Origin of the sequence: Faecalicatena orotica (assembly GCF_905197545.1) — a bacterium.
GTDB classification, from domain to species: domain Bacteria; phylum Bacillota; class Clostridia; order Lachnospirales; family Lachnospiraceae; genus Faecalicatena_A; species Faecalicatena_A orotica.
On record NZ_CAJJZH010000007.1, the window covers coordinates 230,686 to 285,966 of the forward strand.

Sequence of the window (55,281 nt, forward strand, 5' to 3'; positions counted from 1 at the left end):
CAACAGCAGATGCAATGGCGATGGAAAAAGTGTGTAAGGAACAAGAGGTTCCCGGCAGGCTCATTCCGGTACCCCGTGTCCTTTCGGCCGGATGCGGACTGTCCTGGTGTACGGAACTGGAAAAACGTGAAGTGGTCAGCCATGCGATGGAAAACGCAGGGATAGAAATGGAAGCAATGCAGGAGTGTCTTGTCTGATAAATATTATAAGCAAGAAATGTAAACGGGAGGAAGAGAGCAGCCTCCCGTTTTTTATGTCATTGCGGAAAACGCTGTGCGCATCTTGCCCAGTGCCTGTTCATGGATGCGGTGGCGGCAGCAAGCATCAGTAACATGACAACGAGGATGAGCCATACGGCATGACCATCCGAGATACCTTTCATATGGTTTGCTGTGTATGGAGAACTTTCTACCGAACAAAACCTTCCAGCTGGTCAAAAATGAGCGGAGGTATTGGTCACCGTCCGGAGTAAGTGCATAGTATTTGCGGCTAGGGCCCAATGGGCTGGGCTCATAAGTTGCAGTGATTAGTTTCTTCTTTTCGAGGCGGAGCAGAAGCGGATAAAGCGTACCTTCCCTCACCTCTGTAAATCCATTTTCCTGAAGCTGCGTCACTATTTCATATCCGTAGGTTTCAGATTGTTCAATGATCTTCAGGATACATCCTTTCAGAATACCTTTCATTAACTGGGATTTATTCATAGGCCTCCTTCCTTCGAAGCACTACCTTGTATAACAATGCTCTTAACTATATTTTATCACAATGTAGTTAAGAGCATTGTTATGTAAAGAGGAATGATGTTTTTTATTAGGAAAGTTTAGGTATCAGAGAAAGGTGCTTTCCTGCTTGACACGCTTAGAATGGCACGCTGTTTGCACTATAGATAGGTAGGAAACAAAAAATATAGAATGGAGAGGTAACGGATTATGAGTAAAAAACTTGTTTTTTTCGCTAGCTATGCAACGGATTACACAGGAGTGTGCGGACATCTTCCACGCGGGGGCGAGACTGTTATTGGTACAGAGTTTAAGATGGGGCCCGGTGGAAAAGGCAGCAATCAGGCGGTTGCCGCACACCGCCTTGGGGGAGAAGTGAACTTGATTACGAAGATCGGCGAAGATCTGTCGGGAGATTATGCAAGGAACTTCTATCTTAAGGAGCAGATCAGCACGAAGTATGTCATTGTAGATCCTAAAGAGGCATCGGGGGTAGCATTGATTTTTGTGGACGGCGGGACGAAGGAGAATCAGGTATTGATTGTTCCAGGAGCATGCACCATGTTTACAGACGAAGATGTGGAAAGGGTGAGGGATGCAATCTGTAATGCAGATATTTTCATGGGGCAGTTTGAGGTGAATCTGGACGCTCTTGAAAAGGCAATGGATATTGCAAAGTCTGAAGGTCTGCAGATTGTTGTGAACCCGGCTCCTGCAAAAAAAGTATCGAATGAATTTCTGGCCAAGATAGACGTCATAACGCCCAATGAGACGGAGGCAGAGCTGCTGACTGGCATACCGGTGGATTCGGAGGAGAGTGCACACAGGGTAGCGGAGGTATTCCATAAGGCAGGAATTGAGTCCGTCATCATTACAATGGGGGAGAAGGGCGTTTTTGCAAGTAAGGGAGGGCAGGAACGTGTGATACCAGCCCATATTGTAAAAGTGGTGGATACAACAGGGGCCGGGGATGCATTCAACGGTGCATTGGGATTTGCGCTGGCAGAAGGGCTGGATTTTTTTGATGCGGCCGAATATGCCAATAGAGCAGCATCGTTTGCAGTACAGCGCTTTGGATCGGGACCATCCATGCCATATAAAGAGGAGATGGAAGGAGCGTAGTGTGTCTTTCAGGCAGATTAGTGTGCCATATCAGAAAGAAAAAACAGTTTTATGCAGTTTGGAACTGGCACACTAAAGTTGGCATGGCTTTTGCACTATAAATGATTAGAAAGAAAAATAAATTTTTTAGAAGAAAGGAGGAAGTCTATGATTGGAATTCTATTAATCACACATGGGGCATTCGGAAAAGAACTGCTCAAAAGTGCAGAAATGATCATGGGGGAGATTGAATGCATTAAAGCATTGCCTCTTTATCCGGAAGACAATCTGGAGCAGCTAAGAGGTGTCATTGAGGAAGAAATCAAGGTGATGGATCAAGGCGAAGGGGTTCTTGTTCTGGTGGATTTGTTCGGGGGCAGCCCCTGCAATGTGACGGCATCCTGTATACGAAACGGCAATGTAGAATGTATAACAGGCTTAAGCATGCCGATGCTTATCAAGGCGGCAGAAGCAAGGATCAGCGAGCCCCTGTCGGAGATACCGGCACAGTGCATTGATTATATAGCTGAAAGTGCTATAGATGTCAAAGCACGTTATAGTGAATGAAAGGAGAAAAAATGGGAAAATGCGTATTAGCACGTGTTGATTTTCGTTTAATCCACGGACAGGTTATTACGAAGTGGGTGAAGACAACCGGTGCAGAAAAGATAATTATTGTGGATAACAAACTCGCAAACGATGCTTTCATGGGAAAAATTTATGCAAATGCCGCGCCGAAAGGCATCAAGGTACAGATCCATACAGTAGAAGAAGCCGCAGCCGAGTGGAAAGAGAATCAGTTTGGCGAGGGGAATGTGATGGTCCTTTTTAAGAATATTGGGGTCTGTTATGAAGCTTTGAAAGACGGAGTCACACTGAAACGCCTGCAGCTCGGGGGCATACCGAACGAGCCAGGTAAGAAAAAGATTACTTCGGAGATATTTGTAAACAGTGACGAGATGCAGATGCTGAAAGAAATCGCGGCAGAGGGGACTGAAATTTTTATCCAGACCGTGCCTGAGAAGCAGGTTATGAACTACGAAGAGATTAAAAAAAGGATGGGTTAAAGGAGGGAAATACTTATGACATTAGTACTGGCAATAGTAGCAGGGTTATGGTTCTGGCTGGCAAGGACAGAATTTGGTTATCAGTGGGTTCACCCGTTTAAGCAGCCGTTTGTTATGGCGTTAGTATTTGGAATTATCATGGGGGATATCCCTACGGCCATGATCGTGGGTGCCTCTCTGGAAATGATTTATATCGGAATAATTTCACCGGGCTCCAACATTCCGACAGATGAGACTCTGGCAGGAACTGTGGCTATTCCGATTGCATTACTCAGCGGGATGGATGCTCAGACGGCAGTAACACTCGCCATCCCAGTAGGGATTCTGGGGGTGATCCTTGAGACTGTGCGTAAGAATGTACAGATCGCACTTGTGCACAGGGCAGACAAATGTGCACAAGTGGCAGACATCAAAGGAATAGAGAGATGTGCGACAATATATCCGCTGGTTATCGGGTTTGTTCTGCGCTTCCCTCCTGTATTTGCGGCAGTTTTTTTTGGAACGGATTTTATCCAGAAAGTATTGGATGTGATTCCCGAATTCGTATCAAATGGTCTAAGCGTTGCAGGCGGAATCCTGCCAGCCCTTGGGTTTGCAATTACAATTAATGTAATCGGAAAAAAGTCATTTATTCCTTTTTTCATTATTGGATATTTCCTGATTCAGTACTTGGGATTAAATGTTATGGCATGTTCAATCTTTGGAATTTGTGTGGCACTGTTGATTACACTTATGAAACGTGAAAACGCAGAGGAAATATAAGAGGGAGGTTTGGCAGATGAGTGAAGAGTTAAAGAAAACAACAGAAGAGAATGTTGTAAATAAAATTTCGGACGGTACAAAGGAAGCGGTTGTCCTTACCAAAAAAGATATTAAAAAGTCACTGCACCGCTGGATATTTGCCTGTGAGGCTTCCAATAACTATGAGCGTATGCAGTCTCTGGCGTTCTGTTACAGTATGATTCCCTGCCTTAAGAAACTATATGGCAGTGACAAGGGAAAGCTGAGCGAGTCATTGAAACGGCATCTGAATTTTTTCAACTCCCAGGCGATCTGGTGTACACCGATTCAGGGAATGGTGCTTTCTATGGAAGAAGAAATGGCAAAAGAGGGTGCTGTTTCGGAGGAGGCGATTACCGGTATTAAGACAGGGCTTATGGGACCTCTCGCGGGGATCGGTGATACGATTGACTGGGGGACGCTGAGACTGATCGTGTATTCGATCGCGGTCACATTTGCGGCAGACGGAAGTGCGATCGGTGCGATTATTCCATTTCTATTTCCTGTGATTACGTATTTCTTGATTGCAAAACCACTGTGGTTTCTGGGATATAAGATGGGACGCGAGTCTGTTGCAAATATTTTAGAAGCGGGCTGGATCAAGGATTTGATATATGGTTCGAGTATTCTGGGTATGTTCATGATGGGAGCGCTGAGCGGAAGTTATGTATCGCTGACAACACCGGTTCATTTTAGTATCGGTCAGACATCGTTTGTCATTCAGGAAATCATCGACAGTATTGCCCCGGGAATCCTGCCGCTGTTAGCCGTATTCGGAATATACTATGTCATTAAAAACAAGACACAGAAATACGGACGGATATCACTTGTTATCATTGCAATTGCTATTATTGGCGCATTAATCGGAATCGTATAAAGAAAGCAAGGAGGCTATTTTGAATAATTTTGAATTTACTTTGCCAACACGTTTTTATTTCGGCAGGGATGAGGAAAAGAGAACCGGAGAAATTTGTAATAAATATGGTGCTAAGAAGGTTATGATTATTCATTATGGTGATTTTGTGAAGACTACGGGATTGTTTGATAAGATCTCAAAATCACTTGATGAGGCGGGCGTGCCGTGGATTGAAATAGATGGGGTCCAGGCGAATCCAAGGGTTTCACTTGTAAGAAAATGTATTGCAAGGGCGAAGGATGAGAATGTGGACTTCCTGCTGGCTATTGGCGGGGGCAGCGTGATTGATACGGCGAAAGCGACGGGCGTGGGAATGCATTATGAAGGTGATGTATGGGACCTGTATACGGGCAGAGGGACGACAGATCGGACAACGCCGGTGGGGGTCGTGCTCACCATCCCTGCGGCGGGCAGTGAGTCGAGCAATGGTTCCGTAATTACAAATGAGGAAGAGCACAGCAAGCGCGGATTTGGCGGTGATTTTATGCGCCCGGTATTTGCGGTGATGAATCCCGAACTGACTTACACACTTCCGTCTTTCCAGACGGCAGCAGGTGGATTTGACATCATGGCACATATCATGGAACGCTATTTTACCATGACAGAAAATTGTGATGTGACAGACGAAATGTGTGAAGGAACCTTAAGGGCGCTAATTAAGAATATCCCGGTTGTCATGGAACGTCCAAAGGATTATGCCGCAAGAGCCGAGATCATGTGGGCGGGAACGATTGCACACAACGGAATCCTCGGAGTGGGCAGGGAAGAAGACTGGGGAAGTCATGAACTGGGGCATGCGCTGAGTGCCTTCTACGATATTACGCACGGAGCAACCCTGTCCATTATTTTCCCGGCATGGATGAAATATGTATACAAACTGCGTCCGGAAAAATTTGCCCGGTATGCCGAAAAGGTATGGGGCGTGGAGCCGGACGGGGATACGGAGAAGACTGCACTTGAAGGGATCGCTAGGACAAAAGAGTTCTGTAAGAAACTTGGACTGCCGGTCAGCCTGATGGATGCAGGGGTGCAGGATGACAGGACAGAAGAAATGGCAGACCACTGTACGCTGGATGATACTGCACCTGTCGGGGCATTTAAAAAATTATATAAGCAGGATTGTATTAACATTTATAATGATGCATATGGCAAGTAAGGTCCGGAAGGACCGGGCATAAGCAGTAAAGGAGATAAGGATTATGGATAAGAAGACAATGAGATTTTCATGTTTGGTTAAAAAGGGTGAGTCAGAAATCAGGGAACGCCCCCTTGGCGAAATGCAGCCGGATCAGGTGTTGGTAAAACAGCTCGCATGCAATATCTGTACAACGGACTACGGACAGTGGAACGGACTGCGGGAGCATCAGGGTTATCCCCATGCAAACGGACATGAGGGCTCCGGCATTATAATCGATAAAGGAAGCAGGGTAAGCGGTCTGGAAATCGGCGATATGGTGGCTATGGCATATGACGGGTGCGGGGAATGTGAGTCCTGCCGGCAGGGGGATTATGCACACTGTGTCAAATTAAAAGGCAGGTGGACCGAGGATGGATACATAGGCGGGTTCGGGTTCTCAGATTACTGTGTCAGAAATGCAAGAAGCCTTGTAAAGATGAATCCGGATATGGACCCAGGCGCAGCGGCGTTCTTAGAACCTCTTGCAACGGTTGTGCGCGGTATTAAGAAGCTGAGGCTGAAACCGATGGAGACAGTCGTCGTAATCGGTGCAGGCACGATGGGCCTGTTAAATGCACAGGTGGCAGGGGCAAACGGTGCAAGGGTCATTGTCAGTGAACTGATGGATAAAAAGCTGGACACAGCCCGGGCAATGGGGTTTGAAGTCATCAACTCCAAAGAGACAGACCCGGTACAGGCAGTCAGGAACATGACGAACGGTAAGGGAGCAGACTGTGTCATCGTTGCAGTCGGAAATACGATTGCAAATAAACAGGCATTGGAAATGGTGAAGTATACGGATGGGCGCATCCTTCTGTTTGCGGCAGGGTATCCGGCGCCGTCACTTGAGATCGGTTCCAATGAAATTCACTATAGAAGGCTGGAACTTCTGGGAACTTTTGAGGCGGACGTTAATGATTTCCTGACGGCCGGCCGCCTGCTCAGCGACTATATTGTAGACGTATCCAAACTGATTGAAGAACCACGCTTTACTTTAGACACCATGCAGGAGGCTTACAAGCATGCTTCCATTCCGGGAATGTACCGTGTAAGCGTAATCATCAACGAAAAGTAAGCAAACAGATATGGAGGAAGAAAATGCCGTTAGCAGATTTGAAAACAGTTTTAAAAGGATGTGTTGAGAACCACACTGCCGTTGGAGCTTTTGATGCACTGGACCACACCTTTGCGGAGGCAATTATCCGTGCGGCAGAGGATACAAAGACTCCGGTCATCCTCATGGCAGGAGATTTTGAAGGGCCGGATTATGAAAATTTCTATCCCTACCTGACCGACCGCATCCGGCGTGCAAAAGTGCCGGTATGCCTGCACTTTGACCACGGCAGCAGTTTTGAGAGATGTATGCTGGCGATCCGCAGGGGCTGTACCTCTGTCATGATAGACGGCTCCGCGCTCCCTTTTGAGGAGAACATTGCTCTGACCAGAAAAGTCGTGGAGGCAGCACATGCCTGCGGCGTTGATGTGGAGGGGGAGCTTGGCTGCATAGGTGGCGGCGAAGGGACAATGGAAGGAGCAGGGGAAGGCAACTATACAGACCCCGATGCTGCAAAGGAATTTGTAGAAAGAACAGGTGCCGATGCATTGGCTGTCGGGATCGGCACTGTGCACGGTGTGTATAAGGGTGCACCAAAACTGGACTTTGAACGCCTTGCAGAAATCAGGGGCAGGGTGGAGGTTCCCTTAGTGCTTCACGGCGGCTCCGGGCTTTCGGAGGCGGATTTCAGGCAGCTCGTAAAGCTGGGCATTAATAAGATCAATGCCTTTACAGGACTTTCCATAGCGGTTACGAATGCTGTTAAGGGAAAAGCATCCGTGCTCCCGCCGAATACCAATATTGTACCACTGATTGAAGCGGCAACGCAGACTGGTATTAAGGAGGTCAAACGGCATATTCAGATTTTCGGGACGGAGGCAGTTTTGCAATGAAAAAGGCGGTAATAGTAAAAGATTATATGCATCAGGACGGTCAGATGGAGAAGTTCCTTTTCTTGAAAGAGTACGGCTATGAGGTGGTGATCCTCCCGTTCATCGAAGGGTGCACCGAAGACCGGTTCATGGAAACATTTTTAAAGTTCGAGACAAAAGGTCCTGATGCCGTACCCTCCAGCCAGAAACTTCTAGAGGAGGTCAGGGATGCATCACTGTTAATTACACAGCTGAGCCCGATCAGTACAGAGACACTGGAGGCGGCAGAAAACTTGGAGGCGGTTATTATCTTAAGGAGCGGGGTGGAAAATGTAAATCTGCCTTACTGCACTGAGCGCGGCATCAAGGTCATGAATGTGCCAGGTCGACTTGCGGTTCCGGTATCGGAATATACAGTCGGCATGATTATCTCGGAGACGAAGAACATAGCGCGTTCCCATGAGACCATACGGCGTGGGGGATGGAGCAATAAATATCCAAATCAGGACTGGTCCTTTAATTTGAAAAACCACAATGTGGGACTGGTGGGATACGGAAATATAGGAAAACGTGTTGCTAGGGTGATGCAGAGCATGGAGGCAAATGTCATCGTGTATGAGCCTTACATGAAAGCGGAGGATATTGAGGCGGAAGGATGCCGGGCGGTATCGTTAGACGAATTGTGCCAAGAGGCAGATGTAATATCCGTTCACTTCAGGCTGACGGATGAGACAATAGGCATGATCGGGCCAGGACAGTTTGCACTAATGAAACCGGGGACATTCCTCGTTAATACGGCAAGGGCGGGGCTGATCGATGAACAGGCTTTGATTGAGGCGCTGCAGAACCATAAGATAGCCGGTGCTGCACTGGATGTATTCCATGAAGAGCCTCTGCCCGGGGATCATCCTTTCATGACGATGGATAATGTGACGATAACGGCGCATATAGCAGGGCTATCTTGTGATGCTTTTGACATTGCATATGAAATAGTTTCAGAGAATATAGAACATTACCTGGAAACGAATGAATGGTCAGGTGTTGTTAACCAGTAAGGGAAAGAGAATGAAAAATACCATTTTAATCATAGATTTTGGTACATCCAAGGTTCACGTTAATCTAATTGATACAGAGAATGGGGAGGTGCTTACGGCAGTCAGCAGGGCATATCAGACAATCATCAAAAGCCCCGGTTTTGCGGAGATAGATCCGTATGAATTGTGGCACGCTGCCGAGCATTGTGTGGGACGGATTGTCTGCGGCGTTCATAAAGAAACTCATATACAGGGAATCAGTTTCTCATATTTTGGAGACAGCATTATGGCGGCTGGAGAAAATGGTGAGCCCCTCACCAACCTGATGCTTGCCTTTGACAGCAGGGCGTGTGCCCAGAGCCGGGAGCTTTCCGCAAATATAGGGGAAGAAGAATACCGGCGTATTACCGGCGGAATATGTAGCAGTGATGATTCCGGCGCAAAGATACTTTGGCTGAAACAAAACGAACCGGAGATATTCAAGGAGGCACGGCATTTTTATACAAATCAGGAATTTGTACTTAAGATGCTGGGGCTGGGGGCGCATTTAGACGTAACGATGGCAAGCCGTAAGATGCTTTATGATGTCAGGGGGAAAGAATGGAGCGGCAGACTGCTGGACTACATTGGAATCTCCCCGGACAGCCTTGGACATGTAGTGGAGAGCATGGCAGTCGTTGGAGAGATTACGTCTTTCGGAAGTGTCAGGCTTCCCCGGAAGGTACCGGTCATCATTGGCGCCCACGACTGCGACTGCGGCATGGCAGGTGCAGGCGCCGACCGTGCAGAACACGGGATACTGGCAGATATTACGGGTACATGGGACCATCTTGGCTATATTAGCCGAAAAAGTGCGGATACGGAAATCGCAGTGAAAAGCGGGCTCATGCATACATACTGTGGCCCCCTTCCAGGTTCCAGTGTCTGCTTGGGGGCGTTTCCGACATCGGGGGCGGTGATTGAGTGGTTCATGCGTCGGATTGTGGGGGATATAAACCCAAAGGCGTATGACAGCCTGTGGAAAGAGGTGGATTTCCGGCATCTGGGACAGGAAATGTTCTATCCCTACTTTTCTGCAAATCAGGGGATGTTTACAGGGCTGGGACTGGGGTCGGACAAGGGAAAAATGTTCGCTGCCATAATAGAGGCCCTGACATTCGAGGCTAAAAATATTATCGAGATATGCGGGGCCTCCGCTTCGACGACATTCACGAAAATCCATATAGGGGGCGGGGCATCGAGTTCAGAGAAATGGCTGCAGCTCAGGGCGGATATATTTGAAAAACCAGTGTATAAGCTTAGAAATACGGAAATATCATCCCTTGGTGCGGCGATCCTGGCCATGACGGCACTTGGGGTTTATGAGACAACAGAAGACGCAATCAGGAACACGGTCATCGTAGAACGGGTCTACCGTCCGGATGACAGGAGAAAACAGTATTACAGAAAGAAATTTGAAAAATATAAACAGGGATGCATACAGGCCGCCAGAGTGTAAAAACCGGGGCCGGGGTGCATAAGAAAAAGGAGAAATCATATGACGATGGCGAGAATGGCGGTTATGACAGGTGTGAGAAAGCTGGATATCAGGTCTTACCCGGTTCCGGAACCGGAGGAGGGGCAGGTTCTGATAAAAATAGAAGCAGCGGCAATCTGTGGATCAGACCAGCATGCTTTCAATAATCCGATTGCCTACCAGACTGCATTGGGACATGAATTTGTAGGAAAAATTGTAAAAATGGGCAGGAATGCCGGTAAGTCTATCTTGTGTTATGACGGTGAAGTCAGACTTGGTGACCGTATTGCAGTATATCCCTGGCTGACATGTGGCCATTGTAAAAATTGCCTGACATATGGAAGAGGAACCTGTACCGTGTGTGACACCTCATTTTTCTACGGTGGCCCGGTAAGTCCGATGGGACACGAGGAAGAGGGCTGGCATAGCTCCAATCCTGATATTTATCCCCATTTCAAGGCGGGGTACGGGGAGTACTGCATCTTGTTTCCCGGCACATATGTATGGAAGCTCCCGGAAGGAATGCCGGCACCTGTTGCAGCGCTGCTGGACCCTATGGCGGTTGCAATGCGGGGGATCGAATTGGCACAGACCCAGTGCGGCGTTAAGGAAGAGGCCTTGAATATAAACACGAATGCCTGCATTGTAGGGGCAGGCCCAATAGGGATTTTGGCAGGAATGATTCTGAAAATAATGGGTGTCAGCTCCGTTACAATGGTAGACGGGATTGCCACCAAGTTGGAAAAAGCGAAAGAACTAGGTGTAGCAGATTATATTGTGGATTTTACCATGCATCCGGACCGGGATGAGAGGACGAGGCTCATAAACGAGTATACGGGCGGCGGCCCGCAGCTCGTACTGCAGTGTGCCAATACAGTTTATGCATTTATAGATGCCCTGCACTATGTCAGGCGCCTCGGCACGGTGGTGGAAATCGGGAATGCAGCCGACTACGGGAAGACGGTGGAATGCAATCCGGCAGCCTTAATCTGCACGAAGCACCTCAGGGTTATGGGAATGTCGGCGAACCAGCCAGGCACCTATGACAAGGCGTTCAGACTCTTAAAACGCTACAGGCAGTACCACTTTGATAAGCTGTTCACCCATACCTGCACATTAGATACTCTCAAAGAAACATTAGGGAAGATGAGAGACCCTGATTACATAAAGGGCGTATGTTTGTTTGAGGAAAAGTAATGGTTTGCGGTCATTTACAACGATAGAAAAAATATAGGTAAGGAGAAAAAGATATTGAAGCATATTACATTGAAAAATAAAGAAAATGAGCTGCAGGTCTGCAATGTTGTGTATGGACCAGGTGAAGCCGGTGGAAATCTGGATAAAATGACATCTTACCGGTTTATGGATTATTATGTGGAAAGGGGCGGAGACACCCTCGATACCGCCCGTGTATACGGATCATGGCATATCCCAGGACGTGCTTTGAGTGAAGAGATGATTGGTTCATGGATGAAGTCACGCGGAAACCGGAATCAGCTGATTGTATCCACCAAGGGGGGACACCCTCCAATGGAGAATATGTACAGTCCAAGGATAAATGCGGCGGAGATCCGTAAGGATCTGGAAGCCAGCCTGCGGGATCTGGAGACAGAATATGTGGACATCTACTGGCTCCATCGTGACGACTTAAACAAACCCGTGTCCGAGATCATGCCGGTACTGCATGAGTTTGTAAAGGAAGGAAAAGTGCGTGTTTTAGGAGCGTCCAACTGGACCTGTGAGAGGATCGCAGAGGCGAACCGATTTGCCACAGAAAATAGCCTGACACCTTTTTCCAGCAGTCAGATCTGCTGGGCACTTGCAAAATACCGGCTCATGCCCCATGATGACACGGAAATCCAGATGACAGAGGAAGCCTACAACTGGTACCTCTCACAGGAAATGCCAGTGTTTGCCTTTACGTCACAGGCACAGGGGCTGTTTCAGAAAGCAATAGCAGCAGGCGGCAGCCTTGAAGCTATGCATAATGAGGGATTTACTCATTATTTTGAAACAGAAGCAACGAACCACAATATCAAAGCGGTGAAAGAACTTGCAGAAAAATATAACGTGAGTCCGTCAACGATTAATCTGGCGTACTTTCATTCGAACAAACTCCCGTCCGTGGCATTGTTCTCGGCAAGCAGGCTTTCACAGATGGAAGATACCCTCTCGGATACAGACTTTGTTCTGTCGGAGGAAGAAATGGAAACGTTTTGGTGGTAATAACAACTTTAAATAACAATAGCCCCCTTATTGAATGCAGCAGTTCAATAAGGGCAGATTCAGGAGGAAAATATAATGTTAATGAATATGACAGAATTACTGAAGACAGCAAATGAGAATCATTTTGCAGTACCCGCTTTTAACATTGGTTCAAGTGAGATTCTGAAAGGGGTAATCGAAGCCTGCGAAGAAAAAAACTCACCAGTTATTGTCGCAGTCCATCCGGTGGAACTGGCCTTTGCAGGGGATAGTTTTACAGAAATGATAAAGGCAGAGGCCCAAAGAACGCACATTCCCGTCGTCTTGCACATGGACCACGGTGGCACGATAGAGGATATTCTGCGTGCGGTCAGGGATGGCTTTACTTCGGTTATGATTGATGCGTCACATTATCCGTATGAGGAGAATGTAAGGCTTGTAAAAGAGGTCGTTGCAATCGCCCATCCACTGGGGATTTCTGTAGAGGCCGAGCTTGGGACGATCGGAACGACCGGTAATGGTGCAGAAGCTGGTTCTAACGATATTATTTATACAGACCCTGTACTGGCTGTAAAATTCGTAGAAGAGACAGGTGCGGATACCTTGGCGGTTGCAATCGGCACTGCACACGGGATTTACCCGAAAGATATGAAGCCGGAGCTTAAACTGGATCTTTTAGAAGAACTTAAGAAAGTAATCAATATTCCATTAGTGCTGCACGGAGGTTCTGCAAATCCGGATGAGGAGATCGAGAAGGCCGTGGAAATCGGTATTTCCAAGGTGAATATTGCAAGTGATATCAAGGCGGCATTTTTCAGGGGATGCAGGAAAGCACTGGAAGATATTGATATGAGAGAGCCTCATGAGGTGTATGCAGAGGCATTCCCAGAAATGAAGGCAGTGATCTTTGACAAGATAGCTTTGTTCCATTCAGAAGGAAAAGCAGAACTTTATTAAAATGTTCCGGATTCAAACGACCTCGACTTTTGATCGAAAAAATAATAAAGATAATCGAAAACAATAAAGAAGAATGGTATAATATATCGTACAGTACTTTTATCATATAAACGAGGTGGGTTATGAATCGAAGAGAGCGGATATTACAGGTATTAACAGAAAATGGAATCACCGGGGGAATGGATGCCTCCGCTCTTGTCCGGCTCACGGGCATAGACAGGGCGAACATCAGCAGGGAACTGAATACCCTGGTGCGGGAAGGAAAACTAATTAAACTGTCAGGAAGACCGGTTAAGTACTTTTTGTATGGGACAGGCCCGCTTCACGAGGACGCGGATGAGACGGATCAAAGGGAAGAATTTTGTTTTATCATGGGGGAGGATGGCCCTTTGTCGGTTCAGGTCGGGCAGGCAAAAGCGGCTATCCTCTATCCCCCGAAGGGCCTGCATACACTGCTCATTGGACAGACAGGTGTGGGTAAGACAACATTTGCCGAGCGAATGCATGCATATGCGGTGCACATGAAAGTAATCAGTGAAAAAGCGGAATTTGTAAGCTTCAACTGTGCAGAGTATGCAGAAAATTCCCAGCTTCTGCTGGCCCAGCTCTTTGGATACGTAAAAGGTGCGTTTACAGGCGCCGATCATGAGAAGACGGGACTGGTAGATAAGGCCGAGGGCGGAATCCTTTTTCTGGATGAAATCCACAGGCTGCCGGCAGAGGGGCAGGAGATTCTGTTCCACCTGATTGACAAGGGTACATACAGAAGGCTAGGAGAGACAGAAAATACACACAAAGGAAACGTGCTGATTATTGGTGCAACAACGGAAGACCCGGAGAAAGCGCTACTGGCAACTTTTATACGCAGGATTCCAATGACGATCAAAATCCCTTCTTTGGAAGAACTTCCGACAATTATGAGGCTACAGCTGGCAGAAAGCTTTTTCAGGAGTGAACAGAAGAATATTGGTGCATCGATCCGTGTGGAAAAGAAGGTTTTGCTTGCACTGCTTTTATATAAATGCAGTGGGAATATCGGGCAGTTGAAGGCGGACATACAGCTGTTATGCGCAAGGGGATTTCTGGACTACAAGCTGTCCGGCAAGGATGCGGTACGAGTGGATGTATCCATGCTTCAGGATTATATTGAAAAAGGGTTGGTTCGTAAAAACCAGATCACAGATGATGTAGTTGAGTTTATCGAGCATTCGCAGAATGAGGAGGTTTGTTACGAGGACCTGCTGACCTCGGACCCTGAGGAAGGGGTCTATACCGAGATCACACAGAAGTATAACAGATACAGGGAAAGGGGGCGCAGCAACCGGGAAATCGGCGAAATCTTAAGCCGGGACTTGGAATCCTACATAGAAGAACTAAAGCAGCAGTATGTGGGGGATGACAGCCCAAAGGATGTAATCGAAGAAAATGTAATGAGGGTTCTGGATTCTAGGATATACCAGCCGGTCAAGGAGATTCTTCAGTTTGCGGAGATTAAGCTGGAACGCCCGATTTCGCCTAAGCTGCGAGTCGGGTTTGCACTCCATATTAATGCACTCATAGAACGGATTGAAAAAGGGATTCCAATTGAGAACCAAAAAGTAGATGAGATTATAAAACAATATCCGAAGGAATATAAGCTGGCAAAGATTATAGGGCTTTTACTGGAGGAAGAGTTTAAGTATAAAATCCCGGAAGAGGAGATTGGCTTTCTGACGCTGTTCCTCTGTGATGACAGCACAAATACAAAAGCTCCGAAGATCGGGGTTGTAGTCATTACACATGGTGAAAACACCGCCACGGGAATGGCAGAATTTGCGAATGCCCTTCTGGGGGTCAGGCACTGCAGGGCACTGGATATGACAATAGATAGTTCCGTGGATGCCCTTCTTGAGCAAGCTGTGGAGGTTGTAAAGCAGGCGGATGAGGGCAAAGGGGTAGTGCTGCTGGTAGATATGGGGTCCCTTAGAAACTTTGGAGAGATTATATCACATAAAAACCATCAGAAGGTCGTATGTGTTGACATGGTTTCAACACTTACTGTCATCGAAGCTGTGCGTAAGGCGGTTCTGGGGGATATCACACTGGAAGCCCTCGGCGCGTACCTGAGGATGGTTCCGTTTTATGCAAATCAGTTTAAAAAGGAAGAAGTCAGCGAGGAAGGGATATGCACGATTATTGCTACCTGCATCTCCGGTCAGGGATCGGCTAAAAAGATAGGAGAGATTGTTTTGCAGGCCATACCGGAAGATGTGAAGCCAGGAATAGTAATTCGGCACATGAATCTGGAGGATGCGAGGCAGGGTGCGGCCTTGCTTGAGAAAGAAAAAATAAAGAACCTGAAAGTAATCGTTGGGACCGTAGACTTACAGATCCCGGGTGTCCCCTTCATATCCGTAGATGAACTGTTGCTTAACGGCGGAATCCGGCAGATCAAAAGTATTCTCGGAATCGATGTGGGGGATATAGAAAGCGGGACTTCTCTGGACCGAGAAATTCTGGTCAACACCCTGAGGGGACTCCTTAACTATCTGGATGCAGACAAGATCATTGATCTGCTGAAAGATACATTAAACAAGATTTCAGAAGAATTAGATCTGGTGATAACAAGAGAGATTGAAATCAGGTACATTGTGCACGTTGCCTGTATGATAGAGCGGAACTTAAGAGGCGAAGTCCTGCCATACAAATATCTGGAGGAGAAGAAAAAGCAAAGCCGTCAACTATTCAGTGTGATTCAGAAAGCAATGCTTTCCGTAGAAGAAATGTGGGCAAAGGAAGTACCGGAGACGGAAATTGCATATCTGGCAGAGATTATCGAGAAGGTGCCGCAACGAAAAAAGAGGGTTGATTATGGGAATTGAATTATTGCGTATAGACGAACGCCTGATTCATGGGCAGATCTTACTTGGGTGGGCAGAGGAGATGGACTGCACCAGTATTATGATTGTGGATGATGCAACGGTCAGTGACCCTGTGATGAAAAGCATTATGGAAATGTCGTTTCCGGAAAATTACAAATGCAGCATCTGCAGTGTCAGCCAAGTGGAAAAAGAGAAGCAGAGACTGCCTAAGGAAAGACTTCTAGTGGTTGTAAAATCCATCTCAACGGCATTTGAACTCATGGAACTGGGGATCAGAATACCCAGGATCAACATGGGGAATATGACATTCAGGACGGGGAAAAAGAAGTTTGCACAATGGGTATACCTGTCCCCGGAGGAGATCGGAAAGCTGGCCCGTATCTCGGAACATGCAGAAACGTTCTATCAGGCGGTGCCTGATAGTGAGAGGATAGATGCAAAAGTGCTGTTGGCAGGAGGAAATAAAAATGGGTAATATTTTGGGTCGTTATATTATACTTCTGACACACGGGAGCTGGGGAATAGAATGCCTTAAAAGTGCAGAGATGATTATCGGGGACGTTGACAGGGTAAAAGCATATCCCCTGAACCCAGAGGATAATCTGGATCAATACAGGACCGGTATTCTAGAAATGCTGAAGGAACAGAAGATAGAAAAGGCCATTTTCCTGTCCGACCTCAAATGTGGGAGTACATCTCAGGCCGCGTCTTATCTGGCATATATGACAGGCGGAATAGCGATGAGCGGGCTGAATCTCGCCCTGCTGATTTCAGCGGTAAGGAACAGGGATGTACAGAATGACGAGCTGCCGGGGGTAATGCTGGAGGAAGGGAAAAACGATATTAGCGATATCAGATTTACAGGCTGAGAAAGGGATGGTATTATGATAAAACAAAAAATAGTAGTGAATAATAAATCAGGAATCCATGCAAGGCCGGCGGCGGAGTTGTCGAAACTTGCAACAAAATGCAAGTCGGAAATCCGGCTGAGTTATAAGGAAAAGACAATCAACCCCAAGAGCATCTTGAATTTACTTTCCGTATCTATTAACTGCGGGAGCGAGATTGAACTGGAGTGTGAAGGGGAAACAGAATCTGAAGACTTAAAGGTGTTAATTGCTGCGATTGAGGGCGGTTTAGGTGAATAGCAGGGAGTGAAGTACGATGAAGCAGATAAAGGTAGAGAAAACGGCATCCAGAGGAATCGCTATCGGTAAGGTACATATTTATGAGGAGGCTACCTTCATTCCATCAGAAGAATCCATCAGTGAGTCTGATATTCCGGGAGAACTGGAAAAATTCAAGTTGGCTAGGGAGCAGGTCTGCAGCAGATTAGAACTACTTGCTCAGGAAAATGAAATTTTTGGGGCCCATCTTATGATGGCGCAGGATTATACTCTTGAAAGTTCTGTTGTAGAACGTATACAGGAATGCAGGATAAATGCCCAGCTGGCCCTTTCACAGGTGACTGGAGAACTCAGGGAACAGTTTAAGGAGATGGAGAATGAGTATATGCGGGAGCGAGCCTCAGATATTCAGGATATCGAACACCAGTATCTGGCTGCTATGCAGGGGCGATTTAAAGATGCTGACGCTGACTGGGGGAAGATAGAAGCACCGGTCATTCTTGCAGCTGCGGATCTGCTTCCTTCGGACACGGCAAAACTAGACCCGAGGCAGCTCCTCGGGATGTTGACCCAGGAGGGTGGCATCACAAGCCATGTTTCCATTATGGCGAAAGGATGGGGAATTCCGGCATTGGTGGGCGTGAAGACACTTATGGATAATATCACCGAGGGAGATCTCATCTGTATGGATGCAGGCAGAGGAGAGCTGGTCATCTCGCCCACAGAGGAGGTCCTTCAGAATTTTAGGGCACGGAAGAGAGAGGCAGAGGAGAAGGAAAGACAGCTGGAGGAACTCAAAGACCTTCCGGCCCGGACGCTGGATGGACACAGAGTTACACTGTGCGCTAACGTAGGGAATGCAGAAGATGTGGCGGCGGCAATGTTGCATCAGGCAGAGGGGGTGGGGCTGTTCCGCTCGGAATTCCTCTACATGGAGAATACGCATTTTCCTACAGAGGAGGAACAGTTTGAGGTATACAAAACTGCAGTGTGTAATAGCCCGGCGGAGCTGACAATACGGACTTTGGATATTGGGGGCGATAAAGCACTAAAGTACTTTGACTTCGGCGAGGAAGAGAACCCGTTTTTAGGCTGGAGGGCAATCCGCATATCTTTAGACCTCACCGATATCTTTAAAACGCAGCTGAGGGCAATACTCAGGGCAGGTGCGTATGGAAAAATCAGGGTCATGTTCCCTATGATTGTATCAGTGGAAGAATTTAGACAGGCAAAGTCTCTGCTTTCAGAGTGTGCCCAGGAACTGGATCGACAGGGCATCCCATATGACAGTGGAATGAAAGCGGGTATGATGATAGAGACACCGGCATCCGTCATGATGGCGGGTGAATTAGCTGAAGTGGCAGATTTTTTCAGCATAGGGACGAATGATCTGACGCAGTACCTGCTAGCTGTAGACAGGGGGAACCCAAAGATTTCGGAAATGTATAATTCTTATCATCCGGCAGTACTCAGGGCAGTCTGGCACGTCATACAGAGCGGTCATGCCCGGCAGATCAAGGTGGGGATGTGCGGGGAGTTTGCATCAGATCCCCGGGCAATACCTCTGTTAGTGGGGATGGGGTTGGATGAGTTCAGCATGTCCCCAGCCGATATACCCCAAAGTAAGGCAGTCATCAGGGGATTGAGTTACCAGAAAATGAATCAGGCGGTGGGGGAGATACTAAGGTGTTCGACAATAGGTCAGGTAATGGAGGCACTTCCGTGATAAAAAATGAGTATAGGCAGAGTGCCAGATATAAATATGCATTTACACAAAAACAAATACAGTCTGTATCCCTGCTTGCAATGGGGAGCCAGGATCTTCACGAGTTCCTCCAGAATGAATATCTTGAGAACCCGTTGCTCGAATATGTTGGCAGATTTCCTGATCCGGGAAGTCCTGAGGAATACAGGGAGTGGCGGGGATATGGAAGTAAGCCTGGTTCCGGAACATTTCATGAGAATCATGGCGGGGATAACCAGAATGAGTTCAGGGAACCGGTAGCTGTGCCGGAAAGGGGTATCAAAAGTTATCTGAAAAGCCAGTTGATCCGGAAACATTATACGGATCAGGAATGGATGGCCATAGATGTTTTAATAGAGTGTCTGGATGAGAAAGGGTATTTTACAGTGCCGTTGGACGAAATTGCCTGCATGACCGGAATTTCCCGCAACAAGCTGGATGGCTATCTGGAAGAACTTAAGGAACTGGAGCCGGTTGGAATCTTTCAGGAGAATCTGGTAAACTGCCTGCTGAAACAGCTGGAAGTGCAGGGGATTGAGGATAAACTTCTGGAAAATATAATTAAATATCATCTGGAGGACATTGCAGACGAAAAAATCAGCAGTATCACCAGGAATTTAGAGATTTCTTCGGCACAGGCCAGAAGATATACTGCATTCATATCGAACTTGAACCCCTGCCCCATGTCAGGGTTTTGTGCGGATGATGTAGTTATTTATATTGTGCCGGATATTATTTGCGAATATGAAGGCGGAAAGTGGAAAATCAGTCTGAATGATGAATGGATCGAAAATTACCAGCTAAATGATTATTACCTTCAAATGATTGAAGAAACAGAGGACAGGGAACTTCAGGATTATTTTAAGACAAAGCTGGATCATGTGACCTGGATTTTAAACAGCATTGAAGAAAGACGGAAAAATCTGGTGAATATCACCAGAAAATTGATAGAATACCAGCAGGATTTCTTCTTCGGTGACAAGCTCCCGCTTGCTCTCACTATGGCAGAGCTGGCAGAATCCCTGAACATTGCAGTGTCTACCGTGAGTCGTGCCGTTAAAGATAAAGTCCTGCAGTATCCGGGCGGCGTCATACCCATGCGCTCTTTGTTTTCCCTGTCACCTGTTAAAACGGGAGGGAAAGATAGTGAACTCATAACTGCATTGCATGTGAAGGAAGCACTGACTGATTTGATAGAAAATGAAAATAAACAAAAAACATATAGTGATCAGCAGTTGTCGAAAAAATTAAAGGAGAAAGATATCTTTATTTCAAGGAGGACAGTAGCAAAATACAGGGATGATTTAGGAATTAAAGGGAGTTTCGAGAGAAGAGAGAAAGGGGATAACTGAATAGGGGCAGTAAATATAATACGGAAAGCAGACTTTAAAGTTTGCCTTCCGTATTTTATGTTATGTTGTACAGAAATGATACACTACTTATCTTTGGGATTCTTCCATACCCAGAAAGCAGCCAGTATACCCGCTATGTAAAGGATATTAACGAGTATGGACGGATTGTCCCTGAGCAGATAGATAACAGCAACAATGGCAACAAGACCCAGTGTCATCTCAAAAGCTTTCAGAATACGTTTTTCCTTAATATTCTTAGCCTCCTGCTGCAACTCACTGCGCCGCTGTTCAAGCTTAAGATATTCCATCAGGTTTTCCTCGCTGATGCGGGAAAGAATCCATTTATCCCGGAAAAATTCTTTATCGTCCCTCTTGAAATGAAAGCGCTTCTTCTCAGGAATATCTTCATTTAGAAAATCATCCTCTGGCTCCGGTTTGATACGTGAAGCAGCCTTTTGTGCAGTCTTTCCTGCAAAATCGGCAGCTTTTTCCGTATATGCAGAGGCTTTATCCGCAATATCAGAAGCTTTTTGGACAACCTTTGCAGCAGCCCCTTCGGCAGGTGTGGCAGTTTCTGCTATATTAACGGAAGGATCCTGAGCCTCTTCAGAAACCTCGGCGGTATTCACGGCAGCCGGTTCTTCGGAATTAAAAGGAACAATATTCGAAGCATCTGCATTAGTCGGAGTAACGGCATCCTCACCGGCTGTTACAGTGCCTTCAGCAGTTGATTTAACAGTTTCATCTTTTACAAGTGTAGATTCTTCAGACACAGATAATACCTCCATTAAGATTTTTCTTAATCATATCAGTTTTTGTCGAAAAACACAATGATTTGCGGCTATCATATTCCTTTTTCAAAATTATCCAGTACATGCGGCAGTAACTTGTCACTATAAGCGGAAAGTGAATATTTACCCTCACACAGTGCCCAGTCATACAAGAGCGCACGCTCATACATGGTGTAGATTTTTACAAGCCCGTCAACAGTAGAAGTCCGGCTGAATTCCCCGGTATCTATCCCTGCCGCTATGATCTCTGTAATCAGCTGAAAATAATAACGGTCATCATCCAGCAGTGACCGGTTATCTTTAGTTACAAGCTGGGAGGAATATAAGGATGCAAGCAGGTTCATGTCGATGCTCGTCTCAATCATATAGAATAATTCGTGGTTCAGCAGTAACAGCTTGTCTCTGGAAGAAAGTGACTGGTCCAGAGTATTGTTGATTTCTTCATATTTCTGGTCGAACAGATCAGATAAAGTAGAAAGAAGGGCATCTTTCCCCTTAAAATAGTGGTAAAAGGTTCCCTTGGATGTCTTTGACAACTTAATAATGTCTTCGACGGTAGTATTGTCGTAACCGTTTTTATAAAATAAATTCCAGGCAGCCTTTACAATTCTGCTTTTGGTTGTCTGTTTTTTACGTGGCATAATACCCTCACTTCCTTGTAAATGCGCAGCTGTCAGGATATGTGAATAATAACTGAGAGGCTGCATACAGTTGTTTCTTTTTAGCTTGTATTATAGTATAGCATAAGTTGGAGTCCGCTACAAACAAAAAGAGGAAAATGAAGATTTCCCCTTCATTTTCCCCTTATATATAAGGACTAGGACTGTTTCTTATTTTCCTCTGGATACTTTGAAACCGTATCTGAGCGGATCATCCGGATCGATTACATAAGTTGACTCTCCTGTGATATAGGCGCTTCCTGTAATTTGAGGAATGACTGCTTTGAATTCCCCTACTGTTGCTTCTTCCTTTATAACACCTTTGAACTGGGAACCGATAAAGCTTTCGTACACGAAAGGCTCTCCGATCTTTATCTGGCCGCGGGAATAAAGTGTTGCCAGCTTTGCACTTGTTCCTGTTCCGCACGGTGAACGGTCAGCCATGTAATCACCGAAAATAACTACGTTGCGGTAGTCACATCCGTCAGTTTTTGTATGGCAGTAAAGCTCAGCCAGGTCTACGGTAGTGATGTCAAGTTCAGGATGCTTAATCTCTACTTCTTTATTAACTTGTTCAATGACCTTCATTCCGAAATTGGTTAATTCAGGAATAGACTCTTTGTTAACTGTCCAGCCCATCTGCTCGATATCTACGAGGGCGAAGAAACTTCCGCCGAATGCAATATCGTATTTTACTTCTTTGCCGTCGACAACGGTCGTCAGATTTTCTTTATATAAGAAAGCAGGCACATTTGTCAAGGTTACGTTCAGAACCTTTCCATTCTTAACTTCTGCCTTTACACGAATAAGTCCGGCCGGAGCGTCTAATACTACTTCTGTATACGGTTCAACAGCAGGAACGAGTCCGGCTTCGATCAGAGCCGTTGTTGTTCCGATCGTCCCATGTCCGCACATGTTCAGATATTCACCCGTATCCATGAAGATAACACCGAAGTCTGCTTCCGGATTAACAGGCTCTGTAACGAGTGCACCAAACATATCATGATGGCCGCGCGGTTCGAACATGAGTGCCTGACGGTATTTATCATAGTTTTTTGCAAGGTACTGCTTGCGTTCCATCATGGAGTCCCCTTTTAACTCAGGAAATCCTGACATAATAATACGGGTGAACTCTCCGACAGTGTGTGTGTCGATTGCCTTAAATGATGCTTCGAATGCATCCAGGTTAATTTTGGGATTGTAATTCATTACTTTTCCTCCTAATTGGTAGTTTATAGAACTTGTCTATAAGCGATTTAATAACAGGAATAAAATAACCTATTATATAGAAAGTATCCTGCAAAATACGGAGCCCAAATTGATAAAAAATCGACGAATAGACCGCGTTCTAGTACGAAGTTCAGTTTATATTAATTATTATGTACGAAAACCCTTGAAAAGTCAACGATTATTTGTTAATATAAAAAACAGATAAAGTAAAAAATAAAATATCAAATTGAATGTGTAATTTTGATAATTTGATATCCGCGGCTAAAGTGACAACGGCCCGGAAAGCTTGGAAAAACTGAATATGGGGGTAGAAGGGTAACTGGTGTGCCTCCTGGTCTTCAAAACCAGTGTTGGGCGTTAGGAGCGTCCTGGGTGGGTTCGATTCCCACATGCCTCCGCCAAAAATCAGATTTGTGAGATTAATTTCACAAACTTACTATATATAAGGAGCAGCGTATGCTGCCTTTTGTTTGAAAAAATATTGTAAAAGCTGGTCGGGCAGAGATAAAACAGCCTGCAGAAGCATGGCAGATGCCGTGTGTCAGCCGCTTTACTTATAGAAAAGATAAATAATATATAATCTAAAAGGAGAAACAGGTCATGGGAAAGTTACAGTTTTTGCTAAGACAGCATGTAGGTGCTCCATGTGAGCCGGTTGTGAAAGCCGGGGACAAAGTGGAGAAGGGAACACTGATTGCCGTCCCGAATGGACTGGGAGCCAACATTTTTTCCAGTGTCTATGGAAGTGTCGAGTCTGTTCTTGAAGACAGAATCGTCATTGTTCCGGATGAGGAACAGAAGGATGCGTTTGTACAGATCCATGAAGGCAGCCCGCTGGAGATGGTGAAGGAAGCCGGAGTGGTCGGAATGGGCGGGGCCGGATTCCCGACAGGCGTCAAACTGGGGACAGATTTAAAAGGTGGTTACATTCTTGTGAATGCGGTTGAGTGTGAACCGGGACTGTACCATAATATCCGTCAGATTGAAGAGAATATGGAGATGACTCTCAAAGGTGTAAAATATTGTATGGAAATCTCCAATGCTGCAAAAGCTATTTTTGCAATCAAGGCTAAGAATAAAAAAGCGGTAGATACTATCCGTGAAGCGATTAAAGGAGAGGAAAATATCTCTATCCACCTGCTTCCGGATATTTATCCAATGGGCGAGGAACGTGCGGTTGTAAGAGAGACTCTCGGAAAGCTGCTTGATCCTACACAGCTTCCGTCAGCAGCGGATTCGGTTGTGATTAATGTAGAGACAGTACTGCGTGTTGCAGAAGCGATAGAACTGAGAAAGCCATGCTATAGCAAGAACCTGACGGTCATTGGCAAGTTAAACGGCGGGAACCAGCCGCATGTTTATATGGATGTTCCGGTAGGGACAAGCGTGGAGGATATGATTGAATGTTCCGGTGGAATTGATGGTGTGTATGGGGAAATCATCATGGGCGGACCATTTACAGGAAAGGCAGTTGCGATGGATGCACCGGTTACAAAGACGACCGGGGGTATTATTGTAACAATAGATTTACCGGACCTGCACGGCGCACCGGTAGGGCTTCTTGTCTGCGCATGCGGTGGAAATGAAGAGCGTATGCGTGATATCTGCGAAAAGATGCATGGAGAGGTTGTATCTGTAGCAAGATGTAAGCAGGCGATTGAGATGAAAAACGGGACACTGAAATGTGAGAATCCGGGCAACTGTCCGGGACAGGCCCAGAAGTGTCTGCAGTTTAAGAAGGACGGCGCCGAATATATTATCATCGGCAACTGCTCTGATTGTTCCAATACAGTTATGGGATCTGCACCTAAGATGAAACTGAAAGTGTTCCATCAGACAGACCATATTATGAGGACAATTAATCATCCATTATATAGAAGATTAACAGTTTCTAAGCAGGTGGACCAGCTTCCGGACGGCCGGTAAGACTGAGAGCCCTGTTGGAAAATAGATATTTCCCGGGGAGTTGATATCCGGGAAGGTGTTTACAATGTTACTATATGGAACTGGCGGATACGTCAGTCCATATACAGTGCCGCACAAGTGTGTGTGCCTGCCTGAAGGACCAGCACAGCGGTCCTTGGGATATAAGATAAAAGGAGGAAAGAAAGTATGTCAATTACAGCTGAAACAGCGAAAGAACATGCGAAGGATCCTGCGGTGCTTTGCTGCAGGGCAGAAGAAGGCATAACAATTCAGGCATCCAACCTGGAAGATCCTGCCATTTTTGATGATCTGGTAGATTCAGGACTTTTGGACCTGGAAGGTGCATTGACGATCGAACAGGTGTTAGGCGCAAAGCTTACAAAGACCTGTGATTCTCTGTGTCCTTTAACAGCGGATGTTGTAGAAGGTGCCAAGGTGATTGAAGAACCAGCTAAAGAGGAAGCACCTGCTGCAGAAGAAGCTCCGGAAGTTATCGCACCGCCGGCGCCGCCAGTACCACCATCTGCACCGGGCGGAGTGCTGAAGATTCATATTGGGGAAGGTAAGGATATTGATATAGAGCTTCCTGTAGGAATTGCAGGGGGAGCTGCACCGGTTCCGGCACCGCCGGTACCTGTACCGCCAGTTGTGGCACCAGTTCCGTCACCAGCTGCTGAAGAGAAGGTTGTCAGGACTCTTACAAGAAAGCATTATAACATTACGGAAGTAAAGCGCGGACCGGAGACAAAGATCGAAGGAACAACACTGTACATCCGTGAGGGAATTGAAAAAGACTGCATCGATTCTCAGGAACTGGTTTACGACCTGAAGATCGATATTATCACACCAGAAGATTACCACACATATTCAGAGACAATCATGGACGTACAGCCGATCGCCTGCAAAGAAGGTGAAGATGAAATCGGAAGCGGTACAACAAGAGTACTGGACGGCGTGATCATGATGGTTACAGGTACAGATGCAAATGGAGTGCAGATTGGGGAATTCGGCTCTTCAGAAGGCTATCTGGATGAGAATATCATGTGGAACCGTCCGGGAGCACCTGACAAAGGTGAAATCTTCATCAAGACTCAGGTGACGATTAAAGAGGGAACTAACATGGAAAGACCGGGCCCTCTTGCAGCTCATACGGCTACAGACCACATTACACAGGAGATCAGAGAGGCGTTAAAAGCATTGGAGGACGACTCACTGGTTGTTGATACACAGACATTTAACCAGATCAGAAGACCGGGTAAGAAAAAAGTTGTTATTGTAAAAGAAATCATGGGACAAGGTGCTATGCATGATAACCTGATTCTCCCGGTAGAACCGGTCGGCGTACTTGGGGCAAAGCCGAATGTTGATCTTGGCAACGTACCTGTCTGCGTATCTCCGTTAGAGGTGCTGGATGGATGTATCCACGCTTTGACCTGTATCGGACCTGCATCAAAGGAGATGTCCAGACATTACTGGAGAGAGCCGCTCGTACTTGAGGCGCTTCATGATACAGAAGTGGATCTTTGCGGTGTCATCTTCGTTGGAAGCCCGCAGATCAACGCAGAGAAATTCTATGTTTCAAAACGCGTTGGTATGATGGTAGAGATGATGGATGCTGATGGGGCATTCGTTACTACAGAAGGCTTCGGTAACAACCATATTGATTTTGCTAGTCATCACGAGCAGATCGGAATGCGCGGAATCCCTGTTGTTGGTATGTCTTTCTGCGCAGTTCAGGGGGCTCTGGTCGTTGGTAACAAATACATGACCAATATGGTTGATAACAATAAATCTGAATCTGGTATTGAGAACGAAGTACTCGCATGCAACACACTTTGCCACGAAGACGCAGTCAGGGCTCTTGCAATGCTGAAGAATGCAATGTCAGGCGAAGAGGTTAAGACAGCAGAGAGAAAATGGAATCCAAACGTAAAAGCGACAAACGTTGAGCTGATTTCAAATGTAACAGGAAAACCTGTTGAGCTTGTAAAAAATGAGCAGTCTCTGCCAATGAGCCAGAAGAGAAAAGAGAAATACGACTAAGATGAAAGAATTAATGTATGGTGATAAGATTATACGTATGGAAGGGGTTATTGTAGAGATTCATGACGGCTGTGTCGGAATTGACCTGAAGGGCCGGCTTGGATACTTAAAGATACCTATGAGGATGCTGATTACAGATTATCCTCTGGTCGTGGGACAGGAAGTGGCATGGAACATGAGTTTTGTGGAACAGCTTGGACCGGAAGCCAATGAGAAATACGTGAGTAATCTGGACACATATAACAGACGCCAGGAAGAAATGCGTAAAGCGAACGCAGAAACCAAGGAGGTAGAAGAATGAGCTTGACAACCACAAAAGGTTTACAGTCAGAAATTTACGTTCCGATTACTCCTCCGGCAGTTTGGACACCTGTAACAAAAGAGTTAAAGGATATGTCCATCGCCCTCGCAACAGCAGCCGGGGTACACTGCAAGAGTCAGGACAGATTCAATCTGGCAGGTGACTCTACATGGAGAAAGATAACGAACGATACACCATCAAGTGAATTGATGGTATCCCACGGTGGATATGATAACGGTGATGTGAACAAAGACATCAACTGTATGTTCCCGATAGACAGAATCCACGAACTGGCAGCAGAAGGATTCATCAGATCCTGTGCACCGGTACATGCCGGGTTCATGGGTGGCGGTGGAAACCAGGAGAAATTCAAAAACGAAACAGGACCTGCAATTGCACAGATGTTCAAAGAAGAAGATGTGGATGCAGTCATCCTGACCGCTGGCTGAGGCACCTGCCACCGCTCTGCAGTTTTGGTGCAGAGAGCAATTGAAGAAGCTGGAATACCGACAATCATTATTGCAGCTCTTCCTCCGGTCGTTCGTCAGACCGGTACACCACGCGCCGTAGCTCCGTTAGTACCGATGGGTGCCAACGCAGGTGCGCCGAATGATGTAGAAATGCAGACAGCAATTGTAAAAGCAACACTTGAACAGCTCATCAAGATCGAGACACCGGGCAAGATAGTACCGCTGCCGTACGAGTATGTAGCAAAAGTGTAACTGCTTAGTACAGGACTGTGCATTTACTGCACGGTCCGTGCGAAAACGTTGGACTGTCAGGAGCAGGCCCCATCGCCAAAGGCGATTTTTATGGGCTTGCGGTGTAACTGTTCATGGTTCTGAACAGTTACACAAAAGTGTAATATACAGACACAAAAAGGGGCATTCCGGTGGAATTGTCCTTTTTTTGTCACACAACTCAGAAAACGAACCTCAAAGGGGTCTGACCCCTTTGAGAATTTGGAGGTGATTTGTATGTCAGAAAAGGATCTGCGCCGTCTGGTTATCAAGGCATTTCATATGGACCGGGTCATGGAGGGCGAGGAAAACCGGATAACTCCGGATGGACTTATGACCATAAATAAAGGATGTGCTGCGAAGATGATTGAAGCGGAGCCCCTGATTGAGAATGCCGGGATCAGGGTGATACCGCCGGGCGGGCATGATTGTTGGACGAATACGATTATGGATATTATCCCGGTTTCGACAAAGGTGCTGGGGAAGCTGGGAGAAGGGATTACTCATACTCTGACAGGTGTCTATGTTGTTTTGACAGGAGTGGATACGGAAGGAAAACAGACACATGAGTTTGGGTCTTCAGAAGGTGTGCTGCAGGATAAGCTTTATCTGAACCGGGCGGGGACTCCTTCGGGGGAGGATTACATCATTTCTTTCGATGTAACTTTGAAAGCGGGCGTGGGACAGGAACGGCCGGGGCCGATGGCGGCACACCGGGCCTGTGACAGATTTATCCAGATTTTCAGGGAGCAGCTTAAGAAGATGAAAGGGGATTTGTGCACAGAACGGCATGAATATCACGATGTGGTCCGCGAAGGCGGGAAAAAAGTAGTCATTATAAAGCAGGTGGCTGGGCAGGGGGCTATGTATGATACGTGGCTGTTCCCGAAGGAGCCGTCGGGAGTAGAAGGCGGACATTCGATTATTGATATGAAAAATATGCCTTTGGTTCTGACACCCAATGAATACCGGGACGGAATGATACGTTCTATGCAGTAAGAATAGGAGGAATGTAAGATGGGAATAGGGCCTTCAACGAAAGAAACAACGCTTCACCATTTTCGCGACCCCCTTCTGGATGTTGTGGCATCGGATGAAGACATAGACCTACTGGGCGTGATTATAGTGGGGACCCCGGATGATAATGAAGAAAAGATGCTCGTCGGAACGCGCGCCGCGGTTATGGCTGAGTGTATGCGTGCCGACGGGGCAATTCTGTCATCTGATGGATGGGGAAACAGCGATGTAGATTTTGCAAACACGTGTGAACAGCTCGGAATCCGTGGTATTCCGGTTACGGGTTTGAAATTCAGCGGTGTAAACGGCGGCTTTGTTGTGCAGAATAATTATCTTTCTGGAATAAAGGATACGAATAAAAGCGAAGAGGGTATCGAGACATGTGTGGTTGGAGAAAATAATATCACAGAGCTGGATGCAAGAAAAGTGACGGCTATGCTGAAGCTAAAGATGAGACAGCATGAAAGAAAGGGTGTATAGGAATAGACCTGCTATTTAAAAAGCGAAAAGCACGACCGTGGTCGTGCTTTTCGCTTTTGGTATGTCATTGAGAGGTTTTTCCTCGTTGCCTTGCAGTTTGTATCATATACAAATCTGGGGAATGTCCTACAATGGGGATGTATATATTAATTGGAGTTTACCAGCGCAGGACAGTTCTTGGGGGAAACTGTCGGCGATGGCATAACTGCAACAGCAACCATAAGTATGGTCTGGTTATCTGCATAGCAGAATGATAACTTGAATCCGGACAGCTCAGGAAGTATAAAATCATATGCTGAGGCTTTTTTATAAAAAGGCGCTTTCCGAATCTGGGGAAACCGCCTTTAGTCGCTGTCCTGTAAGTTGCTTACACTATATCACTTTACCACGGTGATGTCAAGCGCATAAAAATAATTTTTTGGACTTTTATGTCAGTTAAGCATAAAAACATTGCAATTTCTATAGAAACAGCGTTATACTTTTCTGGCAGGATAATGGAAAAGAAGAGTATTTTAAAGAGTTTCTTCTATATAAATATGTTTTGAAAATATGAATAATGAGTGGGATTTTCTAAAATATAGATTGTACGAAAAAAAATACAAAAAATATTAAAAACCACTTGAAATATATGGATGAATCCGTTATACTGAAAAAGCTGTGGCATGATAGCGATGAAGTGTGAGGTTGCTGCCGATTGCAAAGAGCAAGATGGCAGGTTTTCCACGGAGCGAATGTCAAGTTAGGAAACTGACGACAAGTCACTGTACGAATCACAACTGATTACTGATTATCAAAGATAAGAGGTATGAAACAACGTGTGAGTTTCTCGCGACACACACGGGAGAGTGTACAGTCACCGCTTGTCGTACTAAAGCAAAAGTACGAAAAGGAGGCGACTTTTTTTATGGCAAGTCAAGTAATGAGAATCACATTGAAGGCATATGATCACCAGCTGGTTGATGCATCTGCAAAGAAAATCATCGAAACTGTAAAAAAGAACGGATCACAAGTGAGTGGACCAGTGCCACTTCCGACTAAGAAGGAAGTAGTTACAATCTTAAGAGCTGTACACAAGTACAAAGACTCCAGAGAGCAGTTCGAACAGAGGACTCATAAGAGACTCATCGATATCATTACACCAACACAGAAGACTGTGGACGCATTATCCAGACTGGAAATGCCGGCCGGTGTTTACATTGATATCAAAATGAAAAGCAAATAAACAGTATTCCTAAAATTTAGGATGAGCGCATAACGCGTTCCGCTGTAAATCACAGGAGGTAATTATAATGAAGAAAGCTATCTTAGCTACTAAAGTCGGAATGACTCAAATCTTCAACGAAGATGGAGTATTGACTCCGGTAACCGTACTTCAGGCTGGACCATGTGTAGTAACACAGATCAAGACAGAAGAAAATGACGGTTACAATGCTGTTCAGGTTGGTTTTGCTGACAAGAAAGAAAAGATTGTCACAAAAGACAAGAGCGGCAAAAAAGAGATCGCACACAGAAATGGTGTGACGAGAGCTGAAAAAGGACACTTTGACAAAGCAGGTGTTTCAGGCAAAAGATATGTAAAAGAATTTAGATTTGACAATGCACAGGAGTATACACTGGCTCAGGAAATCAAAGCTGATATCTTTGAAGCAGGAGATAAGATCGACGCTACTGCAGTATCAAAGGGTAAAGGTTTCCAGGGTGCAATCAAGCGTCACAACCAGAGCAGAGGACCTATGACTCACGGTTCTAAGTTCCACCGTCACGCTGGTTCTAACGGTTCTGCTTCAGATCCGAGTAAAGTATTCAAGGGCAAGAAGATGCCTGGTCAGATGGGTAACAAGAAAATAACAGTTCAGAATCTTGAAATTGTAAGAGTTGATGCTGAAAACAATCTGCTTTTAGTAAAAGGCTCTGTACCGGGACCGAAGAAGAGTCTCGTGACAATCAAAGAAACTGTAAAGGCTGCTAACTAGTCTGACTGACGAAGAAAGGAGGAACACACAGATGGCAAACGTATCTGTTTATAATATCGAAGGTAAAGAAGTTGGTACAATCGATTTGAACGATGCCGTATTTGGTGTTGATGTGAATGAACACTTAGTACACATGGCAGTTGTAAGCCAGCTCGCAAATAATCGCCAGGGAACACAGAAAGCAAAAACACGTTCTGAAGTTTCCGGAGGTGGAAGAAAACCATGGAGACAAAAAGGAACAGGTCATGCAAGACAGGGTTCTACAAGATCTCCTCAGTGGACAGGCGGTGGAGTTGTATTTGCTCCGGTACCGAGAGACTACTCTTTCAAAATGAACAAAAAAGAGAAGAGAGCAGCTCTGAAATCTGCTCTGACTTCCAGAGTAGAAGAACAGAAATTCATCGTAATCGACGAATTAAAGTTCGATGAAATCAAGACAAAGAAATTCCAGGAAGTATTAAACAACCTGAATGTAAACAAAGCACTGGTTGTTCTGGAAGATGACAACAAAAACGTGGAAATTTCTGCAAGAAATATCGCAAACGTAAAGACAGCTCATACAAATACAATCAACGTATTTGATATCTTAAAATACAACACAGTAATCACTACAAAAGCTGGTGTTGCAAGTATTGAGGAGGTGTACGCATAATGGCTAACGTTCAATATTATGATGTAATCCTTAAACCAGTAGTAACTGAGAAAACTATGGAGCTGATGGCAGATAAGAAATATACTTTCTTAGTCCACACAGAAGCAACTAAGTCTCAGGTTAAAGAAGCTGTTGAAAAAATGTTCGCAGGAACAAAAGTAAAAAGCGTAAATACTATGAATCTTGATGGTAAGACAAAGAGACGTGGTATGACTTACGGAAAGACAGCTAAGACAAAGAAAGCCATCGTTCAGTTAACAGATGACAGTGCAGATATCGAGATTTTCGAAGGTCTGTAAGATGGCACTATAGCCGCGAAGCGCGGGGAAACCCGTAAAGCGGCCCATATACGCATAAAAGCGTGACAACAAATAAATCGGTAAACGAAAGGAGAGAAAGTAATGGGAATCAAAACATATAACCCATATACACCTTCCAGAAGACAGATGACTGGTTCTGATTTCTCTGAAATCACAAAGACTACTCCTGAGAAATCCTTACTGGATTCCAAGAGCAGAAAAGCTGGTCGTAATAATCAGGGTAAAATTACAGTTAGACACCGCGGGGGCGGAGCTAAGAAAAAATATAGAATCGTCGATTTCAAGAGAAAGAAAGACGGTATTCCGGCAACAGTAATCGGCATCGAATACGATCCGAACAGATCCGCTAACATCGCACTGATCAGCTATGCTGACGGCGAGAAGGCTTACATCCTTGCTCCGGAAGGATTAAAGGACGGAATGAAAATCATGAACGGACCAGAAGCAGAAGTAAGAGTAGGAAACTGCCTGCCTCTTTCTGAGATTCCGGTCGGAACACAGATCCATAACATCGAATTATATCCTGGAAAAGGCGGACAGCTTGTTCGTTCAGCAGGTAACAGCGCACAGCTGATGGCTAAAGAAGGAAAGTATGCAACACTCAGACTTCCATCTGGTGAGATGAGAATGGTTCCAATCATTTGCAGAGCATCTGTTGGTGTCGTAGGAAACGGAGAGCACAACCTGATCAACGTTGGTAAAGCAGGACGTAAGCGTCACATGGGTATCAGACCTACAGTACGTGGTTCCGTTATGAACCCGAACGACCATCCACATGGTGGTGGTGAAGGTAAGACAGGTATCGGACGTCCAGGTCCATGTACACCTTGGGGTAAACCGGCACTCGGTCTTAAGACACGTAAGAAAAACAAAGCTTCTAACAAGTTAATCGTAAGAAGAAGAGATGGAAAAGCAATTAAATAATTCAGTTTACAAGGAGGTTAGAACCTATGGCTCGCTCACTTAAAAAAGGACCATTTGCAGACGAAAGCTTACTGAAAAAAGTAGACGCTATGAACGCTGCAGGTGATAAATCAGTTATTAAGACATGGTCACGTCGTTCTACAATCTTCCCGTCATTCATTGGACACACATTTGCTGTCCATGACGGAAGAAAACATGTGCCTGTATATGTTACAGAAGATATGGTTGGACATAAACTCGGAGAGTTCGTAGCAACCAGAACATACAGAGGACACGGAAAAGACGACAAGAAGTCAAAAGTTAGATAATAGCAAGATATTCGAAAGGAGGGCTTATCAATGGCAAAAGGACATAGATCCCAAATCAAGAGAGAAAGAAATGAACAGAAAGATACAAGACCGTCAGCTAAGATTTCTTACGCAAGAGTATCAGTTCAGAAGGCTTGCTTCGTATTGGATGCCATCAGAGGTAAGGACGTACAGACAGCACTTGGTATTTTAGCTTACAATCCAAGATATGCTTCTAGTATTATAGAGAAATTATTAAAATCAGCGATCGCAAATGCTGAGAATAACAACGGTATGAATGTTGAGAACCTTTATATTGAAGAATGCTACGCAAACAAGGGACCAACAATGAAGAGAATCAGACCAAGAGCACAGGGCAGAGCTTATAGAATCGAGAAGAGAATGAGCCACATCACAATCGTGCTTAATGAAAGATAATAAGGAGGGCAATAATGGGACAGAAAGTTAATCCTCATGGCTTAAGAGTCGGCGTTATCAAAGACTGGGATTCCAAATGGTATGCAGAAAAAGATTTCGCAGACAACCTGGTAGAAGACCATGAAATCAGAAAATTCCTTAAAAAGAAATTATACAGCGCAGGTGTTTCAAGAATCGAAATCGAAAGAGCATCTGACCGCGTTAAGATCATCATCTATACAGCTAAGCCTGGTGTAGTAATCGGAAAAGGCGGTTCTGAGATCGAAAAAGTGAAAGCTGAATTAAAGCAGTTCACAGACAAGAAGCTGATTGTTGATATTAAAGAAATCAAGAGACCTGACAAAGATGCTCAGTTAGTAGCTGAGAACATTGCTCAGCAGCTTGAAAACCGTATTTCATTCAGACGTGCTATGAAATCCTGCATGTCAAGAACAATGAAATCAGGTGCACTCGGAGTTAAGACATCTGTATCAGGACGTCTTGGTGGTGCTGATATGGCTCGTACAGAATTCTACAGCGAGGGTACTATCCCGCTTCAGACACTGAGAGCTGACATTGATTATGGATTCGCAGAAGCTGACACAACTTACGGAAAAGTCGGTGTAAAGGTTTGGATTTACAAAGGCGAAGTTCTTCCGACTAAAGCAGATAAGGAAGGGAGCGATAAATAATGTTAATGCCAAAAAGAGTTAAACGTCGTAAACAATTCCGTGGTAATATGAAAGGAAAAGCCTTAAGAGGAAATACCATTTCATACGGAGAGTACGGTATTATTGCAACAGAACCATGCTGGATTCGTTCTAACCAGATCGAGGCAGCCCGTGTTGCTATGACACGTTATATCAAGCGTGGTGGTAAAGTTTGGATCAAAATTTTCCCAGACAAACCGGTAACAGCTAAACCAGCAGAAACTCGTATGGGTAGTGGAAAAGGAACATTGGAGTACTGGGTTGCAGTCGTTAAGCCAGGCCGTGTAATGTTTGAAATTGCAGGAGTACCTGAGGAAACAGCTAGAGAGGCACTTCGTCTTGCAATGCATAAGTTACCTTGCAAATGCAAAATCGTTTCTCGCGCAGACTTAGAAGGCGGTGATAACAGTGAAAATTAATACATTTGTACAAGAATTAAGAGGAAAATCTGTAGAAGAATTAAATGAAGAATTAGTAGCTGCTAAGAAGGAACTTTTTAACTTAAGGTTCCAGAATGCAACTAATCAGTTAGATAATACAAGCAGAATCAAAGAAGTAAGAAAGAATATCGCCCGTATCCAGACAGCGATAACAGAAGCAAGCCGATAGTGCTTAGTGAGGTTACTCACGAACTTAGCACGCAGGCTGTTCTTGGCTGATAGTGATTAGTGAGGTTATTTACGAACTTAGCACGCAGGCCGTTCTTTGAGATTAGCGAGGTCTTTTCGAGCTTAGCGAAAAGAACTTCATTATGTATATATAAACATCCTGAAAGGAGTAAGACTGTGGAAGAAAGAAATCTTAGAAAAACCCGTACAGGCAAGGTTGTCAGTGACAAAATGGACAAAACAATCGTTGTCGCAGTTGAAGACCACGTTAAGCATCCACTTTATAAGAAGATCGTAAAAAGAACTTATAAACTGAAAGCTCATGATGAGAAAAATGAGTGTAACGTTGGAGATACAGTAAAAGTTATGGAAACAAGACCATTATCTAAGGATAAGAGATGGAGACTTGTAGAAGTTATGGAAAAAGCAAAATAATATGCCCGCATTATGTTGGACACTTTGTCCATAAAGCAGGTTTATGTTGGACATAAGTTCAATAAGCGTATAATTTGAAGGAGGTTTACCTGCATGATACAACAAGAAAGTAGACTTAAAGTAGCAGACAACACAGGTGCTAAAGAGTTACTGTGTATCCGTGTACTTGGCGGTTCTACAAGAAGATATGCCAATATCGGAGATGTGATCGTTGCGACTGTTAAAGATGCAACACCAGGCGGCGTTGTAAAAAAAGGTGACGTTGTGAAAGCTGTAGTTGTCCGTACTGTTAAAGGCGCACGTCGTAAAGACGGTTCCTATATCAGATTCGACGAAAATGCTGCTGTTATTATAAAAGACGATATGAACCCACGTGGAACACGTATTTTTGGACCAGTAGCCAGAGAGCTCAGAGACAAGAAGTTTATGAAGATTGTTTCTTTAGCTCCGGAAGTACTGTAGGGAGGTGCCGAGAATGTCAACTATGAAGATCAAAAAAGGTGACACTGTTAAAGTGATCGCTGGTAAAGATAAAGACAAAGAAGGCAAAGTAATTGCTGTTAATAAAAAAGACGGAAAAGTTCTGGTTGAAGGCGTTAACATGCTGACAAAGCATACAAAACCAAGCGCTGCTAACCAGAATGGCGGTATCATCCATCAGGAAGGACCAATTGATATTTCCAATGTAATGTATGTACACAAAGGAACAGCTACAAGAATTGGTTTCAAGATGGATGGAGATAAGAAAGTACGTTTTGCTAAATCAACAGGCGACGTAATTGATTAATTCAAGGAAGGAGGTCCTTTAACTTTGAGTAGACTGAAAGAAACATACCAGAATGAGATCGTTGACGCAATGATCAAAAAATTTGGATATAAAAATATTATGGAAGTGCCGAAACTTGATAAAGTTGTTATCAACATGGGTGTAGGCGAAGCGAAAGACAATGCGAAAGTATTAGAGTCAGCAGTCGCTGATCTTGAGAAGATTTCAGGACAGAAAGCAGTTCTTACAAAGGCTAAGAACTCTGTCGCAAACTTCAAAATCAGAGAAGGCATGGCTATCGGATGTAAAGTTACTTTAAGAGGAGAAAGAATGTATGAATTCGTTGATCGCCTGATCAACCTTGCATTGCCTCGTGTACGTGACTTCAGAGGTGTTAACCCGAACGCATTCGACGGAAGAGGTAACTACGCTCTTGGTATCAAGGAGCAGCTGATTTTCCCTGAAATCGAGTACGATAAAGTAGATAAAGTCAGAGGTATGGATGTAATTTTTGTTACAACAGCTAAGACTGACGAAGAAGCTCGTGAATTATTGACTCAGTTCAATATGCCATTCACTAAGTAAAGGAGGGAAATTCATGGCTAAGACATCAATGAAAATCAAACAGCAGCGTGATGCAAAATATTCTACAAGAGAATATAACCGCTGCAGAATCTGCGGACGTCCACATGGATATTTAAGAAAATATGGAATCTGCCGTATTTGCTTCCGTGAACTGGCATACAAAGGACAAATCCCAGGTGTAAGAAAAGCAAGCTGGTAGACATGATTTTCTTAGTGCGTGCGTCGCACACACTTAGAAAATCAGTCGTTCTTCGGGCAAAGCACGAAGAACATCCTTAATGAAGGAAGCTGTCAACTTTAAAAGAAATAGGAGGTCAATAATCAATGACTATGAGTGATCCAATCGCAGATATGCTTACAAGAATCCGTAATGCAAATACTGCTAAACATGATACAGTTGATGTTCCTGCATCAAAGATGAAGATGGCGATTGCTGAGATTCTTTTCAATGAAGGTTATATTGCAAAATATGACATCGTTGAAGACGGAAACTTCAAGACAATCCACATCACTTTGAAATACGGTGCAGATAAGAACGAAAAAGTTATTTCCGGTCTGAAGAGAATCTCAAAGCCAGGACTTCGTGTATACGCTAACAGCGAAGACATCCCGAGAGTACTGGGCGGACTTGGAACAGCAATCATTTCTACAAACAAAGGTGTAATCACAGACAAAGATGCCAGAAAGCTCAACGTAGGCGGAGAGGTTCTTTGCTTCGTTTGGTAGGCACTGAACACTTAATAAGTGCATAGCACGAATTTAGTGTGAAGGTCGTTCTTTGGACGAAGGACAAAGAACTTCCATACAACGAAACTGAAAACAGAGAAGCCTTCGCAGCTTCTCCGAGAATTTAAGTTATAGGAGGTACGGTATGTCACGTATAGGAAGACTGCCAATTGCAATCCCGGCAGGTGTTACTGTTGATATTGCAGAGAATAATGTAGTGACTGTAAAAGGTCCTAAAGGAACTCTTTCAAAAGAGCTTCCGACAGAGATGGAAATCAAAAAAGAAGGCGAAGAAATTATCGTCACAAGACCGAATGACCTGAAGAGAATGAAATCTTTACATGGTCTGACAAGAACACTGGTCAACAACATGGTTGTTGGTGTAACAGACGGATACCAGAAGGTTCTGGAAGTTAACGGTGTTGGTTACAGAGCAGCAAAAGCAGGAAACAAATTGACATTAAGCTTAGGATACTCTCATCCAGTTGAGATGACTGATCCGGAAGGTGTTGAGACCGTTCTGGAAGGTCAGAATAAAATTACTGTCAAAGGTATCGATAAAGAAAAAGTAGGCCAATACGCAGCTGAAATCAGAGACAAGAGAAGACCGGAGCCATACAAAGGCAAGGGTATTAAGTATGCTGATGAAGTAATCAGACGTAAAGTTGGTAAGACTGGTAAGAAATAATTAAGGAGAGTGTGAAAATGGTTAGTAAGAAATCTAGAAGCGAAGTTCGTAGAAAAAAACACATGAAATTACGTAACCGTTTCAGCGGTACTGCTGAAAGACCACGTTTAGCTGTGTTTAGAAGTAATAATCATATGTATGCTCAGATTATTGACGATACAGTTGGAACTACACTTGTTTCAGCTTCCACTCTTCAGAAAGACGTGAAAGCAGAATTAGAGAAAACCAACAACGTTGATGCAGCAGCATATTTAGGAAAAGTTATTGCCAAAAAGGCAGAAGAAAAAGGTATCACAGATGTTGTCTTTGACAGAGGCGGCTTTATATACCAGGGTAAAATCAAAGCATTAGCAGACGCAGCCAGAGAAGCTGGGCTGAATTTCTAAGAAGGGAGAACACATATGAAACAAGAACGTATTGATGCTAGCCAGATGGAATTAACAGAAAAAGTGGTATCAATTAAGCGTGTTACCAAAGTTGTTAAAGGTGGTCGTAACTTCAGATTCACAGCTTTAGTAGTTGTTGGCGATGGTAAAGGCCATGTTGGTGCAGGTTTAGGAAAAGCTACTGAAATTCCGGAAGCTATCCGCAAAGGAAAAGAGGATGCAGCTAAGAAGCTGATCACTGTTGCAATGGATGACAACGAAAGTGTAACACATGATGTTATCGGAAAATTCGGAAGTGCTTCTGTATTACTGAAGAAAGCTCCGGATGGTACAGGAGTTATTGCCGGAGGACCGGCACGTGCGGTAATCGAGATGGCAGGAATCAAGAACATCCGTACAAAATCTTTAGGTTCTAACAATAAGCAGAACGTAGTTCTTGCTACAATCGAGGGACTCAGAGAGATTAAGACTCCGGAAGAAGTTGCAAAACTTCGCGGTAAATCAGTAGACGAGATCGTAGGCTAAGAAGCTGGAGCTGTGCTCTAGCGCATATGAAGCATTCCGTAGGAGGTAAAATAGGATGGCAAATTTAAAAGTTACACTGGTTAAGTCTACAATCGGTGCTGTGCCTAAACATAAAAAGACTGTTGAAGCTCTGGGACTTAGAAAGCTCAACAAGACAGTTGTATTATCTGATAATGCAGCTACCAGAGGTATGGTACAGCAGGTTAGACACTTAGTGAAAGTTGAAGAAGCATAAATTATAAAAGATAAGGAGGTAATATCATGGACTTATCAAACTTGAGACCAGCAGACGGCTCTAAGCAGAGTGATAATTTCAGAAGGGGCCGTGGACACGGTTCTGGAAATGGTAAGACAGCCGGTAAAGGCCATAAAGGTCAGAAAGCCCGTTCAGGAGCAACAAGACCAGGCTTTGAAGGTGGTCAGATGCCTTTATACAGAAGAATACCAAAGAGAGGTTTCACATGCAGAAACTCTAAAACAATTGTTGGTATTAACTTAAATGCTTTAGAAGCATTTGAAGATGGCGCTACAGTTTCAGTTGAAACATTAATTGAGAGCGGTATCGTAAAGAATCCAAAAGACGGTGTTAAAATTCTTGGAAATGGAGAGTTAACTAAGAAGCTCACTGTTCAGGCAAATGCATTTAGTGCAAAAGCAGCTGAAAAGATAGAGGCCCTTGGTGGAAAAGCAGAGGTGATCTAATGCTAGATACTGTACGAAGAGCATTTCATATCGAAGATATCAGAAAAAGACTTTTCTATACTTTCGTAATGCTGGTCGTTGTAAGACTTGGTTCCCAGCTGCCAACGCCGGGAGTGGATCCGACCTATATTCAGAATTTTTTCGCGAATCAGACCGGTGATGCATTCAATTTTTTTGATGCATTCACCGGCGGTTCCTTTACTCAGATGTCAGTGTTTGCATTAAGCATTACACCGTACATTACATCTTCCATTATCATGCAGCTTCTTACCATCGCGATTCCAAAACTGGAAGAGATGCAGAAAGAAGGCGAAGACGGAAGAAAGAAGATCGCAGCGATTACCCGTTATGTCACGGTTGCACTTGCACTGATTGAATCAATTGCTATGGCAGTTGGATTCGGACGTCAGGGACTTCTTGTAGAATATAACTTTGTAAATGCTGCTATTGTAGTATGTACACTTACAGCAGGTTCTGCATTCCTGATGTGGATTGGTGAGCGTATTACAGAAAAAGGAGTGGGCAACGGTATTTCCATCGTCCTGCTTATCAACATTATTTCCCGAATACCCGATGACTTTGCCCAGCTCTTTACACAGTTTGTAAAAGGCAAGACGATCGCAAAGGGAGGACTTGCAGCAATCATTATCATTGCAGTCTTACTGGTTGTAGTTGTCTTCGTTATCATCCTCCAGGGTGGTGAGAGAAGAATTGCAGTACAGTATTCCCAGAAGGTACAGGGAAGAAAAACATACGGCGGACAATCTACACATATTCCGCTGAAAGTGAATACAGCTGGTGTTATCCCGGTTATCTTTGCATCATCACTGATGCAGTTCCCGACCGTTATCGCTTCCTTCTTAGGAAAAGGGAACGGCACAGGAATTGGAAGCCAGATCCTGAAGGGTATGAATTCCAATAACTGGTGTAACCCTGAAAATTTAATATATTCATTAGGACTGATTGTGTATATCGCACTTACTATTTTCTTTGCATATTTCTACACATCAATTACCTTTAATCCGCTGGAAATTGCAAACAACATGAAGAAGAGCGGTGGATTTATTCCAGGTATCCGCCCGGGTAAGCCGACTGTTGAGTACTTACAGAGGATACTGAACTACGTTATCTTCATCGGTGCATGTGGACTTGTTATTGTTCAGGTAATCCCATATTTCTTCAACGGTGTATTCAAAGCAAATGTTTCCTTCGGCGGAACATCTTTGATCATTATCGTTGGTGTAGTATTGGAGACAATCAAACAGATTGAGGCACAGATGCTTGTACGTAATTATACAGGTTTTTTGAATAGTAAAGGAAATTCCATGAAGAACAGTTTCCTTGGATATTAATTTAAACTATTTAGCTCGCCTGAGTTTTGTCCCAATAAGGATAAAACCGGCGGGTTAAAGTGCTATATGGAGGATACATTTATGAAGATTATTATGTTAGGGGCTCCTGGGGCAGGCAAAGGAACACAGGCAAAAAAAATTGCAGCAAAGTATGATATCCCTCACATTTCCACAGGTGATATTTTCAGAGCTAATATTAAGAATGGGACAGAGCTTGGACAGAAGGCTAAGACCTTTATGGACCAGGGCCTCCTTGTTCCGGACGAACTGGTGGTAGACCTTGTAGTAGACAGAGTCAATCAGGACGACTGCACAAAGGGATATGTACTTGATGGGTTCCCGAGAACAATTCCGCAGGCGGAAGCTCTGGATAAGGCACTTTCAGGTTTAGGACAGAAGATGGATTATGCCATCAATGTTGAGGTGCCTGATGAAAACATTATCCGCCGTATGTCAGGAAGAAGAGCATGTGTGGACTGCGGAGCTACTTACCATCTGGAATATGCTCCGACAAAAGAAGAAGGAATCTGTGATGTCTGCAAGGGGAAACTCATCTTAAGAGATGATGATAAACCGGAGACAGTTAAGAAGCGCCTTGGTGTTTACCACGAGCAGACTCAGCCTTTGATTGAATATTATACAAACGCTGGTATCCTGAGAGAGGTAGACGGAACGATTGATATTGACGATGTCTTTGCAGAGATCGTGAAGATACTTGGAGAATAATATGGTATTTTCACCGGGAATGCTTGTCAGATCTAAAAAAGGACGGGACAAAGGCTGTATATATGTCATAATTGATGTCAATGCTGAATATATATATCTGGCAGACGGTTTGGATAGAACTGTCTGCCATGCAAAACGAAAGAATAAAAAGCATCTGCAGGTAATAAAGAAGACAGTTTGTCCTTCTTATGCAGATGATGAAGCGATTAAGGAAAAGATTAGTAGTTATTCTCGTTTGGACACGAATGAGAATAGTAAAGTGCCAAACGTGCAGGAGGATTAGAAAGTATGTCAAAAGCTGACGTGATCGAAATTGAAGGAGTCGTAGTAGAGAAGCTGCCTAACGCAATGTTTAAGGTGGAGCTGGAGAATAAGCATATTGTGCTTGCACATATCAGCGGAAAACTGCGTATGAACTTCATTAAGATTTTACCAGGTGACAAAGTGACGTTGGAAATGTCTCCATATGACCTGAGCAAGGGAAGAATTGTCTGGAGAGATAAGTAAAAAAAGTATTGACTTTACCGTAAGAACAGTGTTATAATATGAAATGGCTGTTTTTGGATAGGTGTGCCCAAAACCGGCTCGTAACATATGGTAAAGCAAAGGATGGAAGGAGGATTTGACATGAAGGTTAGATCATCAGTAAAACCAATCTGCGAAAAATGCAAAATCATTAAAAGAAAAGGAAGCGTCAGAGTAATCTGCGAGAATCCGAAACACAAACAGAGACAAGGCTAGAGCACTTAGCGAAAGCAAGCTGTAAGCGCAGCTTGAGGTTAGTGCAAAGCCTGTTCGAAGGAACTTAACGAGGTATTTTCGAGTTTAGTGAATCGAACTTCCTTATAAAAGGACCGGAGAAGCAAGGCAATGTTTGTGTAATTAATTAGGCGGCTGACAGCGCGACACGCCAGGAGGTGTGTGGGGCTGTTTAATATACAGTAGGGATACACCGTACTGCTTGGAATGCAGAAAATGCAGTGGTGGTGTCTTTTGTATATTGCTTATAATACCCGGGTGTCATTTGCGGGAAATAAACCGTGCCGGGAAAGGGCGTGCATGAATGTGTGTGCCTGGATGCTTTTGGAGAACAGAAACACCTTTCTGGAAACCAGGGGACATCCCAGTTAGGGACAATATGAAAACAGATTTGAAATGGAGGAAAGACACATGGCTCGTATTGCAGGTGTAGACTTACCAAGAGACAAACGTGTAGAAATCGGCTTAACTTATATCTATGGAATCGGTAGAACAAGCGCAAGCCGTATTCTGGCAGAAGCAGGAATCAATCCTGATACCCGTGTCAGAGATTTAACTAGTGAAGAAGTAAAGAAGATCAGTGAAGTAATCGATGAGACTCAGACAGTAGAAGGTGATCTCAGAAGAGAAATCCAGCTGAACATCAAGAGACTGAAGGAAATCGGATGCTACCGCGGAATCCGTCATAGAAAAGGACTTCCGGTACGTGGTCAGAAGACTAAGACTAATGCAAGAACATGCAAGGGTCCTAAGAGAACTGTAGCGAATAAGAAAAAATAATGTGCCTGAATTAAGCTGCATCTGCTATGCGGCTTAGAGCACATGACAGAAAATCGAAAATAACAAGTATTCAAGAAAGTAGGTTAGTTTAAATGGCTAAGAAAGTTACCAAAAAAGTGACAAAGAAACGTGTCAAGAAAAACGTTGAACGAGGACAAGCACACATCCAGTCATCTTTTAATAATACAATCGTTACATTAACAGATGCACAGGGAAATGCTCTTTCATGGGCAAGTGCAGGCGGTCTGGGATTTAGAGGTTCAAGGAAATCTACTCCATATGCAGCACAGATGGCAGCTGAGACAGCAGCAAAAGCAGCATTAGTACATGGTCTGAAAACGGTAGACGTTTTTGTAAAGGGTCCAGGATCAGGAAGAGAAGCAGCAATCCGTGCGCTTCAGGCATGCGGTATTGATGTAACAAGCATCAAGGACGTAACTCCGGTACCACATAACGGATGCCGCCCACCGAAACGCAGAAGAGTATAGTGATCGAGAGATATCAGAGTCGATAACAGATATTCAGGAGAAACTTTTGTGCGGATGCAAAGCCCCTGTGAGGGATATGATTTTCCGCTGATATTTTAGGAGGAAGCGAAATGGCAGTAAATAGAGTTCCAGTTCTTAAAAGATGCCGTTCATTAGGTATGGACCCAATCTATTTAGGAATCAACAAAAAATCTAACAGACAGTTAAAAAGATCAAACAGAAAAATGAGCGAGTATGGTCTTCAGTTACGTGAAAAACAGAAAGCTAAATTTATCTATGGTGTATTAGAGAAACCTTTCAGAAACTACTATGCGAAGGCAAAACAGTTAGAAGGTATGACAGGTGAAAACCTGATGATCATTCTTGAGACCAGACTGGACAACGTAATGTTCCGTATGGGATTCGCAAGAACAAGAAAAGAAGCAAGACAGATTGTTGACCACAAGCACGTACTTGTTAACGGCAAGCAGGTAAACATCCCATCTTACCTTGTAAAAGCCGGAGATACTATTGAAATCAAAGAAAAGCACAAAGGAAGCCAGAGATATAAAGATATCTTAGAGGCAACAGGCGGAAACATGGTTCCTGAATGGTTAGATGTAGATGCAGAAAACCTGAAGGGTACAGTAAAAGAGCTTCCAAGAAGAGAAGCAATTGATGTTCCTGTTGATGAGATGTTAATCGTCGAGTTATATTCTAAATAATCTTTAGGTATAGCTTGTGACGGAGACATCGTACCCCCTCAACATATTTTAACCCATAAGGAGGGTCTGTGTAGTGTTTGATTTTAATAAACCTAATATTGAAATTACAGAAATTTCAGAAGATAAAAAATATGGAAGATTTGTTGTGGAACCTCTTGAGAGAGGATATGGAACGACCCTCGGCAACTCCCTGAGAAGAATCATGCTTTCTTCTCTTCCGGGAGCAGCTATCAGTTCTGTAAAGATCGACGGAGTTCTGCACGAATTCAGCTCCATACCGGGTGTAAAAGAAGATGTGACCGAGATTATCATGAACCTGAAATCACTGGCAATCAAGAACACATCAGAATCAGACGAAGTAAAGACTGCATATATCGAATTTGAAGGTGAAGGCGTTGTAACAGGTGCTGACATCCAGGCGGATTCCGATATCGAGATTATGAATCCTGAACAGGTTATCGCTACATTAAGCGGTGGCAAGGACAGCAAGCTGTACATGGAACTTACCATTACAAAAGGCAGAGGATACGTAAGCGCAGACAAAAACAAGAGCGAAGACTTACCGATTGGTGTTATTCCGATTGATTCCATCTATACACCGGTAGAGCGTGTGAATCTGACAGTTCAGAACACACGTGTCGGCCAGATTACTGACTATGACAAACTTACATTAGATGTATGGACAAAGGGAACATTGCTTCCTGACGAGGCTGTCAGCCTTGCGGCTAAAGTCTTAAGCGAGCATCTGAAGTTGTTCATTGACTTGTCAGAGGTGGCTCAGGCTGCTGAAGTCATGATTGAAAAAGAAGATGACGAGAAGGAAAAAGTACTGGAAATGAGCATTGATGAATTAGAGCTTTCAGTACGTTCATACAACTGTCTGAAGAGAGCCGGCATTAATACCGTAGAGGAGCTTACCAACAAGACACCTGAGGATATGATGAAGGTGCGTAACCTTGGACGTAAGTCACTGGAAGAAGTGCTGGCTAAGCTGAAGGAATTAGACCTTGAGCTGAACCAGGGTGATGAGTAATATTATTTGAATTATCCTGTCAGTAAGACCGAAGGGCATGGCGGGAGCATTTGATTAATAAGACCGAAGACGCATAACCAAATGTTTAAAAATGGAGGATAAGAACAATGGCAAAGTATAGAAAACTCGGCAGAACATCAAGCCAGAGAAAAGCCTTAATTAGAAATCAGGTAACAGCATTACTGAACAACGGTAAGATTGTTACAACAGAAGCGAAAGCAAAAGAGATCCGCAAAGTGGCAGAAGGATTAATTGCTATGGCTGTAAAAGAAAAAGACAACTTCGAAGAAGTTACAGTAAAAGCTAAAGTTGCCCGCAAGGACAAAGACGGCAAGAGAGTGAAAGAAGTCGTTGATGGAAAGAAAGTTACTGTATATGACGAAGTAGACAAGAAGATCAAAAAGGACATGGCAAGCAGACTTCATGCAAGAAGAGAAATGCTGAAAGTTCTTTACCCTGTAAAAGAAGTTCCTACAGCAGCTGCAGGAAGAAAGAAAAATACGAAGGAAGTTGACCTTGTAGAGAAATTATTCTCAGAGATCGCTCCGAAGTATGCAGACCGCAACGGTGGATATACAAGAATCGTAAAGATTGGCCAGCGTAAAGGCGATGCAGCTATGGAAGTTCTGATCGAATTAGTTTAATTCTACCAGCAATTAGAAAATATAGAGAGCAGAGATATGAAGAGATTCATATTTCTGTTCTTTTTTTTATTCGAACATCAGTTTTGAATTTTATTTGTTTTGTGCAATATACACAATAAATGTTAAAAATATAACGTTAAAAGTTTGACAAAAGGCATATTGACAATATTTTAACGATAGGATATACTGATACCTGTAATTAAGAAAAACAATTCAATTACGGGAGGAAAAATTGAAATGGCAAAGAAGGATAAGGTCGTAGTACCTGAGGTAGTTGACAGCGTGGAAACACTGGAAGCAAAAATGAAAGCAATGCGCGAGGCGCAGAAAGTATTTGCTACTTTCACACAGGAGCAGGTAGATAAGATTTTTTATGAAGCAGCCCTTGCAGCTAATAAGATGAGAATTCCGCTTGCTAAGATGGCAGTAGAGGAAACTCAGAGAGGTATTGTAGAAGATAAGGTTATCAAGAACCACTATGCAGCAGAATATATCTACAATGCTTATAAGAATACCAAGACATGCGGTGTTATCGAAGAAGATCCTGCATTTGGTATTAAAAAAATTGCAGAGCCGATCGGTCTGGTAGCAGCAGTTATCCCGACGACAAACCCGACTTCTACGGCAATCTTTAAGACCCTGATTTGTCTGAAAACAAGAAATGCTATTATCATAAGCCCACATCCGGCAGCTAAGGCTTGTACAATCGCAGCAGCTAAGGTTGTTCTGGACGCAGCTGTAAAAGCAGGTGCACCGGAAGGAATCATCGGATGGATCGATGTTCCGTCACTGGAACTGACAAACACTGTTATGAAGGATTCTGATATTATCCTCGCAACAGGCGGACCGGGAATGGTTAAGGCTGCATATTCTTCAGGAAAACCGGCACTCGGTGTTGGACCTGGAAATACACCTGTAATTATTGATGATACAGCAGATGTGAAGATGGCAGTAAACTCTATCATCCACTCTAAGACATTTGATAATGGTATGATCTGTGCTTCCGAGCAGTCAGTTACTGTACTGGACAGCATTTATGACGAAGTAAAGAAAGAATTCGCTTACCGCGGATGCTACTTCCTGAAGAAAGGCGCAGAACTGGATAAGGTTCGTAAGACAATCATTATCAACGGTGCCCTGAATAACAAGATTCCAGGAAAGTCAGCATATGAGATCGCTAAGCTGGCCGGTGTAGATGTTCCGGAAGATACAAAGATCCTGATCGGTGAAGTGGAATCAGTTGATATATCAGAAGAATTTGCACACGAAAAATTATCTCCTGTACTTGGTATGTATAAAGCAAAAACTTTTGATGAGGCACTTGAAAAGGCAGCCCAGCTGGTAGCAGACGGCGGATATGGACATACAGCATCACTTTACGTACATCCTGCACAGACAGAAAAAATAGCAAAACATGCGGCAGCAATGAAAACTTGCCGTGTACTTATTAATACACCTTCTTCTCACGGCGGTATCGGAGACCTGTACAACTTCAAGATGGCTCCGTCTCTTACACTGGGATGTGGTTCATGGGGCGGAAACTCCGTATCTGAAAACGTAGGAGTAAAACACTTACTGAATGTGAAGACAGTAGCTGAGAGGAGAGAAAATATGCTTTGGTTCAGAGTACCTGAAAAAGTTTACTTCAAGAAAGGCTGTATGCCAGTGGCACTGGATGAGCTTGGAACAGTTATGAATAAAAAGAAAGCATTTATCGTAACAGACTCATTCCTGTATAAGAACGGCTATGTAGCACCAATTGAAGCGAAACTGGACGAGATGGGAATTCAGCATACATGCTTCTACGAAGTAGCTCCGGACCCGACACTGCAGTGTGCACGCAAGGGTGCTGACCTGATGCGGTCCTTCGAGCCTGACACAATTATCGCACTCGGCGGTGGTTCTGCAATGGATGCAGCAAAGATTATGTGGGTAATGTATGAGCATCCGGAAGCAAACTTCGAAGATATGGCTATGGACTTCATGGACATCAGAAAGAGAGTATTTACATTCCCTAAGATGGGAGAGAAAGCTTACTTTGTAGCAATCCCTACTTCTTCAGGAACAGGTTCCGAAGTAACACCGTTCGCAATCATAACGGACGCTGAGACAGGCGTTAAATGGCCGCTGGCAGACTACGAACTGCTTCCGAATATGGCAATCGTTGATGTTGATAATATGATGACCCAGCCGAAGGGACTGACAAGCGCGTCCGGTATCGATGTTATGACACATGCAATCGAGGCATACGTTTCTATCATGGCAACAGACTTCACAGATGGTCTGGCTATGAAGGCTGTAAAGAGCGTATTTGATTACCTGCCGTCAGCATATGAGAACGGGGCTAATGATCCGAAGGCACGTGAAATGATGGCAAATGCTTCCTGTATGGCAGGTATGGCATTCGCAAACGCATTCCTCGGACTGAACCACTCTATGGCTCATAAACTGGGTGCTTTCCACCACCTGCCACACGGTGTTGCAAATGCAGTTATCCTGACAGAGGTTATGAAATATAACTCAGCAGAAGTACCAACCAAGATGGGTACATTCTCACAGTACCAGTATCCACATGCACTTGCTAGATATGCTGAATTAGGACGTTTTGCAGGATGCACAGGAAAGGATGACCAGGAAGTATTTGATAACTTCATCGCTAAACTGGAAGACCTGAAAGAGAAGATCGGTATCAAGAAGACAATCAAAGACTACGGTATCGATGAGAAGTACTTCCTCGATACACTGGATGACATGGTAGAGCAGGCATTCAATGACCAGTGTACAGGAGCTAACCCGAGATATCCATTAATGAAGGAAATCAAAGAGCTCTACTTAAAATGCTACTACGGCAAATAAGCCTTTCAAAACTTATTGACCCTGGTAGTCCAATAAGGATAAATTTTTTCTCACGGGCAGGAGCGCGGCATTTAGGTGCCGCGCTCCTGCATTTGTGCGTGATAGAGAAAACCTCCCGCCTTCTGCATGGGTAATTTATTGGTTAAAAAAATAACAATATATAAACTATAAAAAACTTAGTTAAAAATTGCACAAAATTTACATATGGGGCTTACATTGTTAAAAAAGTTGATGTATAATAAAAACAACTTAAAAAACGGCAGCAAAATCAGGAGGAATAACTTATGAAGCTGGAAGAAAAAAATTTAATCGTAGAACGTCCTTATAAGAAAGTATACAAATGTGATGACAGCGTAGTCAAAGTATTTGAAACGACACATCCGAAGTCAGATGTATTTAATGAGGCATTGAATACAGCAAGAGTGGAAGATACCGGTCTGGATATACCGAAGGTTAAGGAAGTCACCCAGATTGACGGCAAATGGGCGATTGCAATTGAATACAAGGCAGGAAAGACACTGGAAGAGATGATGGAAGGCGACAGGGGCAATCTGGAGAAATATATGGAAGACTTCGTAGACCTCCAGATTACGGTACACAGCAAGACATCTCCGCGCCTGAATAAACTGAAAGATAAGCTGTCAAGCCAGATCAACAGCCTGAAAGAAGTGGACGCAACGACACGTTACGAACTTCTCACGAGACTGGAAAGCATGCCGAAGCATAATAAAGTGTGCCACGGAGATTTTAACCCGAGTAATGTTATCGTTGCAAAGAACGGCAAGATGACAGTAGTTGACTGGGCACATGCCACACAGGGAAATGCAAGCGCTGATGCTGCTATGACATATCTCCTGTTCGCCCTGAAGGATCAGGAAGCGGCAGATATGTATATGAAGATATTCTGCAGAAAGAGCGATACTGCAATGCAGTACGTACAGCAGTGGCTCCCGATCGTCGCAGCCGCACAGCTGACAAAGGATAATGAACTGGAAAAAGATTTCCTTATGAAGTGGATTGACGTTTTTGATTATCAGTAAGGAATGAAGATAAATTAAAAATAAAAGAAGCACTGTATTATGGCATGCATAGTAATATGCGCCATAGTACAGTGCTTCTTTTTAAGCCGGATTTCGTGCCTACCAGCCCTGGAAGAACAGGTTATTGCCAATATTAACGCCGGGCCTGTCCGTTGCCCCTGCATAGAGGAAATAGTAACAGTCCTGTACTGCGGCAAGCCTTGCACCATTTATCGCATCCTGTGCCACGGTATATGCCAGATCACTGGCGCCGCTCGACAGTACAGCATCGAGCCTTCCGGACCAAACCGGTTCGAACTGCCCGGAAGCATAGACAACGTCTGTAATACTATTCGGGAATATAGGACTGTAAACACGGTTCATAATCACCGTTGCGACAGCAAGCATGGAGTTGTAATCATGCATCGCTTCACAGTCCAGTATAGCTGCGAATACATCCAGATCACTTCCGCCGACATTCGTGGATCCGCCATTTACAACACTGTCATCATACCCGCCGCCTCCGGAATTGCCGCCGCCTGAGCTGCCGTTGTCGGAATTATTATTACCGGAAGTACTGGCGTTGGCTTTTGCATTTGCCTCCTCGGCAGCTTTCGCTTTTGCTGCAGCTTCGGCAGCAGCCGCGGCTTTTGCTGCCTCTTCTGCCTTAAGCTTTTCGAGCTGTGCTTTGTATGTTTCCAGATCGGTTGAGGTTTCCTTTGCCTTCTGCTTAAGCTGCTCCTCCTGTTTCTCCAGATCTTTCTGGATCGCCACGAGGGAAGTCTGCTGTGCTTCCAGCGTTTCTTTCTTATCTGCAATTTCCTGACGTGTCTTCTGAAGCTCGGTCAGCATGTCCCGGTCATAGTCGCTGATATTCTGGATAAAATCCGCCTTGTTTAAGAAATCTGTCATGCTTTCTGCTGAAAACAGCATTTCTAAAAGTGTTGCGTTGCCGGTTTCGTACATATACTTAATACGGGTCTTCATGTCATCGTATTGTTTAGCTTCGTTAGCCTTGGCTTCATCTAAGGAATCTTTCGTTCTTAGGATTTCACCATTAGTTATTTCGACCTGCATTTCGGCAGTGGAGATCTCGTCACTTATGGCCAGAAGATCCTTGTTGATGCCGCTAAGCTGATCCTGCAAATCAGAAGTTTTGCTTTTCAGACTTTCCTGGTCCTCTGCATATACGGGGAAAACGGAAAGTACTAATACGAGAGAACAAACAAATGCCAGTATGGCCCGTCCTCCGCGTTTTGAGCGCAATTTCATAATTTCCAAATCCTTTCTTAATTGTTTTTTACTTCCTGCAGGCAAGCCTGTACAGGGTAAAAATTGTTTTGCGTTTGTATTATACTATAAATTGCTTTAATACGCAAATTTTGATAAAATAAGTTATACTTATTTCATAAATCGGGAGATTAGTAAATTATAAAAATATAAGAAAAGTATGAGGAATGGGAATCAGATGAAATATAATATAAAGATGATCGGGCTGGACTTAGACGGGACATTGTTAACGGAAAAGAAGGAACTTCTGCCTTACACAAAACAGATACTGCATGAGGCGATAGAAAAGGGGATTATCGTATTGATGGCGACAGGCAGGCCGTTCATGGGAATACCGGAAGAACTCAGGCTTTATCCGGGCATCCGGTATGCACTTACATCGAACGGGGCAAGGGTAGTTGATATGCAGGAAAATAAAGTCCTGATTGAAAAGCTTCTTCCTCTGGAAAAAGCGAAGAAAGCATTGGAAACTCTGGCAAAATATGATACATTACAAGAGGTATACTTTGACGGACAGGGGTACGCTGATGCAGATAAGATGAAGCATATCGGACGTTATCATCACAACCCGTATATGTGGGAATATCTGCTGACGACAAGAAAGGCGGTGCCCGATATTATGGGGCTGGTGAACGAACAGAACAGGGACATGGATAAGATACAGGGGCTGTTTGCTGATATGGACGAAAGACAGGCGGCATGGGCTGAACTGGAGCAGCAGGATGGTCTCGCCTTGGTCGGTTCTCTGGGCTATAATATTGAAATTAATGCGTCTGGGGTCAATAAGGGTACAGCGCTCGTAGAACTTGGAAGAATGCTGGGAATAGAGCGGGAAGAGATTATGGCATGCGGAGACGGAGACAATGATGCCGATATGCTGAAAGAGGCCGGTTTGGGGGTTGCTATGGGGAATGCCATAGAAAAAGTGAAAGAAGCTGCTGATTACATAACGGTATCGAACGATGAGCAGGGGGCGGCAAAGGCGATAGAAAAATTTGCTCTTAGAGGAGGAGAACTATGTTAGAAGCATTAAAAGTAATTTTTCTGGGGATTGTAGAAGGAATAACAGAATGGCTGCCGATCAGCAGCACGGGGCACCTGATTCTGGTGGAAGAGTTTGTAAAGCTGAAGATGAGCGAAGGCTTCATATCCATGTTTAACGTGGTGATCCAGCTTGGGGCGATTCTGGCGGTTGTTGTGATTTATTTCCATAAGTTAAATCCGTTTTCCAGTACAAAGACACAGAAGCAGAAGATGCTGACACTGCAGTTGTGGGTGAAGGTATTGATTGCGTCCGTACCGGCTGCTGTGATTGGTCTTTTGTTCGATGATTTCATTGATGCACATTTGATGAATTACGTTGTAGTGGCAATTACACTGATTCTCTATGGCATAGCTTTTATCGTGGTAGAGAAGCAGCACGAGCATAAGAAACCGGCAGTCAGACGCCTGTCGGACCTGACGATTCCGATGGTCCTTATTATCGGATGCTTTCAGGTACTGGCACTGATCCCCGGAACATCACGCTCCGGTGCGACGATCATCGGCGGACTGCTGGTCGGGGCTGCCAGGGGAGTTGCGGCGGAATTCACATTCTTCCTTGCGATTCCGGTCATGTTTGGGGCCAGCTTTTTAAAAATATTTAAATTTGGATTTAGTTTTACAGGGATGGAAATATTCCTGCTTCTGCTGGGATGTGTGATATCTTTTGCAGTATCTATATTTGCGATTAAGTTCCTGATGCAGTATATCAAGAACCATGACTTTAAGGCATTTGGTTATTACCGGATTGTACTTGGTGCGATTGTCCTGCTCTACTTCGGACTTACAGCAGCATTTGCTTAAAAGGCGGGACGACTATGAAATTACTGTTTGCTGAGGATGAACCGGAGATGTCAGAGGCAGTTGTGGATATTCTGACGTTTCATAAATATGTAGTGGACGCTGTTTTTGACGGGGAAGAAGCGCTTGCCTATGCGCGGGAAGAGCATTATGACGGGATTATACTCGATATTATGATGCCAAAGAAGAGCGGGCTTGAGGTGCTGACGGAACTTAGAAAGGAAGGCTTAAGGACACCGGTCCTGCTTTTGACAGCGAAAGCCGAGGTGGAAGACCGGATACAGGGGCTGGACCTCGGGGCTGACGATTACCTTCCGAAGCCATTTGTTATGGGGGAACTTCTGGCGAGAATCCGGGCAATGCTGAGAAGGCGTGAGGAATTTACCCCGGACATTTTAAAATGCGGCAATATTGAGTTGAATCTGCACAGCTATGAACTGAGCGGGAATGGTCAGGCTTTCGTACTACCGAAACTGGAATATCAGCTGATGGAGCTCCTGATGCTGAATCAGGGAATCTATCTTTCTTCAGAGGACCTTCTTGTCAAAGTGTGGGGATACAATACAGATGCAGAGCTGGGGACCGTGTGGGTCTATATTTCCTATCTCCGCAAAAGGCTGTCGGCCCTAAATGCAAATGTGGAAATCAAGGCAAAACGCAATATTGGTTATACTCTGGAGGTAAACGAATGATAAAGACGCTTCAGAAAAGATTTGTCACGACAGCCATGCTGGCTATAACCATACTGCTGCTTGTCCTGTTAGGGGCGATTAATATAGGTTATTCCCTTATATCAGGACGGCAGGAGGGTGTGATGCTTGATATGCTTTCCCAGAACGAGGGGATGGCTCCGCCGGATATGGCACCTCAGGGAAAAGAAAAGAAGGGGTTTCTGGAGCCGCCTATGAACGAAGATACAGCCTTGTCGGCGAGATATTTCCTTGTGCGCCTGAATGCAGAGGGGGAAACCGTACAGGTTGATATAAGCCGGATTTCGTCTGTGACAGAGGCTCAGGCTGTGGAGTATGCAAAGGAAGCGGTACAGCGTACCGGTGATACAGGCAGCATACATTCATTTAAGTACAAATCAGCCCCTGCACGTGACAATAGGGGACAGGTTATTATATTTCTGGATACGACCCTCCAGCGCCATTCTACGATGATGGTGCTCTTTCTTTCCATATTTATAGGAATTCTGTGCTGGGGCTGCATGCTCCTGCTCGTGATTCTGCTTTCTAAGAAGGCGATTCTTCCGATAGCAAGAAATATGGAGAAGCAGAAGCAGTTTGTTACGAATGCAGGACATGAGATCAAGACACCGCTGGCCATCATCATGGCGAATACAGATGCAATGGAACTGCACGGCGGGGAAAGCAAGTGGAGCCGTAACATCCGTAATCAGACGATCCGCTTAAATG

General features: G+C 44.5%; 69 protein-coding genes and 1 tRNA gene (2 of these 70 cut by a window edge). 65 read left to right on the forward strand and 5 right to left on the reverse strand.

Annotation, left to right across the window (positions count from 1 at the left end; all coding sequences use genetic code 11):
- Positions 1-197, forward strand: the 3' portion of a protein-coding gene (locus tag ABIN22_RS15900) for a putative Se/S carrier protein (protein ID WP_109732244.1). It extends 40 nt beyond the left edge of the window; 197 of the gene's 237 nt are visible here — the last part of the coding sequence; its start codon lies off the left edge, out of view; the stop codon is at positions 195-197.
- A gap of 54 nt (positions 198-251) precedes the next feature.
- Here the strand turns inward: ABIN22_RS15900 and ABIN22_RS15905 are convergent, their stop codons facing one another.
- Positions 252-701, reverse strand: a complete 450-nt coding sequence (locus ABIN22_RS15905; protein WP_346909882.1) for a PadR family transcriptional regulator — start codon at positions 699-701, stop codon at positions 252-254.
- A gap of 225 nt (positions 702-926) precedes the next feature.
- On the opposite strand from ABIN22_RS15905, the gene rbsK reads away from it, so the two are divergent.
- From rbsK to rpoN, 19 genes are all read left to right on the forward strand, one after another.
- The gene (gene rbsK / locus ABIN22_RS15910) at positions 927-1,838 is read left to right on the forward strand and encodes a ribokinase (protein ID WP_346909884.1); all 912 of its coding nucleotides are present in this window, start codon (positions 927-929) and stop codon (positions 1,836-1,838) included.
- Positions 1,839-1,985: 147 nt separating this feature from the next.
- On the forward strand, positions 1,986-2,384 hold the full coding sequence (locus tag ABIN22_RS15915; protein ID WP_346909886.1) for a PTS sugar transporter subunit IIA: 399 nt from the start codon (positions 1,986-1,988) through the stop codon (positions 2,382-2,384).
- Positions 2,385-2,395: 11 nt separating this feature from the next.
- Positions 2,396-2,884, forward strand: coding sequence for a PTS sugar transporter subunit IIB (locus ABIN22_RS15920; protein WP_346909888.1), 489 nt, complete (start codon positions 2,396-2,398; stop codon positions 2,882-2,884).
- A gap of 15 nt (positions 2,885-2,899) precedes the next feature.
- Positions 2,900-3,646, forward strand: a complete 747-nt coding sequence (locus ABIN22_RS15925; RefSeq protein WP_346909890.1) for a PTS mannose/fructose/sorbose/N-acetylgalactosamine transporter subunit IIC — start codon at positions 2,900-2,902, stop codon at positions 3,644-3,646.
- 16 nt (positions 3,647-3,662) lie between these two features.
- Positions 3,663-4,541: a PTS system mannose/fructose/sorbose family transporter subunit IID gene (locus ABIN22_RS15930; protein ID WP_346909892.1), complete on the forward strand. Its 879-nt coding sequence runs from the start codon at positions 3,663-3,665 to the stop codon at positions 4,539-4,541.
- A gap of 19 nt (positions 4,542-4,560) precedes the next feature.
- Entirely contained in the window at positions 4,561-5,736 is a 1,176-nt protein-coding gene (locus ABIN22_RS15935) for an iron-containing alcohol dehydrogenase (protein WP_346909894.1), read from the forward strand.
- Between the two features lie 43 nt (positions 5,737-5,779).
- The gene (locus ABIN22_RS15940) at positions 5,780-6,832 is read left to right on the forward strand and encodes a zinc-dependent alcohol dehydrogenase (protein ID WP_346909896.1); all 1,053 of its coding nucleotides are present in this window, start codon (positions 5,780-5,782) and stop codon (positions 6,830-6,832) included.
- 23 nt (positions 6,833-6,855) lie between these two features.
- Positions 6,856-7,704 carry a class II fructose-bisphosphate aldolase gene (locus tag ABIN22_RS15945; protein WP_346909898.1) on the forward strand — a complete coding sequence of 283 codons (849 nt, stop codon included), beginning with the start codon at positions 6,856-6,858 and terminating at the stop codon, positions 7,702-7,704.
- Positions 7,701-8,738 carry a 2-hydroxyacid dehydrogenase gene (locus ABIN22_RS15950; protein WP_346909900.1) on the forward strand — a complete coding sequence of 346 codons (1,038 nt, stop codon included), beginning with the start codon at positions 7,701-7,703 and terminating at the stop codon, positions 8,736-8,738. Before ABIN22_RS15945 ends, ABIN22_RS15950 begins: the two co-directional genes overlap by 4 nt.
- 10 nt (positions 8,739-8,748) lie before the next feature.
- A complete protein-coding gene (locus ABIN22_RS15955; protein WP_346909902.1) occupies positions 8,749-10,215 on the forward strand; it encodes an FGGY-family carbohydrate kinase in 1,467 nt (488 codons plus the stop codon).
- 39 nt (positions 10,216-10,254) lie between these two features.
- Positions 10,255-11,430: a zinc-dependent alcohol dehydrogenase gene (locus ABIN22_RS15960; RefSeq protein ID WP_346909904.1), complete on the forward strand. Its 1,176-nt coding sequence runs from the start codon at positions 10,255-10,257 to the stop codon at positions 11,428-11,430.
- Positions 11,431-11,484: 54 nt separating this feature from the next.
- Positions 11,485-12,459 carry an aldo/keto reductase gene (locus ABIN22_RS15965; RefSeq protein ID WP_346909906.1) on the forward strand — a complete coding sequence of 325 codons (975 nt, stop codon included), beginning with the start codon at positions 11,485-11,487 and terminating at the stop codon, positions 12,457-12,459.
- A 75-nt stretch (positions 12,460-12,534) separates the two neighbouring features.
- The gene (locus ABIN22_RS15970) at positions 12,535-13,395 is read left to right on the forward strand and encodes a ketose-bisphosphate aldolase (protein ID WP_346909908.1); all 861 of its coding nucleotides are present in this window, start codon (positions 12,535-12,537) and stop codon (positions 13,393-13,395) included.
- Between the two features lie 122 nt (positions 13,396-13,517).
- On the forward strand, positions 13,518-16,256 hold the full coding sequence (locus tag ABIN22_RS15975; protein ID WP_346909910.1) for a sigma-54-dependent transcriptional regulator: 2,739 nt from the start codon (positions 13,518-13,520) through the stop codon (positions 16,254-16,256).
- A complete protein-coding gene (locus ABIN22_RS15980; protein ID WP_346909912.1) occupies positions 16,246-16,731 on the forward strand; it encodes a PTS sugar transporter subunit IIB in 486 nt (161 codons plus the stop codon). The genes ABIN22_RS15975 and ABIN22_RS15980 overlap by 11 nt, the downstream gene beginning before the upstream one ends.
- Entirely contained in the window at positions 16,724-17,125 is a 402-nt protein-coding gene (locus ABIN22_RS15985; protein ID WP_346909914.1) for a PTS sugar transporter subunit IIA, read from the forward strand. The genes ABIN22_RS15980 and ABIN22_RS15985 overlap by 8 nt, the downstream gene beginning before the upstream one ends.
- Positions 17,126-17,140: 15 nt before the next feature.
- Positions 17,141-17,404: an HPr family phosphocarrier protein gene (locus ABIN22_RS15990; protein ID WP_346909916.1), complete on the forward strand. Its 264-nt coding sequence runs from the start codon at positions 17,141-17,143 to the stop codon at positions 17,402-17,404.
- Between the two features lie 16 nt (positions 17,405-17,420).
- The gene (ptsP, locus tag ABIN22_RS15995) at positions 17,421-19,109 is read left to right on the forward strand and encodes a phosphoenolpyruvate--protein phosphotransferase (RefSeq protein WP_346909918.1); all 1,689 of its coding nucleotides are present in this window, start codon (positions 17,421-17,423) and stop codon (positions 19,107-19,109) included.
- Positions 19,106-20,479 (forward strand): RNA polymerase factor sigma-54, encoded by a 1,374-nt coding sequence (rpoN, locus tag ABIN22_RS16000; protein WP_346909920.1) that lies wholly within the window; start codon positions 19,106-19,108, stop codon positions 20,477-20,479. Before ptsP ends, rpoN begins: the two co-directional genes overlap by 4 nt.
- Positions 20,480-20,562: 83 nt before the next feature.
- Here rpoN and ABIN22_RS16005 read toward each other — a convergent pair whose 3' ends face one another.
- The 3 genes from ABIN22_RS16005 to ABIN22_RS16015 form a co-directional block, all read right to left on the reverse strand.
- Positions 20,563-21,252 (reverse strand): hypothetical protein, encoded by a 690-nt coding sequence (locus ABIN22_RS16005; RefSeq protein WP_346909922.1) that lies wholly within the window; start codon positions 21,250-21,252, stop codon positions 20,563-20,565.
- Between the two features lie 71 nt (positions 21,253-21,323).
- The gene (locus ABIN22_RS16010; RefSeq protein WP_118620271.1) at positions 21,324-21,911 is read right to left on the reverse strand and encodes a TetR/AcrR family transcriptional regulator; all 588 of its coding nucleotides are present in this window, start codon (positions 21,909-21,911) and stop codon (positions 21,324-21,326) included.
- Between the two features lie 189 nt (positions 21,912-22,100).
- Positions 22,101-23,138, reverse strand: coding sequence for a proline racemase family protein (locus ABIN22_RS16015; RefSeq protein WP_109732249.1), 1,038 nt, complete (start codon positions 23,136-23,138; stop codon positions 22,101-22,103).
- Between the two features lie 324 nt (positions 23,139-23,462).
- Between ABIN22_RS16015 and ABIN22_RS16020 the strand changes: the two genes are divergently transcribed.
- The 41 genes from ABIN22_RS16020 to ABIN22_RS16215 all read left to right on the forward strand — a co-directional run bounded on the left by ABIN22_RS16020 (position 23,463) and on the right by ABIN22_RS16215 (position 50,752).
- A tRNA-Sec gene (locus ABIN22_RS16020) sits at positions 23,463-23,560 on the forward strand.
- 199 nt (positions 23,561-23,759) lie between these two features.
- Positions 23,760-25,085 carry a proline reductase-associated electron transfer protein PrdC gene (gene prdC, locus ABIN22_RS16025; RefSeq protein WP_109732250.1) on the forward strand — a complete coding sequence of 442 codons (1,326 nt, stop codon included), beginning with the start codon at positions 23,760-23,762 and terminating at the stop codon, positions 25,083-25,085.
- A gap of 186 nt (positions 25,086-25,271) precedes the next feature.
- Positions 25,272-27,128: a D-proline reductase (dithiol) proprotein PrdA gene (gene prdA / locus ABIN22_RS16030; protein WP_109732251.1), complete on the forward strand. Its 1,857-nt coding sequence runs from the start codon at positions 25,272-25,274 to the stop codon at positions 27,126-27,128.
- Between the two features lies 1 nt (position 27,129).
- Entirely contained in the window at positions 27,130-27,429 is a 300-nt protein-coding gene (locus ABIN22_RS16035) for a CBO2463/CBO2479 domain-containing protein (protein ID WP_109732252.1), read from the forward strand.
- Positions 27,426-27,878, forward strand: a complete 453-nt coding sequence (locus ABIN22_RS23395; protein WP_465220391.1) for a glycine/sarcosine/betaine reductase selenoprotein B family protein — start codon at positions 27,426-27,428, stop codon at positions 27,876-27,878. The genes ABIN22_RS16035 and ABIN22_RS23395 overlap by 4 nt, the downstream gene beginning before the upstream one ends.
- Before the next feature lie 24 nt (positions 27,879-27,902).
- Positions 27,903-28,151, forward strand: coding sequence for a hypothetical protein (locus ABIN22_RS23400; RefSeq protein ID WP_509909732.1), 249 nt, complete (start codon positions 27,903-27,905; stop codon positions 28,149-28,151).
- A 255-nt stretch (positions 28,152-28,406) separates the two neighbouring features.
- Positions 28,407-29,168: a proline reductase cluster protein PrdD gene (prdD, locus tag ABIN22_RS16045; RefSeq protein ID WP_346909926.1), complete on the forward strand. Its 762-nt coding sequence runs from the start codon at positions 28,407-28,409 to the stop codon at positions 29,166-29,168.
- A gap of 18 nt (positions 29,169-29,186) precedes the next feature.
- Positions 29,187-29,666 (forward strand): glycine/sarcosine/betaine reductase component B subunit, encoded by a 480-nt coding sequence (locus tag ABIN22_RS16050; RefSeq protein WP_346909928.1) that lies wholly within the window; start codon positions 29,187-29,189, stop codon positions 29,664-29,666.
- A 904-nt stretch (positions 29,667-30,570) separates the two neighbouring features.
- Positions 30,571-30,888 carry a 30S ribosomal protein S10 gene (rpsJ, locus tag ABIN22_RS16055; RefSeq protein ID WP_087150377.1) on the forward strand — a complete coding sequence of 106 codons (318 nt, stop codon included), beginning with the start codon at positions 30,571-30,573 and terminating at the stop codon, positions 30,886-30,888.
- A gap of 67 nt (positions 30,889-30,955) precedes the next feature.
- Positions 30,956-31,639 carry a 50S ribosomal protein L3 gene (gene rplC / locus ABIN22_RS16060; RefSeq protein WP_109732256.1) on the forward strand — a complete coding sequence of 228 codons (684 nt, stop codon included), beginning with the start codon at positions 30,956-30,958 and terminating at the stop codon, positions 31,637-31,639.
- A gap of 31 nt (positions 31,640-31,670) precedes the next feature.
- Complete coding sequence (rplD, locus tag ABIN22_RS16065) at positions 31,671-32,291, forward strand: 50S ribosomal protein L4 (protein ID WP_109732257.1); 621 nt, start codon at positions 31,671-31,673, stop codon at positions 32,289-32,291.
- Positions 32,291-32,590 (forward strand): 50S ribosomal protein L23, encoded by a 300-nt coding sequence (gene rplW / locus ABIN22_RS16070; RefSeq protein ID WP_109732258.1) that lies wholly within the window; start codon positions 32,291-32,293, stop codon positions 32,588-32,590. The genes rplD and rplW overlap by 1 nt, the downstream gene beginning before the upstream one ends.
- Positions 32,591-32,692: 102 nt before the next feature.
- Positions 32,693-33,535 carry a 50S ribosomal protein L2 gene (rplB, locus tag ABIN22_RS16075; RefSeq protein ID WP_118620234.1) on the forward strand — a complete coding sequence of 281 codons (843 nt, stop codon included), beginning with the start codon at positions 32,693-32,695 and terminating at the stop codon, positions 33,533-33,535.
- 26 nt (positions 33,536-33,561) lie between these two features.
- A complete protein-coding gene (gene rpsS / locus ABIN22_RS16080) occupies positions 33,562-33,843 on the forward strand; it encodes a 30S ribosomal protein S19 (RefSeq protein ID WP_109732260.1) in 282 nt (93 codons plus the stop codon).
- A gap of 30 nt (positions 33,844-33,873) precedes the next feature.
- Positions 33,874-34,260: a 50S ribosomal protein L22 gene (gene rplV / locus ABIN22_RS16085; protein WP_109732261.1), complete on the forward strand. Its 387-nt coding sequence runs from the start codon at positions 33,874-33,876 to the stop codon at positions 34,258-34,260.
- A gap of 14 nt (positions 34,261-34,274) precedes the next feature.
- The gene (rpsC, locus tag ABIN22_RS16090; RefSeq protein WP_109732262.1) at positions 34,275-34,931 is read left to right on the forward strand and encodes a 30S ribosomal protein S3; all 657 of its coding nucleotides are present in this window, start codon (positions 34,275-34,277) and stop codon (positions 34,929-34,931) included.
- Positions 34,931-35,368: a 50S ribosomal protein L16 gene (rplP, locus tag ABIN22_RS16095; protein WP_109732263.1), complete on the forward strand. Its 438-nt coding sequence runs from the start codon at positions 34,931-34,933 to the stop codon at positions 35,366-35,368. Before rpsC ends, rplP begins: the two co-directional genes overlap by 1 nt.
- The gene (gene rpmC, locus ABIN22_RS16100; protein WP_109732264.1) at positions 35,358-35,558 is read left to right on the forward strand and encodes a 50S ribosomal protein L29; all 201 of its coding nucleotides are present in this window, start codon (positions 35,358-35,360) and stop codon (positions 35,556-35,558) included. Before rplP ends, rpmC begins: the two co-directional genes overlap by 11 nt.
- A 176-nt stretch (positions 35,559-35,734) precedes the next feature.
- Positions 35,735-35,992 (forward strand): 30S ribosomal protein S17, encoded by a 258-nt coding sequence (rpsQ, locus tag ABIN22_RS16105; protein ID WP_109732265.1) that lies wholly within the window; start codon positions 35,735-35,737, stop codon positions 35,990-35,992.
- Positions 35,993-36,085: 93 nt separating this feature from the next.
- Entirely contained in the window at positions 36,086-36,454 is a 369-nt protein-coding gene (gene rplN, locus ABIN22_RS16110; RefSeq protein ID WP_009001867.1) for a 50S ribosomal protein L14, read from the forward strand.
- 13 nt (positions 36,455-36,467) lie between these two features.
- Positions 36,468-36,779, forward strand: coding sequence for a 50S ribosomal protein L24 (gene rplX, locus ABIN22_RS16115; RefSeq protein WP_109732266.1), 312 nt, complete (start codon positions 36,468-36,470; stop codon positions 36,777-36,779).
- A gap of 24 nt (positions 36,780-36,803) precedes the next feature.
- Positions 36,804-37,343, forward strand: coding sequence for a 50S ribosomal protein L5 (gene rplE / locus ABIN22_RS16120; protein WP_118620235.1), 540 nt, complete (start codon positions 36,804-36,806; stop codon positions 37,341-37,343).
- Between the two features lie 13 nt (positions 37,344-37,356).
- On the forward strand, positions 37,357-37,542 hold the full coding sequence (locus tag ABIN22_RS16125; protein WP_109732268.1) for a type Z 30S ribosomal protein S14: 186 nt from the start codon (positions 37,357-37,359) through the stop codon (positions 37,540-37,542).
- A 125-nt stretch (positions 37,543-37,667) separates the two neighbouring features.
- Positions 37,668-38,069: a 30S ribosomal protein S8 gene (gene rpsH, locus ABIN22_RS16130; protein ID WP_109732269.1), complete on the forward strand. Its 402-nt coding sequence runs from the start codon at positions 37,668-37,670 to the stop codon at positions 38,067-38,069.
- Between the two features lie 145 nt (positions 38,070-38,214).
- Positions 38,215-38,757: a 50S ribosomal protein L6 gene (gene rplF, locus ABIN22_RS16135; protein ID WP_109732270.1), complete on the forward strand. Its 543-nt coding sequence runs from the start codon at positions 38,215-38,217 to the stop codon at positions 38,755-38,757.
- A gap of 17 nt (positions 38,758-38,774) precedes the next feature.
- Positions 38,775-39,143, forward strand: coding sequence for a 50S ribosomal protein L18 (gene rplR, locus ABIN22_RS16140; RefSeq protein ID WP_109732271.1), 369 nt, complete (start codon positions 38,775-38,777; stop codon positions 39,141-39,143).
- A gap of 15 nt (positions 39,144-39,158) precedes the next feature.
- Positions 39,159-39,668 carry a 30S ribosomal protein S5 gene (rpsE, locus tag ABIN22_RS16145; protein ID WP_109732272.1) on the forward strand — a complete coding sequence of 170 codons (510 nt, stop codon included), beginning with the start codon at positions 39,159-39,161 and terminating at the stop codon, positions 39,666-39,668.
- Positions 39,669-39,723: 55 nt separating this feature from the next.
- Positions 39,724-39,903, forward strand: a complete 180-nt coding sequence (gene rpmD, locus ABIN22_RS16150; protein WP_346909936.1) for a 50S ribosomal protein L30 — start codon at positions 39,724-39,726, stop codon at positions 39,901-39,903.
- A 26-nt stretch (positions 39,904-39,929) separates the two neighbouring features.
- Positions 39,930-40,370: a 50S ribosomal protein L15 gene (gene rplO / locus ABIN22_RS16155; RefSeq protein ID WP_109732274.1), complete on the forward strand. Its 441-nt coding sequence runs from the start codon at positions 39,930-39,932 to the stop codon at positions 40,368-40,370.
- A complete protein-coding gene (gene secY / locus ABIN22_RS16160; protein WP_109732275.1) occupies positions 40,370-41,722 on the forward strand; it encodes a preprotein translocase subunit SecY in 1,353 nt (450 codons plus the stop codon). The genes rplO and secY overlap by 1 nt, the downstream gene beginning before the upstream one ends.
- 81 nt (positions 41,723-41,803) lie before the next feature.
- Complete coding sequence (locus ABIN22_RS16165; protein ID WP_109732276.1) at positions 41,804-42,448, forward strand: adenylate kinase; 645 nt, start codon at positions 41,804-41,806, stop codon at positions 42,446-42,448.
- Between the two features lies 1 nt (position 42,449).
- Complete coding sequence (locus ABIN22_RS16170; protein ID WP_109732277.1) at positions 42,450-42,731, forward strand: KOW domain-containing RNA-binding protein; 282 nt, start codon at positions 42,450-42,452, stop codon at positions 42,729-42,731.
- 5 nt (positions 42,732-42,736) lie between these two features.
- On the forward strand, positions 42,737-42,955 hold the full coding sequence (gene infA / locus ABIN22_RS16175) for a translation initiation factor IF-1 (protein WP_109732278.1): 219 nt from the start codon (positions 42,737-42,739) through the stop codon (positions 42,953-42,955).
- Between the two features lie 120 nt (positions 42,956-43,075).
- On the forward strand, positions 43,076-43,189 hold the full coding sequence (rpmJ, locus tag ABIN22_RS16180) for a 50S ribosomal protein L36 (protein ID WP_073105013.1): 114 nt from the start codon (positions 43,076-43,078) through the stop codon (positions 43,187-43,189).
- A gap of 429 nt (positions 43,190-43,618) precedes the next feature.
- The gene (gene rpsM / locus ABIN22_RS16185) at positions 43,619-43,987 is read left to right on the forward strand and encodes a 30S ribosomal protein S13 (protein WP_109732279.1); all 369 of its coding nucleotides are present in this window, start codon (positions 43,619-43,621) and stop codon (positions 43,985-43,987) included.
- Positions 43,988-44,079: 92 nt separating this feature from the next.
- Positions 44,080-44,475, forward strand: a complete 396-nt coding sequence (gene rpsK / locus ABIN22_RS16190; protein WP_009001882.1) for a 30S ribosomal protein S11 — start codon at positions 44,080-44,082, stop codon at positions 44,473-44,475.
- A gap of 110 nt (positions 44,476-44,585) precedes the next feature.
- Positions 44,586-45,179, forward strand: coding sequence for a 30S ribosomal protein S4 (gene rpsD, locus ABIN22_RS16195; protein WP_109732280.1), 594 nt, complete (start codon positions 44,586-44,588; stop codon positions 45,177-45,179).
- A gap of 73 nt (positions 45,180-45,252) precedes the next feature.
- Positions 45,253-46,212, forward strand: a complete 960-nt coding sequence (locus tag ABIN22_RS16200) for a DNA-directed RNA polymerase subunit alpha (RefSeq protein ID WP_109732281.1) — start codon at positions 45,253-45,255, stop codon at positions 46,210-46,212.
- 107 nt (positions 46,213-46,319) lie between these two features.
- Positions 46,320-46,856 carry a bL17 family ribosomal protein gene (locus ABIN22_RS16205; protein WP_109732282.1) on the forward strand — a complete coding sequence of 179 codons (537 nt, stop codon included), beginning with the start codon at positions 46,320-46,322 and terminating at the stop codon, positions 46,854-46,856.
- Positions 46,857-47,093: 237 nt separating this feature from the next.
- Positions 47,094-49,712 (forward strand): bifunctional acetaldehyde-CoA/alcohol dehydrogenase, encoded by a 2,619-nt coding sequence (adhE, locus tag ABIN22_RS16210; RefSeq protein WP_109732289.1) that lies wholly within the window; start codon positions 47,094-47,096, stop codon positions 49,710-49,712.
- Positions 49,713-49,996: 284 nt separating this feature from the next.
- Positions 49,997-50,752, forward strand: a complete 756-nt coding sequence (locus tag ABIN22_RS16215; protein WP_118620243.1) for an aminoglycoside phosphotransferase family protein — start codon at positions 49,997-49,999, stop codon at positions 50,750-50,752.
- A gap of 99 nt (positions 50,753-50,851) precedes the next feature.
- On the opposite strand, the gene ABIN22_RS16220 is transcribed toward ABIN22_RS16215, so the two are convergent.
- Positions 50,852-52,003 (reverse strand): cell wall hydrolase, encoded by a 1,152-nt coding sequence (locus tag ABIN22_RS16220; RefSeq protein ID WP_346909942.1) that lies wholly within the window; start codon positions 52,001-52,003, stop codon positions 50,852-50,854.
- 196 nt (positions 52,004-52,199) lie between these two features.
- On the opposite strand from ABIN22_RS16220, the gene ABIN22_RS16225 reads away from it, so the two are divergent.
- The 4 genes in view from ABIN22_RS16225 to ABIN22_RS16240 are tightly spaced (at most 14 nt apart) and all read left to right on the forward strand, a layout consistent with a single transcriptional unit that may run on beyond the window.
- On the forward strand, positions 52,200-53,045 hold the full coding sequence (locus ABIN22_RS16225) for a Cof-type HAD-IIB family hydrolase (protein ID WP_109732408.1): 846 nt from the start codon (positions 52,200-52,202) through the stop codon (positions 53,043-53,045).
- Positions 53,039-53,866: an undecaprenyl-diphosphate phosphatase gene (locus ABIN22_RS16230; protein WP_109732292.1), complete on the forward strand. Its 828-nt coding sequence runs from the start codon at positions 53,039-53,041 to the stop codon at positions 53,864-53,866. Before ABIN22_RS16225 ends, ABIN22_RS16230 begins: the two co-directional genes overlap by 7 nt.
- 14 nt (positions 53,867-53,880) lie before the next feature.
- Entirely contained in the window at positions 53,881-54,555 is a 675-nt protein-coding gene (locus tag ABIN22_RS16235) for a response regulator transcription factor (protein ID WP_109732293.1), read from the forward strand.
- Positions 54,552-55,281, forward strand: partial view of a sensor histidine kinase gene (locus ABIN22_RS16240; protein ID WP_109732294.1) — the 5' portion only. The gene runs 503 nt beyond the window's last position; 730 of the gene's 1,233 nt are visible here — the first part of the coding sequence; it begins with the start codon at positions 54,552-54,554; its stop codon lies beyond the right edge, outside the window. Before ABIN22_RS16235 ends, ABIN22_RS16240 begins: the two co-directional genes overlap by 4 nt.

What these genes read in the sequence shown, in the direction of transcription:
- ABIN22_RS15905 (WP_346909882.1), bottom strand. Translation starts at nt 701, where the DNA reads ATGAATAAATCCCAGTTAATGAAAGGTATTCTGAAAGGATGTATCCTG.
- rbsK (WP_346909884.1), top strand. Translation starts at nt 927, where the DNA reads ATGAGTAAAAAACTTGTTTTTTTCGCTAGCTATGCAACGGATTACACA.
- ABIN22_RS15915 (WP_346909886.1), top strand. Translation starts at nt 1,986, where the DNA reads ATGATTGGAATTCTATTAATCACACATGGGGCATTCGGAAAAGAACTG.
- ABIN22_RS15920 (WP_346909888.1), top strand. Translation starts at nt 2,396, where the DNA reads ATGGGAAAATGCGTATTAGCACGTGTTGATTTTCGTTTAATCCACGGA.
- ABIN22_RS15925 (WP_346909890.1), top strand. Translation starts at nt 2,900, where the DNA reads ATGACATTAGTACTGGCAATAGTAGCAGGGTTATGGTTCTGGCTGGCA.
- ABIN22_RS15930 (WP_346909892.1), top strand. Translation starts at nt 3,663, where the DNA reads ATGAGTGAAGAGTTAAAGAAAACAACAGAAGAGAATGTTGTAAATAAA.
- ABIN22_RS15940 (WP_346909896.1), top strand. Translation starts at nt 5,780, where the DNA reads ATGGATAAGAAGACAATGAGATTTTCATGTTTGGTTAAAAAGGGTGAG.
- ABIN22_RS15945 (WP_346909898.1), top strand. Translation starts at nt 6,856, where the DNA reads ATGCCGTTAGCAGATTTGAAAACAGTTTTAAAAGGATGTGTTGAGAAC.
- ABIN22_RS15950 (WP_346909900.1), top strand. Translation starts at nt 7,701, where the DNA reads ATGAAAAAGGCGGTAATAGTAAAAGATTATATGCATCAGGACGGTCAG.
- ABIN22_RS15955 (WP_346909902.1), top strand. Translation starts at nt 8,749, where the DNA reads ATGAAAAATACCATTTTAATCATAGATTTTGGTACATCCAAGGTTCAC.
- ABIN22_RS15960 (WP_346909904.1), top strand. Translation starts at nt 10,255, where the DNA reads ATGACGATGGCGAGAATGGCGGTTATGACAGGTGTGAGAAAGCTGGAT.
- ABIN22_RS15970 (WP_346909908.1), top strand. Translation starts at nt 12,535, where the DNA reads ATGTTAATGAATATGACAGAATTACTGAAGACAGCAAATGAGAATCAT.
- ABIN22_RS15975 (WP_346909910.1), top strand. Translation starts at nt 13,518, where the DNA reads ATGAATCGAAGAGAGCGGATATTACAGGTATTAACAGAAAATGGAATC.
- ABIN22_RS15980 (WP_346909912.1), top strand. Translation starts at nt 16,246, where the DNA reads ATGGGAATTGAATTATTGCGTATAGACGAACGCCTGATTCATGGGCAG.
- ABIN22_RS15985 (WP_346909914.1), top strand. Translation starts at nt 16,724, where the DNA reads ATGGGTAATATTTTGGGTCGTTATATTATACTTCTGACACACGGGAGC.
- ABIN22_RS15990 (WP_346909916.1), top strand. Translation starts at nt 17,141, where the DNA reads ATGATAAAACAAAAAATAGTAGTGAATAATAAATCAGGAATCCATGCA.
- ptsP (WP_346909918.1), top strand. Translation starts at nt 17,421, where the DNA reads ATGAAGCAGATAAAGGTAGAGAAAACGGCATCCAGAGGAATCGCTATC.
- ABIN22_RS16010 (WP_118620271.1), bottom strand. Translation starts at nt 21,911, where the DNA reads ATGCCACGTAAAAAACAGACAACCAAAAGCAGAATTGTAAAGGCTGCC.
- ABIN22_RS16015 (WP_109732249.1), bottom strand. Translation starts at nt 23,138, where the DNA reads ATGAATTACAATCCCAAAATTAACCTGGATGCATTCGAAGCATCATTT.
- prdC (WP_109732250.1), top strand. Translation starts at nt 23,760, where the DNA reads ATGGGAAAGTTACAGTTTTTGCTAAGACAGCATGTAGGTGCTCCATGT.
- prdA (WP_109732251.1), top strand. Translation starts at nt 25,272, where the DNA reads ATGTCAATTACAGCTGAAACAGCGAAAGAACATGCGAAGGATCCTGCG.
- ABIN22_RS16035 (WP_109732252.1), top strand. Translation starts at nt 27,130, where the DNA reads ATGAAAGAATTAATGTATGGTGATAAGATTATACGTATGGAAGGGGTT.
- ABIN22_RS23395 (WP_465220391.1), top strand. Translation starts at nt 27,426, where the DNA reads ATGAGCTTGACAACCACAAAAGGTTTACAGTCAGAAATTTACGTTCCG.
- prdD (WP_346909926.1), top strand. Translation starts at nt 28,407, where the DNA reads ATGTCAGAAAAGGATCTGCGCCGTCTGGTTATCAAGGCATTTCATATG.
- ABIN22_RS16050 (WP_346909928.1), top strand. Translation starts at nt 29,187, where the DNA reads ATGGGAATAGGGCCTTCAACGAAAGAAACAACGCTTCACCATTTTCGC.
- rpsJ (WP_087150377.1), top strand. Translation starts at nt 30,571, where the DNA reads ATGGCAAGTCAAGTAATGAGAATCACATTGAAGGCATATGATCACCAG.
- rplC (WP_109732256.1), top strand. Translation starts at nt 30,956, where the DNA reads ATGAAGAAAGCTATCTTAGCTACTAAAGTCGGAATGACTCAAATCTTC.
- rplD (WP_109732257.1), top strand. Translation starts at nt 31,671, where the DNA reads ATGGCAAACGTATCTGTTTATAATATCGAAGGTAAAGAAGTTGGTACA.
- rplW (WP_109732258.1), top strand. Translation starts at nt 32,291, where the DNA reads ATGGCTAACGTTCAATATTATGATGTAATCCTTAAACCAGTAGTAACT.
- rplB (WP_118620234.1), top strand. Translation starts at nt 32,693, where the DNA reads ATGGGAATCAAAACATATAACCCATATACACCTTCCAGAAGACAGATG.
- rpsS (WP_109732260.1), top strand. Translation starts at nt 33,562, where the DNA reads ATGGCTCGCTCACTTAAAAAAGGACCATTTGCAGACGAAAGCTTACTG.
- rplV (WP_109732261.1), top strand. Translation starts at nt 33,874, where the DNA reads ATGGCAAAAGGACATAGATCCCAAATCAAGAGAGAAAGAAATGAACAG.
- rpsC (WP_109732262.1), top strand. Translation starts at nt 34,275, where the DNA reads ATGGGACAGAAAGTTAATCCTCATGGCTTAAGAGTCGGCGTTATCAAA.
- rplP (WP_109732263.1), top strand. Translation starts at nt 34,931, where the DNA reads ATGTTAATGCCAAAAAGAGTTAAACGTCGTAAACAATTCCGTGGTAAT.
- rplN (WP_009001867.1), top strand. Translation starts at nt 36,086, where the DNA reads ATGATACAACAAGAAAGTAGACTTAAAGTAGCAGACAACACAGGTGCT.
- rplX (WP_109732266.1), top strand. Translation starts at nt 36,468, where the DNA reads ATGTCAACTATGAAGATCAAAAAAGGTGACACTGTTAAAGTGATCGCT.
- ABIN22_RS16125 (WP_109732268.1), top strand. Translation starts at nt 37,357, where the DNA reads ATGGCTAAGACATCAATGAAAATCAAACAGCAGCGTGATGCAAAATAT.
- rpsH (WP_109732269.1), top strand. Translation starts at nt 37,668, where the DNA reads ATGACTATGAGTGATCCAATCGCAGATATGCTTACAAGAATCCGTAAT.
- rplF (WP_109732270.1), top strand. Translation starts at nt 38,215, where the DNA reads ATGTCACGTATAGGAAGACTGCCAATTGCAATCCCGGCAGGTGTTACT.
- rplR (WP_109732271.1), top strand. Translation starts at nt 38,775, where the DNA reads ATGGTTAGTAAGAAATCTAGAAGCGAAGTTCGTAGAAAAAAACACATG.
- rpsE (WP_109732272.1), top strand. Translation starts at nt 39,159, where the DNA reads ATGAAACAAGAACGTATTGATGCTAGCCAGATGGAATTAACAGAAAAA.
- rpmD (WP_346909936.1), top strand. Translation starts at nt 39,724, where the DNA reads ATGGCAAATTTAAAAGTTACACTGGTTAAGTCTACAATCGGTGCTGTG.
- rplO (WP_109732274.1), top strand. Translation starts at nt 39,930, where the DNA reads ATGGACTTATCAAACTTGAGACCAGCAGACGGCTCTAAGCAGAGTGAT.
- secY (WP_109732275.1), top strand. Translation starts at nt 40,370, where the DNA reads ATGCTAGATACTGTACGAAGAGCATTTCATATCGAAGATATCAGAAAA.
- ABIN22_RS16165 (WP_109732276.1), top strand. Translation starts at nt 41,804, where the DNA reads ATGAAGATTATTATGTTAGGGGCTCCTGGGGCAGGCAAAGGAACACAG.
- ABIN22_RS16170 (WP_109732277.1), top strand. Translation starts at nt 42,450, where the DNA reads ATGGTATTTTCACCGGGAATGCTTGTCAGATCTAAAAAAGGACGGGAC.
- infA (WP_109732278.1), top strand. Translation starts at nt 42,737, where the DNA reads ATGTCAAAAGCTGACGTGATCGAAATTGAAGGAGTCGTAGTAGAGAAG.
- rpmJ (WP_073105013.1), top strand. Translation starts at nt 43,076, where the DNA reads ATGAAGGTTAGATCATCAGTAAAACCAATCTGCGAAAAATGCAAAATC.
- rpsM (WP_109732279.1), top strand. Translation starts at nt 43,619, where the DNA reads ATGGCTCGTATTGCAGGTGTAGACTTACCAAGAGACAAACGTGTAGAA.
- rpsK (WP_009001882.1), top strand. Translation starts at nt 44,080, where the DNA reads ATGGCTAAGAAAGTTACCAAAAAAGTGACAAAGAAACGTGTCAAGAAA.
- rpsD (WP_109732280.1), top strand. Translation starts at nt 44,586, where the DNA reads ATGGCAGTAAATAGAGTTCCAGTTCTTAAAAGATGCCGTTCATTAGGT.
- ABIN22_RS16205 (WP_109732282.1), top strand. Translation starts at nt 46,320, where the DNA reads ATGGCAAAGTATAGAAAACTCGGCAGAACATCAAGCCAGAGAAAAGCC.
- adhE (WP_109732289.1), top strand. Translation starts at nt 47,094, where the DNA reads ATGGCAAAGAAGGATAAGGTCGTAGTACCTGAGGTAGTTGACAGCGTG.
- ABIN22_RS16215 (WP_118620243.1), top strand. Translation starts at nt 49,997, where the DNA reads ATGAAGCTGGAAGAAAAAAATTTAATCGTAGAACGTCCTTATAAGAAA.
- ABIN22_RS16220 (WP_346909942.1), bottom strand. Translation starts at nt 52,003, where the DNA reads ATGAAATTGCGCTCAAAACGCGGAGGACGGGCCATACTGGCATTTGTT.
- ABIN22_RS16225 (WP_109732408.1), top strand. Translation starts at nt 52,200, where the DNA reads ATGAAATATAATATAAAGATGATCGGGCTGGACTTAGACGGGACATTG.
- ABIN22_RS16230 (WP_109732292.1), top strand. Translation starts at nt 53,039, where the DNA reads ATGTTAGAAGCATTAAAAGTAATTTTTCTGGGGATTGTAGAAGGAATA.
- ABIN22_RS16235 (WP_109732293.1), top strand. Translation starts at nt 53,881, where the DNA reads ATGAAATTACTGTTTGCTGAGGATGAACCGGAGATGTCAGAGGCAGTT.